We start from the raw sequence: 55272 nt of genomic DNA, 5'->3' as shown, positions 1-55272 counted from the left end.
AACGGCACCAGCAGCGTAGCCGCCGCACCGGCTGCGACGAGCAGCCCGGTAACGACCACCACGAATGCTTCGCAGGCGACGATGCGCAGGGCCTGCGCTTTCGTCGCGCCGGTCAGGCGTACGGTCGCGAACTCCTGACGCCGGCCCATGGTGACCGTGACCAGCGTGGCCAGTGCCGCCACCGTGGCGAAGGCGGAGTAGACGACCGTGCCCGAATAGTCGAGCCAGAGCACGTCGCGGGCCTCGTCGACGCCGGTCACGTGGGCGACCGTGGTGTGCATGGCGACCTTGACGGTGGCGAACGAGGTGGCCAGCGACAGCGGCACCAGCGCGCCGGAGAGCGAGCGTGAGCGGACCGCCAGGCTGGTGGCGGCGATCGCGCCGGTGCGGCCGAAGAGCCTGGCCAGCGGGGCGCCGGCGCGCAGCAGCACCGGGCCCAGCAGCCCGGCGGCGATACACATCGCGAGCATCACGATGAACGCCGACCCGCCGGCGTCCTCGGCGTTCATCGTGGCGATCTGCTGGGCGGCGACGATGCCGGCGGCGGCGAAGAGCAGCCCGGCGCCCGTACGGATGATCCCGATGTTGCGCCGCGGCACGGCGGTGTCGCTCATCGCGGCGGCCGGGCGCACCCGCGACAGCCGGATCGCGGCGAGCAGGGCGCCGAGCAGCGAGGTGGGCACGGTGACCGCGAACGCGATCGGCAGCGCCGCCGGATGCGCGTGGAAGACGACCGATGCCGGGGCCACGTCGTTGGCGACCAGGCCGGCCACCCACCAGCGGCCGACCAGACTGCCGAGCGCGGCGCCGGCCAGCGTGGCCGGCACGGACACCACCGCGGCCTGCAGGGCGATCGCCCGGCGTACCTGCCCGGGGCCGGCGCCGATCGTCTTGACCAGCGCGATGTCGCGGGCCTGGCGGCTGATCGCCGAACCCATCGTCACGCCGACGATGATCAGCGACAGGTAGACGGAGATCAGCACGAACAGCGGCGCGACGACGGTCAGGCTGCTCTCCTGCCCCGCCGGGAGCGAGGACTGCAGCCCGAGCGAGGCGGTCACGATGGTGGCGGCCAGCGCCTGCGTGCAGGCCGGCCCGACGAACGTCCACGGATGTCTGCGCAGTGCCTGCCGCACCAGCCCGAGGATCATGCGGTCACCCCCGCCAGGCGCTCGGCCACGGCAGAAGCATCGGGGGTACGGTCGTCGGCCGCTATCTCGCCGGAACGCAGCAGCACCAGCCGGTCGCTCCACGCGGCGGCGACCGGGTCGTGGGTGACCATCACGACAGTGACGCCGTCGTCGTCCACCGCCTCGCGCAGCAGTCGCAGGACCTGCGCGCCGGTGGCCGGGTCGAGGGCGCCGGTCGGCTCGTCAGCGAAGATCACCGTGGGTGCGGTGACCAGTGCGCGGGCCAGCGCCACCCGTTGCCGCTGGCCGCCGGAGAGCGCGCCGACCGGGCGCCGGGCGAGCCCGGCCAGGCCGACTGCGTCGAGCACATCGTCGACGTCGCGGGTGCGGGGCGCGCCGAGTCGGCCCGGTAGGCGTACGTTCTGGCCGACTGTCAGCTCCGACAGCAGGTTGTAGGACTGGAAGACGAAACCGACCCGGTCGCGGCGCAGCCGGGTCAGGGCGCGCTCCCGCATCCTGGTGATGTCCTGGCCGGCCAGGCGTACCGTGCCGCCGGTCGGCCGGTCCAGGCCGGCCGCGCACTGCAGCAGCGTGCTCTTGCCGGAGCCGGTCGCGCCCATCACCGCGACGAACGAGCCCGCCGGCACGGCGAGCGACACATTGTTCAGTGCCGGGGCGCCGCGCCGCGTGTACCGGCGTGACACCTGGTTGAGTTCCACCGCGATATCCATGCCGTTCACCCTGGTCGCGGCGGCGGTCCCGCACATCAGGGTGGACCGCCCGGCGATGGTGCGGTCGACCGCACCTTCGCCTGCGAAAAATGGGTGGCCGGGCGCCGTTGCGCGCTATTACCGTGCTGCGGAACCGAGTCGTCGAGTGATGGGCGTGCCGTTGTACATCCTGTGAAACATCCCAAGCACTGATTTGCAGCGCGCCGTGCCGCGCGCCTTTCTGCTGCGGATTTCTCACAGGAACCGGTGTACCTCTGTGCTCAAAATCTGGGCCGTCGTGCCCACGCGCCTTCCCCTCGTTCGCCGTCGATGCCACGCCTGCGCCGCCGACCGTTTCCGGGCGAGCGGCAAATTCCGGGTCAACGCCAACCACAAACTGCTCGACGCCTGGCTTCTCGTGCTGTGTACCGGTTGCGGGGACACGGCCAAGCTGACCCTGCTGGAGCGGACCAATGTGCGTTCCATTCCGCCATCGTTGCTGGACCGGCTGCATGACAACGACCGTGGTCTGGTCGCGGAACTGCTGCAGGACCCGGATGTGCAGCACCGCAACCACATCGCCCTGGACTGGGACGACGCCTGGCGTCTCGACACCGGCGGATCGGAACACCTCGACCAGGAGGTGATCGACATCGCGGTCCGCTTCGCGGCGCCCATCCCGGTCCGGCCGGTGCGCCTGATCGCGGACGGGTGCGGCCTCACCCGCGGCGAGGTCCTCCGGCTGATCACGGCCGGCAAGCTGGTCTCGGCGGTTCGCCTGAACGGCAAGCTCGCCGGCGACTTCACCTTCACGCTCAAACGCTGACCCGGCTGCGGGCCTGCCCGGCAGGCCCGCAGCCCACGATGATCGTCAGATGCTGGTCGAGGTAACTGCTGTCACGCAAACGCTGGTGACCATGGCCACGGCGGCGTCGCCGGCGATCGGTATGGACGCCGACATGGTGGTCCTCCGCGGCCGGCTGGCCGCACAGCCCGACGAGGTGGCGGTCCTGGACCTTGGTGAGACGTCCGTTCTGCTCGATCTCGCCGGCCCGGTCCCTCCGCCGGCCTGGAATTCCTGGGTCGAGTGCAGAGCCCCTTCCCGCGCCGTGGAGATCTACCCCTGCGAGCTCTGAACACCCTTCGTGGTCCGGGTTCGGCTGCGGTGAGTGGACGGAGGCGGGCCGGGTCTCCTCCGGGCCGGGTCCGAGAACACGACTTCGACCCCAACCGGCGGGCAGGTACGGCGGCCCGGGCGACATTTGGGGTTCCCGAACGCCGGCACACCCGTAGCGGGTGTACCTACACCCGCCACGGGTGTGGCCGTTGTCGGAAGGTCTCCCCTCGCAGAGCGCCGGCCGCCGCGCGCGGTGCTCTGCCGGCCGGGGAGGGCGGCCGGGGGCACGCCTGCAGCGCGACCCGGCCGGCCCACCCGGTGCGTCTCACGATCAAGGCGGGCGGCGGGGTGGCTCGGTAGACGGGCCGCCGGCACTGCACCGATGGCGAGACCCCGACGCCGAAAGCCCTCTGGGTGCTTCTTGTCACGGGGGTCGTGGGTCTGGTGCGGTGAGCCGCATGACGCCGATCGAGGTGGTGTTCGAGACCCATGCGCTGAGCGAGGACAACGAGCGCGGCATCGCCACCGGATGGCTGCCGGGGCGCCTCAGCGAGCAGGGGCGGGCCAACGCCGCCGCCATGGGGCGGCGGCGACGCGGCGACGGTATTACCGCGGTGTTCAGCTCCGACCTGCGGCGTGCCGCGCAGACGGCGGAGATCGCCTTCGGCCAGACCGGGATCCCGATTCTGTACGACTGGCGGCTGCGCGAATGCGACTTCGGCACCCGCAACGGCTCCCCCGCCGCCGAGATCAGCAGCGACCGGCTCGACTACTGCGATCGTCCCTATCCCGGCGGCGAGAGCCACACCGAGGCGATCTCCCGGGTGACGCGGTTCCTCGCCGATCTGCCGACCAGGTGGGCCGGGCAGCGCGTCATGGTGATCGGCCACCGCGCGACGTACCGAGCCCTCGAACAGGCGACCACCGGTCGAACCGTTCACGATCTGGTCGCGGCGGACTTCCTTTGGAAGGCCGAGGGCTGGGAGTATCGCCTGCGCTGACCATCAACGCGGCGTTCGCGGATTGGCTCGCATGTTGTACAGATAGCGGCCGTCCCGCAGGAACGCGATCAGCGGATACAGTCCTTCCTCGCGCTCGGTCCCAACGAAACGGTTGTCGCCGGCGTGGACGTACCGGGCTGTGCTCGGCCCGTCCTCGAACTCCACCGCCAGGCCTTTCGGGGTGGTGGTGAGGGCTATTCCGTCCGCATCGGCCGTCACCTCGAAGAGGGCCATCGGCCCCTCGAAGCGACCGGCAACCGTGTCACCGCTGAAAGGCACCGGCGTATCCGGCGGCAGCAGCCGTGCCGGCACGCGGATCCCGGCGGTCGCGGCGAGGATCTCAGCCAGCATCTCGTCGATGAAGGGCTGCGCGTCCCCGCCGTTGGTCAAGACGGCCAGCACCACGCCACGATCCGGCACGATCCGCCAGGCCGTGCGCTGTCCGGTCGTGCTTCCGTCGTGGCCCACCACCGGGACGCCGTCCCAATGGAAGAGCATCAGACCCAGGCCCCATGCGTACGGGTGACGCGCTCCGAGATCAGGCAGGGTGACCTGGGGCCGGCGCATCTCGGCGAAGGTTCCGGGCGGCAGCACCCGGGTGCCGTCCTCCGCCACCCCGTCCGCGAGCAGCATCCGCCCGAACCGCACCAGGTCCCGGGGCGCCCCGCTCGGCGTGGACCCGGCCGGCGCGTTCGACTGCGGCAACTGCCACCGCGGCGACACCCGCTGCGATTCCCCGACATGTCCGACCGCGGCGCGGAACATCAGCGCCTCTTCGGCGTACAGTGCCATGTGCTTCGCCCCGATCGGCTCGATCAGGCGTTCCCGCATCGCCGCCTCCCAGGTCCCGCCGCGCAGCCGCGCGACGAGGGCGCCGAGCGCGCAGTACCCGCTGTTGCAGTACGAGAACATCTCCCCCGGCGCGTGCACCTGGCCGGCGTTGCCCCGCATGTAGTCGATCAGCTTGAGCACGGCGTCGTCACCGCGGCCGGTGTCCTCGAACAGGTCCCCTTCGAACCCGCCCGTGTGCGACAGCAGCTGCCGCACGGTGACCGCCCCGGACGCCCCCGCATCCCGCACACCGAACGTCGGCAGGTAGGTGCGAACCGGCTCGTCCAACCCGACGAGCCCCTCGTCGACAAGCTGCATGACCAGCGACGCCGTCCACACCTTGGTGACCGACCCGATCTGGAACAGGCTGTCGGTCGTGGCCTCCACCCCGGTGTTCCGGTTGACCACCCCGGTGGCCGCCTCGAAGAGCTCCTCGCCGACGCCGACGGCCACCGCAGCCCCCGGCACCCGATGCCGCTCGGCCGCCTGATCGATCCACCCTTGAAGCTGCCCTCCCACCGTCATGCCGATGACCGTAACTGCCCGGCCCCGGTCATGCTGGTTGCGTGACCTTGACCTGGTTGGACGAGCCCACGGTGGACGCGCTGCGGGCCGGCCTGCGCGTGGTGGCCCCGAAACTCGCTGACGGCGCGATCGTCACCCGGGGGCTGGAGGCGAGCGACGATCCGCAGTGGTGCACAGCGAGCGCGGTGGTCGACGACCGGTTCGTGGTGAAGTTCGCCTGGGCCGAGCCGCCCGCGCAGCGGATCCGCCATCAGGTGCGGGTGCTGAACGCGCTACGTACGTCCGCACCGGGCCTGCCGCTGCCCGAGGTGGTGGCCGCGTCCGACTCACCAGCGATGCTGGTGACCCGCCGGACGCCGGCGTCACCGTTCTTCGGCGTCCGGCACCTGATCACCCCGGCCGACCCTGAGGTGGCGCGTGACCTGGCCACCGTCCTTGCCGTCCTGCACAACCCCGCCGTGCTGAAGTCGGTGTCCGAGGCGATCGGCCCGTTACCCGAACCGGCGGCGCACGCCACGACGGACACCCTGCGCGCCCGGCTCGGCCCCCTGATCAGACCCGGCCAGCGGGATCGGGTGCTGTCGTGGTGCGACTGGACCGACGACATCCTCGCGGCCCCGGCCCGGACCGTCCTGGTGCACGGCGACTTCCACGGCGACAACCACCTCTGGGACCGCGACTCCCTGCGGCTGCGCCTCGTCATAGACCTGGAAACCGCCGGCACCGGCGAACCCGAGTTCGACCTGCGATGCCTGCCCGGCGACTGCGGCATCCCCCTGTTCACCGCGACGCTAACCCAATACGAACAGCTGTCCGGCACGAAGCTGGACATCGACCGGATCATGGCCTGGCACTTGCGCACCGTCCTGGGCGACGCCCTGTGGCGGGCCGAGGCCGGAGTCCCCTTGCCGGACCACCGCACCCCGGCAGAGTGGGTCGATGACCTGGACGCCAGGTTCACCGCCCTCTCCACCTTCGACCGTCCCTAGACGGCCGCAGCCGGATGCTCTCTGGAGCGAGGTTGCGATGCCCGGCAGCCCGCAGGGCGGCCTGGGGGCCGATGGGGCTGTCGGCGTAGTCGCGATACGCCGGCGCGCTCACGACCACCGCCAGAGGACTCCGCCGGTCGGGTCGAGCAAGGGGACTCGCTGGCGGCGACGCTGCAAGCGTTTCTTCAGGCGGGGATTCCGCGGAGCCGCCGGTGAGGTTGCCTGATCCACCGGCGGTCTCTGCGGTGCTGGGCCAGCGGCTCAGGCCGGGTTGGCGAATCTGGTCAGGGCGCGCGCCCGGTATTCCGGGGATTCCAGGAAGCCGTGCTGGATCTCTTGGAACGGGGTGCCGCTGGTCATGACGGCCACCCAGTGGGCGAGGCCGTTCGCGTCCGGGACGCGGCCCAGCAGGAAGGCGTACAGCTCGGTGATGCGCTGCGTGCAGTACTCCGGGGAGAACAGGAACGAACGGATCACGTCGGCGGTGCTGGTGCCACTGTTGAGGACGTTGATCCAGTGCTGGCGGCCGGCCGGGTCGGAGACGCGGCCGAGGAGTTTGCCGTACAGGGATTCCACGAAGTGGTCGGGAACCGGGTGGTTGTTGCGGTACTCGGGGCTGTCCAGGAAGCCGACCAGGATGTCGTGCCGGGGTACGCCGCGGCCGAACTGGTCGGTCCAGTGTTTCAGGCCCGGGTCGTCGGGCTGGCGGTCGAGGATCTCCACATAGATGCGGGAGGCGGCGATCGTGCAGTACTCCGACGAGCGCAGGAAACCCTGCACGACGTCGCGGATACTCGCCCCGGACTGGCGCTGGGCGACCCAGAAGTCGAGGCCCTGCTGGTCGGGCTGGCGGGCGAGCAGGTCGGCGTATAGCGCGGTGATCCAGTCGCGTTCCTTCTCGGTGGCGCGGGTCGCCAGGTCCCGGATCGTCGGGGAGGCGTTGATGATGCTGCTGATGCGTACGCCGAAGTTGAACCCGCCCCCGGTGGTGCAGCCACCGTTGGTGTGCACGCCGACGACCTCACCGGTCGGCGACAGGATCGCCGACCCGGAGTTCCCGCCGAGCGTGTCGATGTCGTTGTACCGGATCTGGGTGTTGACCAGGCCGGTGACCGGGCCCGCCTCGATGCGTTTCCGCTGGCCGGCGGGGTGGCCGATGATGCAGACCATGTCCTGCAGCTGGGAGTCCTCGTCGGCCACTGCGGTGCTGCCGAACTGCTGCGCGGGCGCGCCGACCAGCCGGATGACGGCGAAGTCGAGCTGGCCGAGCCGGTGCTCGACGAGCTCAGCGATGGCGACCCGCTGTTCGGGCCGCGGGGTGCCGTTCGCGTCGAGCTGGTAGTTGAAGTTGACGTGCATGTTGGTGACGATCTCGCTGGACGGGATCACCGTGTTGGTGCCGTTGACCAGCGGGAGCTGCCAGCTGTTCGGGCTGCGCGGGACACTGTCGAGGCAGTGGCCGGCGGTGAGGAACAGGTTCTCAGTGATCAGGGTGCCGGAGCACCAGCGCACGCCGGACACGTTGCCGGCGTCGACGTATTTCAGGGCCAGGTCGTCGTTCCACTGCAGCTGGCCGACGGCGCCCTGGTGGGCGCTGACGAACGGGACGGTCACGCCGAGCGTGCCGTCGTACTGCTCGACCGGCTGGGAGTCGTCGGTCGCGCCGCAGATCGTTTCCAGGATCGTCGCGTAGTTGTCCTCGGTGACTGCCATTTCCGCGAGCCGGCGTGCCACCTCCTCGATCCGGGGAGGGAGTGGTGGGTACAGCTCGTGCTCGTGCTTCTGACCGCTTTCATCGCACATGGTGAGCCTCTTACCGTCAGACGAATTCGATGCCGGTGGAGGCGGCGCGCCGGTGCCACTATCGGCACGGTAGGACCGGATCCGCGGCGGCGGCAGGCATGTGATGGAACCACGACACCTCCGGCATGATCTCCTTCGTGTCCCGACTGCTGCGCCTGATCGCCGTGACGATCCTGCTTCTCCCTGCCGCGTGTCACCGGCCCGTCGCGGAGTCCGGGCCGGGCGGCTGGACCGCCGACACGAAAGGCCGCAACGGACTCGGCACGGTGCCGGCCACCGATCTGGGCTTCGTGCGCCACGCCGACGCGGTGGACTGGCCGTCCGCCTCGGACTGGGTGCCGCCGGGCGACGGACTGCGGGCCATGCTGCCGGCGGCGGACTGCGTGCTCGCGCTCGGCGACTACCTGAACGGCCATCGTGCGGTGACCGCGAACTGGACCGGGCCGCAGGCCTGCGACCGGCTGCAACTGGATCCGGCACCGGACGGCAGGCAGGGAAACGGTGACGGTCCGCCGGATCAGGTCAACGGCTGGCCGGGCGGCGGGATCAACGCCGACGCGGCGCTCGTGACACCGGAGGGCAGCATCCTGGCCGCCGCGAGCGACGGTCTGACTCGTTACCGCGACGGGCAGCGCGAGCAGCTGGCCCGGGCCGACCTGTCCACCGCCGGGTTCGAGGGCAACGGTACGCGCAGCCTGGTCCGGGGCCTGGTCCGGACCCGCAGCGGTCGCATCGTCGTCAACGCCGACCTGACCACGTCGGCCGGCCCGCCTCCGGCGGTCCTGGTCTCCGCCGACGGCAGGAAGTCGCTGCGCCGGGTCGATCTGCCGGCCGCCGACGGCCCGGCGCCCGGCAGCCGGCAACTGCTGGCGGTGATGGCCGCCGAGGGCGACACCGTGGTGGCCATCGGGTACGGGTGGGGCACGGTCGGTGTGTGGCGCTCCGTCGACGGCGGCCGCAGATGGACGGTGTCGAGCGTCGACGGTCTGCCGCCGCAGCTGGTGCTGACCCGGCTCGTGCGCGCCGGCGAGCGGTGGTTGGCGTTCGGCGCAGTGGACCGGACCGAGACTGGAGAGCAGGACATTCCGTACGTGTTGAGCAGCGCGGACGGCGTCACCTGGAAGCCGGTCCCGACCGCCGGGATGGGCGCCGGCCGGGTCGCCGACGTCACGGTCGACCGCAGCGGGACCGTGGTCGTGGTCGGGGCCGTCGACGACTCCCGGCCGTACGTGGAGGGCCGCCGCGACGACTACTGCGGTGTCGTGTGGCTCGGCGACGGGACGGGCGGGTGGCAGCGCGGCGAGCTGGGCTGCAGCGACTCCCCGCCGCAGGCGGTCACCACCCTGCACGACGGCCGGGTGCTGATCGCCGGCAACCGTGACCTGTGGCTGCGGGCCGCCGCGTGACCCGGCCGGATGGCATGATCGGCGGATGCCCTCCCCCGTGACCGTCATCCGCGACGGCGCCGTGCGCGCACGCGGCTACCGCGACGGCGACGCGGTCGTCTACGACTGGGGCTTCACCTGGCAGGGCGCCGAGCGCGAGCAGCGCAGTTTCGTGCTGCTCGACACCGGGTTCCAGATCAACCAGCCGGTCGTCTTCCCGGAGCACCAGCGCGGCTGGTGGTACTGCGACCTGGTACGAGTCGTCGACGAGGGGCACACCGTGCACGTCGACGACCATTGGATCGACGTGATCGTCGGGCCGCCCGACCATCCGTACCGGGTGCTCGACCTCGACGAGTACGCCGACGCGATCGCCGCCGGCGACCTGGACGCCGCCACCGGCGTGGACGGGCTGCGCCGTACGCAGCTGTTTCTCGATCGGCACCTGAACCGCCGGCACGACACCCGGCGCGACTGCTGGCCCGACTTCCCGCCCCGCGCCATCGCCGCGCTGGCCGGCCTCGTGGTCACCCCGCAGTGGGAGCACCTGGACCGGTGAAGCTCCGCCATTCCGTTCGCGCGATCATCCTCACGGACCAGCACGAGGTCCTGCTGTGCCGTCATGTCCTTCCCGATTTACCGGGGCGCGTCGTCTGGGCGGCGCCCGGCGGAGGGGTCGAGGACGGCGAGACGCCGCTGGCCGCCCTTCGCCGCGAGCTCGCGGAGGAGATCGGGCTCGCCGTCGACAGCCCGCCGCACGTGTGGCACCAGGAGGCGGTCTTCGGCGGCGTGCCGGGCCACGACGGCGTGGTCAATGATTACTTCCTGGTTCGTGCCGCGGAATTCGTGCCGCGCGGCTCCCTGTCCGACGACGAGCTCGCCGCCGAGAACATCACCGAACTGCGGTGGTGGTCTCTTCGTGACATCCGCGGTTATCGCGGGCCGGACCTGTTCTCGCCACGTGATCTGGCCACGCCGCTGGCCGCCTTGATCGACGGGGGTGTGCCCGGGCGCCCGGTGCCGCTGAGCCTGTGATCTGGCGGCGGCAGGTTACGGTGCCCGCCATGATGATCATCGCGCCGCCACGGGTTCTGCTCTGGTTGTTGCCGGCGCCAGGACTCGTGTGGTGCGTGGGACGGGTGTTCGGCGTCGAACGGGGCGTCCTGGTGATGGTTGTGGCCTTCACCCCGTACATCGCGGTGTGGTCTTTGGTCCCTCTATTGGTGGCGCTGGCGGCGCGGCAGTGGGTGGCCAGCGTGGTTGCCGGCGTCGCTGTGGCCGGCCTGGCAGCGTGCGTGCTGCCGCGTGCCGTGCCGGACCTCGACCGGGGGCCGACCGACGGTGTGGCGGTGCGGGTGATGACGGCGAACATGTGGTTCGGGGCGGCTGATCCGGCGGACCTCGTGCGGTTGGTGCGGGAGGAGGACGTCGCCGTGCTCGCGGTGCAGGAGTTCACCGCGGACGGCGAGGCGGCGCTGCGGGCTGCGGGGATCGCCGGGCTGCTGCCGTATCAGCAGCTCGCGGCGGAGGACGGGGCGAGCGGATCCGCGATCTATGCTCGCTACCCGCTGACCGAGGCGGGGTCACGCCGCAACGATGGTGGGTTCCGGCAGGCGTACGCGACGATCGCGCCGCCCGGCGCTGCCCCGGTGTTCGTGGAGTCGGTGCATCCGCTCGCGCCGGCGCATCCCAGCGTGCTCAACGGCTGGAGCGCCGACCTGCGCGAGCAACTGCCGGCCGACCCGGACGGCGTGCCGCGGATCCTGCTCGGCGACTTCAACGCGACGCTGGATCACGCGAAGCTGCGGGCGCTGATCGGCACCGGTTACCGGGACGCGGCCGACGCGGTGGGTGCGGGGCTGATCGCCAGCTGGGGGCCTTACGACGGGGATCTGATTCCGCCGGTGACGATCGACCATGTGCTGGTCGACGAGCGGATCGGGGTGCGTGACGTGTCGGTGCACGCGGTGCGCAACGCCGACCATCGCGCGGTCGTCGCCGCGCTGACGCTGCCCGTTACGCGTCGCCCATGACCAGGCCCTCGATGGTGTGCTTCTGGGTGATCGGCGTCAGCTTCTCGACGATCGGGCAGTCCAGGTGGTCGCGCACCTCGGCCGGCAGCGTCGCCCAGAACTTCTCGGTGACGGCCAGGTCGTGCTTGTCGCTGTTGGTGGCGTCGGCGGCGTCCACGCCGAGCACCAGCACCGGGCGGGAGAACTGCGAGTAGTTGCGCGTGCCGCGGTGGATGGTCAGCGCTGAGCGGGCGGAGATGTCGCCGCGCTTCGGGTATTTGCGGACGGCGCGCTCCTCATACCGGCCGTACTGCGTCTTGCGCGGGAACATGCCGTGCCCGAACGACGGGTCGTCGTCGAACTGGGTGCCCGGGGCGATCTCGAACGGGCCCATGTCCTCGGTGGTGTCCACGCCGGTCAGGTTGAAGGCGAGCGAGTTGAGCCGGCCCTCGGTGCGGGTGACCTCGGGCATCGGGAAGTCGCGGTGCCACGGCTGGTTGACCGCGCCGGCGAACGGGATGTCGAAGCCCAGCTCGACGATCTTGTAGTCCTCCCCCAGCACCGCGGCGCTGACCGCCGTCACCCACGGGTGGGTGACCAGGTCGACGAAGCCGCTGAGCTGCTCGGGGTGGATCTCCACGTAGTAGCGGTGCGGCCCGCGGCCGACCGCGCCGCCCGGCCGGTCCTTGGCCTCGGCGAACGCGGTCTCGATGTCGGCGCGCATGCGGTCGGCCCAGTCGACGCTGAACGCGCCGCGCAGGGCGGTGATGCCGTCGGTGTAGATGGCTTTGCGGGCATCTTCGCGGGCATCGAGGGAAGTCGTCATGCACCCCATGTTGCAACGTGGCATGCCACGTTGCAACCCCTGGCGCTAGCATGTTCGCGTGGCTGCGAATCTTCGTCAGGTCGCCGAGCGCGCCGGCGTGTCCGTGCGGACGGTCTCCAACGTCGTCTCCGGCTTCGCGCTGGTCGCGCCGCAGACCCGCGAGCGGGTGCAGCGGGTGCTCGACGAGATGGGATACCAACCCAACGCGGCCGCCCGGCACCTGCGCGGCGGCCGGTCCGGACTGGTCGCGCTGGTCATCCCGGAGATCGCCTCGCCGTACTTCGGGGAGCTCGCCGGGCACCTGGCCGACGAGGCGGAACAGCGCGGCTGGACCCTGCTGGTGCAGCAGACCGGCGGCGACGCCCGCCGCGAACGCGAACTGCTCGACGGCGTACGCGGTCAGGCCGTCGACGGCCTGGTGATGAGCCCGTGGGGCCTGTCCCCCGCCGACCTGCGCCGCCGCCCCGACGCCGCGCCGCTGGTGCTGCTCGGCGAGCAGGACGCCGACGGGCTGCTCGACCACGTCGTCATCGACAACGTCGCCGCCGCCCGCGAACTGACCCGGCACCTGATCGAAACCGGCCGCACCCGGATCGCCGCCATCGGGTTGCAGCCGCACCTGAGCAACGGGACCGCGCAGCGGCGGCTCGACGGCTACCGGCAGGCCCTCGCCGGGGCGGGGCTGCCGCACGACCCGGCCCTGGAGATCCCCGTCGCGCACCTGCACCGCTCGGACGGCGCAGCGGCCATGCGCGATCTACTCGCCGCTGCGATCGATGTCGACGCGGTGTTCTGTTTCAGCGATCAATTGGCCCTCGGGGCGCTGCACGCAGCCACCGCGCACGGCCTGCGGGTGCCGGCCGACCTGGCGGTCGCCGGTTTCGACGACGTCGAAGACGGACGGTACGCCAATCCGGCGCTGACCACCGTGTCTCCCGACAAACCGGCGATCGCCCGGGCCGCCCTGGACTGCCTCACCGCACGGCTGAGCGGCGCCTCGCCGGCGCCGGCCCGCCATCTCATCGCCCACCACCTGGAACTGCGGGCCAGCACCGCTTGACCATCCCCGTATCGGAAGGCGAGCGCGGCTGCGCAACCAGGGGGCTGGTCACGGTGCCGCCGGACGGGTGAGGTGGCGGACGGCGTCGACCACGGCGGCCCTGCGGCGGCCGCTCTCGACCAGGTCCAGGAATTCCGGTTCGCGTAGCTGCCACATGTTCGCCAGCGCCAGCACGAGCGCGAGGATCTCCGGCGCGGCGATGCGGTCGGTGACGACGCCTCTGGTCTGGGCGTCCGCGATCACGGCGACCTTGTCGGCCATCGCGGCCGCGGTCGATGCCCGCCGGGAGGCCGTATCGCCGCGCTCGAGCTGATACCACGCGACGAAACGCAGCACGTGCGGGTGGGCCGTGCCGGCGTCGTAGAGACGTCCGGCGTACTCACCGAGGTCGTCGGCGTCGATCGGGACGGCGGTGACGGTCTGCTCGACGATCAGGTCGAAGACCGCCTCGAACAGGTCGTCCTTGTTCTTGTAGAACGAGTAGACCAGGCCGGCGCTGATGCCGGCTCGCTTGGCCAGGCGGTCGACGCGGGCGCCGGCCACACCGTAGGCGGCGAACTCTTCCAGGGCCGCTTCGAGCAGTTGCCGGCGTTTCGTCTCGGGATCGCGGGTCCGCATGCCACCCAGCCTACTAATGAACGTTCATTTGACAAGCCGATCCGGCCGCCGTAGCGTCGCTATTGAATGAATGTTCATTACGAAGGAGTTCCGATGGCATCCTGGACCCCCGCAGAGATCGGCGACCAGACCGGGCGCGTCGCCCTGATCACCGGTGCGAACAGCGGAATCGGCTGGCAGACGGCGCTCGTGCTGGCCGGGCGGGGCGCCCGGGTCGTGCTGGCGGGGCGCGACCCGAGCAGGCTCGCCTCCGCCGCCGCGGCGATCCGCGCCCGGGTGCCCGGCGCCGAGCTCGACACTGTCGTGCTCGATCTGAGTGATCTTCATTCGGTCCGGACCGCGGCGAAACAGGTCGTCGACGGCGGCCCGCTGGACCTGCTGTTCAACAACGCCGGCGTCATGAACATCGCGGACCGCCGCACCACCGCCGACGGCTTCGAGATGACCTTCGGCACCAACCACCTGGGGCACTTCGCCTTCACCGCCCAGGTCATGCCCGCTCTGCGCCGTGCGCCGGCGGCCCGCGTGGTGACCGTGAGCGCGATCGCCGCCCGGTGGCCCAGCGGCGAGCTCACCGACCTGATGAGCGAACGCCGCTACCGGCCGATGGGCGCCTACGCCAAGTCCAAGCGGGCCAACATCGTGTTCACCGTCGAACTCGCCCGGCGGCTGGCCGGCACCCCGATGACCGCGGTCGCGGTGCATCCCGGTGCGGCGATGACCAACCTGCAGCAGGAGACACAGGGCGCTGTCGCCAGGCGCATGATGGGTTTGCTGGCGAAGGTGGCGATGGGCTCCCCCGAGGGCGCCGCCTGGCCCTCCCTCTACGCGGCGACCGAGCCCGGCGTCCGCAGCGGCGATTTCATCGGCCCGGCCGGGCGCCGCCAGGACTCCGGCACCCCGAAACCGGCCCGCCTCCCCCGCGGCGCCGACGACCGGGCCACCGGCGCGACCCTGTGGGCCGACAGCGAACGCCTCACCGGCGTCACCTTCACCGTCTGACACAGCCGAATTTCCTGAAGACCGGCACCACCTCCGGCAGCGTCGGCGACTGGCTGCTCCCCCCGAAGCCCTGCGCCGCGGCCACGAGATCGTGGCCGTCACCGGCTATCGGTCCCGGATCAGCGGCCAGGATTCCGACCTCACCGTCGTGGACGGCGAGGCAGCCGCGACTCCAGCCAGCGCAGCAGGCATGAGCCCTGTTCCCGTTGCATGTGGCGCAGCCCCGGCAAGTCCGGCAGCTCCGGCAGGTGGCCCTCCCGCCAAGCGCGGCCGGCCAGCCCGGCGAGCGCCACGTCGACGTCGCGTGCCGGGGCGTCCTGCCAGCAGGAACGCTGGAGGAGTTGTTCGGGGTCGTGCCCGCACGCGGCGAGGTCCGGCGCCAGCCGGATCAGGTCCATCCAGCCGGGCGCCGTCCACAGATGGGTCCAGTCGACGATCCGCAGCCGGCCGCCGGGCTGCCGGATGATGTTGTCGCGCCGCAGGTCGCCGTGGTGCAGCGCGGTGCCGCCGGTGAGGGCGCCGAGCCAGCCTCGCTCCAGTTCGGCGAGCAGCGGGATCGGAATGTTCACCGGCAGCGGCCGGCCGCGGACATGGTCGACGGCGATGCGGCGGTGGCCGGGCTCGCCGTTCAGGGCCTGCCAGGTGCCGAGCAGGGGCACAAACACTTCCGCGTACGGCGAGGTGCCGCCGATCGGGCACGGATCCAGCAGGTCCCGCAGGCGTTGCACCATCGCAAGAACGTGCGGCAGGTCCGCGCTTTCCCATCGCGTCACCGTTTCGCCCTCGACGACCTCGTAGGCCGCCACTCGCCACGGCCCGACCACCGCGCAGCCGACGAGCCGTGGGCCGAGGTCGCCGGTCACGTCGGCGAGGACCACGCCGGCCTGCACAGCGTCACCGAGGCCGGCGGGCCCGGCCTTGACGAACAGCCGGGTCCCGCCGCCGCCGGCCACGACCGAGGCGATCGACGGCGTGAACCCGGCATCGGCCGGGTGCTCGGTGCGGATCGGGCCGCCGAGCAGTTCCTCGACCGCCGCGCGGACGCCGGGCGGCGCGTCGGCCAGGCGTGGGCGGCGGATCACCCTCGCCATTCTGCGGCGGCTCCGCGCAGGACGTAGCGTGAGGCGTCCGACATTCGGGAGCGTCCATGAGTCTGGAAAAGGTGATCTTCGGGTTCTTCGTGCTGCTGGCCGCGACGCTGAACTTCGGCTTCTTCATCGGCGACATCGACGACCCGACCCTGCACAACGAGTACGAGCTGTTCGCCGCCGTCGTGGTGAACCTGATCGCCACCGTGCTGAAGTTCGGCGACCGCACCCAGATCGGCGCGGTGCACCTGGCCACCAGCCTGGTCGCCGACCTGCAGCTGATCGCGGCGACGCTGGCCTGGACGTGGGCCACCCAGATCTCCGCGGCCGGCCTGGACGGCGAGTCGATGGCCAGTGTGGTGTCGCTGTCCGGCGGCGCGCTGATGGCCAACATCGTCTCGGTGGTCCTGCTGGTCATCGAGACCGTCTCGTTCCAGCGGCGCTGAGAGAAGCGGCTCTGAGAGATGAGAGTGCGGCGGATGATCGGCCGCGACGAGGCCCGGCCCCGCGCGGCCCGGCGCTGGACGCGGATCGCCGCGGCGGTGCAGGGGCCGCCGACGGTGTTCCTCATCCTGCGGCGGATGCGGGCGCCGCTGATCGTACTGATCACGATCTTTGCGATCAGTGTGCTGGGGCTGACCCTGATCCCGGGGCGGGACGATGCCGGGCAGCCGGCGCGGATGGGGTTCTTCGACGCGTTCTACTTCATGAGCTACACGGCGACGACCATCGGGTACGGCGAGATCCCGCACGCGTTCACCGGCGCGCAGCGGCTGTGGGTGATCGCGAGCATCTACCTGACCGTGATCGGGTGGGCGTACGCCATCGGCTCTCTGCTGACGCTGTTGCAGGACCGGGCGTTCCGGCAGGCCCTGGCCCTGCAACGCTTCACCCGCACGGTGGCCCGGATCCGCGAGCCGTTCCTGCTGATCGCCGGGTACGGCCAGACCGGTCAGCTGCTGGGCCGCTCGCTGGACGCGCTGGGCCGGCGCCTGGTGGTGGTCGACACCAGCGCGGACCGGGTCGACGCGCTGGACATCGAGGCCTATCACGCCGACGTGCCCGGGCTGGCCGGCGACGCCCGCAACCCGAAGACGCTGGAGCATGCCGGGCTGGGCCACCCGTACTGCGAGGGGGTGCTGGCGCTGACCGACGACGACGAGGTGAACCTGGCGGTCAGCATGACGGCCGCCCTGGTACGCCCGGACCTGCCGGTGATCGCCCGCACGGTGTCCCCGGCCGTCGGGCACCGGATGGCAGCGTTCGGCTCCCCCACCGTGGTCAACGCGTTCGACCGGTACGGCGATCACCTGCGGCTGGCCCTGCGCGCTCCCGCCTCGTACCAGTTGATGGTGTGGCTGGAGAGCGGCCCGGGCGCGGAGCTGCCGCCGCGCGGGCAGCCGCCGCGGGCCGGCCGCTGGGTGCTGTGCGGGTACGGCCGGTTCGGCCGCGAACTCACCGAGGACCTGCGCGCGGAGGGCCTGACCGTCACCGTGATCGACAACGCGACGACCGCCGACGAGCCGTGGGTGGTGGTCGGCGACGGCTCCGAGCCGAGTGTGATGGCCCGCGCCGACCTCGGCGACGCGGTCGGGTTCGTGGCCGGCACCGACAACGACACCACCAATCTGTCGCTGGTCGCCGCCGCCCGCCGGATCAATCCGGAGCTGTTCGTCGCGTCGCGGCAGAACCGGCCGGAGACAGCGCCGCTGTTCGCCGCCATGCGGGTCGATTCGCTGCTGGTGCCGGCCGAGGTGACCGCGCACGAGATCTACGCGCAGCTGAGCACCCCGCTGCTGTGGCGGTTCCTGCGCGACATGCCGGCGCTCGGCGATCAGTGGGCGGAAGCCATGATCGAGCGGCTGCACAAGCGGTGCGGCCGCCGGCTGCAGGGGCTGTGGCGTACGACGGTGGACGAGCACGACGCGCCGGCGCTGACCCGGTGGCTGGGCGGCGGGCCGGCGACGATCGGTGACCTGCTGCGCCACCCCGACGACCGGGACCAGCGTCTGGACATCGTGCCGCTGCTGGTGATGCGCGACGGCGAGGTCGCCTTGGGGCCTGCCGACGGCGACGAGCTGCGGGCCGGCGATCAGATTCTGTTCGCCGGGCAGCCGTGGGACCGGCGGGCGCTGCTGGACACGCTGACGATCGACGCGGTCAGCCAGTACGTCCTGTACGGCCGGCGGGTGCCGTCGAGCTGGATCTGGCAGCGGCTGAGCCGCACGCCCCGCGCCGGCTGAGGTGGCCGATCGGCCGATCGTGTTCACCCGAACGGCGACGCAATACCGCATTGATGGCGGCCAAAGTGAGGGCTATGGTGGCACCATCGGTCAGCCCATTCATGACCTCCGATATGCGGGATTGCGCGGGGAGGGAATGCCGTCATGCGTACGCATTTGTTGTCCGGCCTCTTCTCGGTCGCATTTCTTTTCGGCGCCTCGCTCACCGCTGCCACCGCTCCGGCCGCGCCGCCGGCCGTGACGCACGCGCACCACGTCGGCCACGACCACGACGCCGAGCATCTGGCCGAGGATCTCGTGGGCACCCCGATGCGGGTGATCGAGCAGAACACCACCGCCAACGCGCAGCGGATCCAGCGCGAGACCGGCATCCGCCCCGGTACGACGCGGTCGAGGCGGGCCGTGGACGCGGATCCCGAATTGTCGGGCGCGTGGAGTCCGGTGACGCTGACGCCGGTCGTCCCGGTGTTCTCGGCGGTGCTGCCGAACGGCAAGGTGCTGATCTGGGACTCGGTCGGCGACAACGCGAGCGAGACGTACCCGAATCACACGTACACCCGCGCCGCGGTCTGGAATCCGGTCGACAACACCGAAAAACGCGTCGATCTGATGGGCAGCAACATCTTCTGCGCGGGCTTCGCGCACCTGCCGAACGGCAACATTCTGATAGCCGGCGGAAACGCCAACGCGCAACTCGCCGGAACGGTCCGGACCTACGTCTTCCACTGGCAGACCGAGACGTGGACGCGCGGCAACGACATGGCCGCCGCCCGCTGGTATCCGTCGGTGGCGGCGACGGCCAACGGCGAAGGGGTCATCATCGGCGGTGGCCCGGCGACCGCCGAGGTGTACCAGAACAACGGCGCGATCCGCGCGCTGACCGGATTCACCAAGTACAGCGCCCGGGTGTACCCGTTCCTGGGGTCGCGCCCGGACACCCAGGTCGGGCTGTTCGGCCCGTTCAACGCCGGGTGGACCGTCAACACGGCCGGGAACGGGGCGACCACCGGCACCAGCACCCGCGACGGGATCGCCCGCGACTACGGCAGCTTCGCCACCTACGACATCGGCAAGACGATCGTGGCCGGCGGCGGCAACGTCACCGAGGACGGGCTCGCGCAGGTGCCCACCCGCAGCGCCGTCGTGCTCGACAGCAACACCAGGCTGGTTCCGGCGGTCACCTCGACCGGGCCGATGTCGGCCGGGCGCCGCCAGCACAATCTGACCGTGCTCGCCGACGGCTCGGTGCTGGCGACCGGCGGCATGACCAGCGCGGCGGGCAACACCCTGGTCGATCTGGCCAGTGCGGTGACCACGGCGGAGCGCTGGGATCCGGCGACCGGCGAATGGACCGTGCTCGCCGGGGCGAGCCGGATCCGGCAGTACCACTCGACCGCGGTGCTGCTGCCCGACGGCCGGGTGATGACCGGTGGCGGCGGGGTCTGCAAGGTCTGCATGCAGGTCGGATACCTGGAGAAGAACGTCGAGTACTTCAGCCCGCCGTATCTGTACGGCGCCGACGGCGAACTCGCGACCCGGCCGGTCATCGCGGCGGCGCCGGCCGGGATCGGCATCAACACGACGTTCACGATCTCGTCGGAGCAGGCGGCCGACATCCGCAAGGTCGGGCTGGTCGGGCTCAGCGACGTCACGCACGGCGTGGACCAGGGGCAACGCTACGTCCCGCTGCGATTCACCGCGTCCGGGACGACGCTGACGGTCACCGGGCCGCCCACCGGCGGGGTGGCGCCGCCCGGCTACTACATGCTGTTCATCGTGGACGCCGCGGGCGTCCCCTCGGTGGCGAAGATGGTCCAGGTCGCGCGCGGACCGAACCCGTTGCTGAGCCCGGTGCGCAACAGCACCGGCCGGTGCGTCGACGTGCCGTCGTCGGCGCTGGCGATCCGGACGTACCTGCAGGCGTACACGTGCAACAACAGCAAGGCGCAGGCGCTGACCCGGCTACCGTCCGACAACTCGGTGCGGGTCCTCGGCAACTGTCTGGACGTGCCGCAGGGCAACTTCGCGGCGGGTCAGCGGATCTGGGCGTACACGTGCAACAACACGGCCTCGCAGACCTGGCAGTTCCCGGCGGACGGCACGATCCGGCCGATCGCCCGGACCACGCTGTGCCTGGCCGCGGCGTCCCCGGCCAACAACGCGGTGATCCAGCTCGCCACCTGCAACGGCAGCACGCTGCAGAAGTGGACCTGGTAGCCGCCACGTGATCGCCTCTACCGTCCCCGCAACCGCGGGAGTACGGTGACGACAGGTGTGCCGGGAAGTCTGGTCGGCGGTCATGATCCGTTTGCGACCGGAAAGGCACACCCGTCATGGACGATGTCGCGCTGCGTGCAGTCCACCTGACCAAGCGGTATGGACGGTTGACCGCCGTCGACGATCTCAATCTGGACGTCGCGGCGGGTGAGGTGTTCGGGTTCCTCGGGCCCAACGGCGCCGGGAAGTCCACCACCATCCGCATGCTGCTCGGGCTGGCCCGCCCGACCACCGGGCACGCCCACCTGTTCGGCGTCGACGCCGGCGATGCCGTACGGGCACACCGCAGCGTGGCGTACGTGCCCGCCGATGTGGCGCTGTGGCCGCGGCTGACCGGTGGCGAGCATCTGGAGCTGCTGGCGGCGACCGGTCCGGGCGTCGACCGCGGCTACCGTGACGAGCTGGTCGAACGATTCCAGCTGGACCCGTCGAAGCCGGCCCGGGCCTACTCGACCGGCAACCGGCAGAAGGTCGCGCTGGTCGCCGCGTTCGCCACCCGGGCGCCGCTGCTGGTGCTCGACGAGCCGACCAGCGGCCTGGACCCGTTGATGGAACGCGAATTCCGCACCGCCGTCCGGCACGCCCGGGAGCGCGGCCAGACCGTCTTTCTCAGCTCGCACCAGCTCGCCGAGGTCGAAGCGCTCTGCGACCGGATCGGCATCCTGCGCGCCGGGCGGCTCATCGAGGTGGCCGCCGTCGGTGAGCTGCGCGCCCTGCACCGCCGCGAGGTCACCGTCGCCTACACCGGCACAGCGCCGCGGCTGGCCGGGATCCCCGGCGTGCAGGACGTCGTGAGCGCCGATCACAGTCTGCGATTCACCCTGGTCGGGCCGCCGGCGCCGGCCCTGCGTTCGCTCGCCGACGCCGACGTCACCGGTGTGTCGATCCGCGAACCGAGCCTGGAGGAGATCTTCCTGGACTACTACGGACACCAGGCCCTGCGATGAACGCCGCTCCGGCGATCAACCGGCTCGCGGTCCGGCAGGTCTGGCCGGGATCGCTGATCGTGCTGGGCATTTCGGCCGGGATGACCGCGGTCATCGCGGCGACCCACGCCGGCGTGACGGCCGACCCGGCCGCTGCCGCGGGCCTGCGGAACATCGCCGGCAATCCGGCCATCCGCACCCTGTTCGGGAATCCGGTGGCTCTGGACCACGCCGGCGGCTTCACCGTCTGGCGCGCCGGCACTCCCGTCGCGATCCTGCTCGGCACGTGGGCGATTCTCACCGTCACCCGCATCACCCGCGGCGCGGAGGAGGCCGGTCGATGGGATCTGCTGCTCGCCGGCCGCGTCGCTCTGCGGACCCTGACCGCACGGCATCTGACCGTCGTCGCCGCGGTCGCGGTCCTGACCGGAGCTGCCGTCACCGCGGCACTGTCACTGACCGCCGACCGGCCGTTCGGCGCGCTGCTCCACGGCGCCGGGATCGGCCTGATCGGGCTGTTCAGCGCGGCCACCGCTGCGCTGGCCGCCCAGCTGTTCGCCGCCCGCGCCACGGCCTCCGGCGCGGCGGTGGGCGTGCTGGGCGGCGCCCTGCTGCTGCGGATGGCCGGCGACGGCGTCACCGGGCTCGCCTGGCTGCGCTGGCTTTCCCCGCTCGGGCTCATCGAGATCAGTTCACCGTACGGCGAGAACCGCGTACTGCCGCTGGTGGTGCTGCTGCTGGTCACCGCAGGTACGGGTGCCGCGGCACTGTGGCTCGCCGGACGACGCGACGCCGCCGGCGGTCTGCTCACCGCCGGCGCCGGCGGCCGGGCGAACCGGGGGCTGCTCGGCGGGGTGCACGCGTTCGCCGTACGCCGCATGCTGTTGCCCTTGCTGGCCTGGACCGCCGGCGTGCTCGCCTACTTCCTGCTGATCGGCCTGACCGCGGTATCGGTCACCGCATTCATGGCGCAGAACACGACCGTCAGCGAGATGGCCGGGCAGGCCGGATTCGGCAGCCTCGACCGGGTCGAGGGGTTCACCGCCGCGATCTTCGCGGTCCTGGCGCTGCCCGTCGGCGCGTTCGCCGCGATCCGGATGGGCACCTTCGTCGCTGCCGAGTCCGACCGGCGTCTCACCCTGATCGCCGCCCAACCGGTCAGCCGGGTGCGTCTGCTCGGCGCCGAAGCGGCCGCGACCGCGTCCGGCATGGCCGCGCTGGTCACCGTTGCCGCGCTGGCCGTCTGGGCGGGCGTCACTGCCGCCGGCGGCGGCCTGACCGCCGGCGCGGCGCTGCGGGGCACCTGGAACGTCCTGCCGGTGGCCATGCTCAGTCTCGGCGCGGCCGTGTTCGCGACCGGGTACGCCCCGCGCGCCGTGGCGGCGATCGGCGTGCTGCCCACCACCGGGGCGTTCCTGCTGCAGATCGTCGCTGACAGCGCCGGCGCACCGGGCTGGGTCCTCGACCTCTCCCCGTTCGCGCACCTCGCGCCCGTCCCGCTGGCCCCGGTCGGCGTGACCGCGGCGGTGGTCATGCTCGTGATCGGCGCGGTTCTCGCCGCGGCCGGCGTGCAGGGTTACCGAATCCGCGATCTGAGTGGGTGACAGCACGCCGCCCGATGCGGCGACGACGATTCACCCGGGTTCGGCTGCGGCGCACCACCGTTCCGCAGACGCGTGACGGTGGTACGACAATGCCACCGAAACGGCTGAACCGTCACGGAACTGTCATACGGTCGCGGACCGCTCGCCACGTGGGTCGAGCAGGCTGGTCGCCGTCCTGTGCCTGATTCGGCGACACCGGAGGCCACGCTCATGCACTCGCTCCCTGAGAATCCCGACGACTGGTCCGAGCCGGCGGACTGTTCTCTGGGGATGTCGACCGACGAGTTGATCGCGGAGGTGGTCGCGGCGTCGGTGCTCAGCAACCCGCACATCCGCGGCGGTCACCTCACGATCCAGGTGCAGAACCGGGTGGTGATCCTGTCGGGGGACGTCCCGTCCACCGAGGCGCGCAAGATGATCCGGCAGCTCGCCTGGTCCACGCCGGGCGTGCACGACGTGTGCAGCGACCTCGGCGTCGTACCGCCCGGGGAGGTCACCGGCGGTGAGTGACGGTCGCGGCGGCGAGCGCGGGTAGGCGTACCTCGAATCGGCAGCCGCCGGTGATGTTGCGGGCGTGCACCTGGCCGCCGTGCGCTTCCACCAGGCCGCGCACGATGGCCAGGCCGAGCCCGCCGCCGCCGGCGGCCTCCGGGGTACGCGCCCGGCTGCCGCGGAACGCCACGTCGAACACCCGCGGCAGGTCGTCGTCCGGGATGCCGCCGCAGCTGTCGGACACCGCGAACCAGACCGTGCCTGCGTCCCGGCCGGCGTCGATGCGGATGCTGCCGTCGGCCGGGGTGTAGCGCAGCGAGTTGGTGAGCAGGTTGTTCAGGATCCGGTTGAGTTCGGCGGCGCCGGCGGTGACGGTGGGCCAGTTCTTCTCGGTGGCCAGCACCCGGATGCCGCGGCTGCCGGCCAGCGGGACGACCGCGGCGACGGCGTCGGAGACGATGTCGGCCAGCGGCAGCTCGGTCGGGGTGAGCCGCAGGGTGCCGGCGTGGATGCGCGACAGTTCGAACAGGTCGTCGACCAGGCCACTCATCCGGTCGGTCTCGGCGCGGATCCGCCGGTGGTAGTCGGCGACGGTCTGCGGGTCGGCGACGACGCCGTCCTGCAGCGCCTCGGTCATCGCCCGCATCCCGGCCAGCGGGGTGCGCAGATCGTGCGACACCCAGGCGACCAGGTCACGGCGGCCGGCCTCCATGCGCCGTTCCTGGTCTCGGGCCTGCGCGGCCCACATCGCGGCGGCGGCGAGCCGGCGGCCGAAGACCGTGCCGAGCGCCAGGCTGACCACCGCGGACGCGCCGACGGTGACGAGCACGACCTGCAGGTCGTGGTTGGACAGGAACATGGCCTTGCAGACGGTGACCACCCCGGCGACGACCGCGGCCACGGTGATGGCCAGCAGGGCGCAGACGTGCACGGTGATCGAACGTCCGCGCAGCAGGCGCAGCGCGGCGGCGCCGAGCAGGCCGACCGCGGTGCCGGCGGCCAGCGAGTACAGGCCGATCAGGACGATGTCACGCATGGCCGGCCGGTTCGTAGCGGTAGCCGACGCCCCAGACGGTGACGAGCCGGGTGGGCGCGGCCGGGTCCGGCTCGATCTTCTCGCGCAGGCGGCGCACGTGGACGGTGACGGTGGACTGGTCGCCGAAGTTCCAGCCCCACACCCGGTCGAGCAGCTCGGCGCGCGACCACACCCGGGCCGGGTTGCGCATCAGGAACTCCAGCAGGTCGAACTCGCGTACCGTCAGGGCGAGTGGCCGGCCGTCCAGTTCGGCGGTGCGGCGGCCGGTGTCGGCGCTCAGCGCGCCGTCGCGCAGCAGGGCGGGCCGCGGCGTCGCGGCCGGCGCCGTACGGCGCAGCACCGACCGCACCCGCAGGACCAGCTCGCGCGGACTGAACGGTTTGGTCACGTAGTCGTCGGCGCCGACCTCCAGGCCGAGCACCCGGTCGCTCTCCTCGCCGAGCGCGGTGAGCATGACGACCGGCAGGCCGGGTTGCTCGCGCTGCAGGCGCCGGCACACCTCGAGACCGTCGAGGCCGCCGAGCATCAGGTCGAGCACGACGAGGTCGGGGCGTTCGGCGTCGACGGCGGCGAGCGCGGCGAGACCGTCGGCGGCCAGCCGCACCCGGCAGCCGTCCTGCTCGAGGTAGCGGCGCACGACGTCACTGACGGTCGGGTCGTCGTCGACGACGAGTACCTGGTGGGTCACGTTCGGAGGTTACTCACTCGGGCGCCTGCGGCGCCCGCCCGGCGATCTTTCGATTTTCTTACGGCACGCCAGGACGGTCCCGGTGCACACGGCCAGGGTCAGGAGCAGACCGGCGGCGTACGGGCGAGGCAGCACGCTGGGGTTGCCCGGCGATCTTCCGAAGCCCAGCACGAGTGGCAGCGCTACCACGACGACGGCCAGGTCGACGGCGGCCGCCGTGCGGACCGTGGCCTGCCAGCCGGACGGGATCACGCGGCGGATCAGGGCGCCGGCGGCCAGCAGGAGCGGCAGGAACACGGCGTCGTGCAGCAGCAGGACGGCGAGCAGGAACGCCAGCACGCCGAGGTGGTCGACGTCGCTGTCGGTGACGGCGCCGATCAGCGCGTACGCCATGGTCAGCGCACCGGCGGCGATGAGCGCACGTCTCACCGGACGCTCCGCAGCGTGATCCGGTCGACCCATTTGGTCTGCAGGACGCCGGGCCGGTTCGGCGCGATCAGCCGGGCCGGGTAGCCGTGGTCGAGTGCCAGGTCCTCGCCGCCGAGCCGCAGCGCGATCAGGGTGGCGCCGTCGGCCAGGTGCGGGCCGGCCACCACCGACGTGCGGTACCGGCCGGCCGGCTGCAGGGACTCCACCTGGGCCTCGCATCCGGCGAGGTCGGCGCCGACGAGAGCGGCGAGGTCGCGCAGCCGTACCCCGGACCAGGTGCCGACCGCGCTCCAGCCCTCCACGCAGGCGATCGGCAGGACCGCGGTGTGCTGCGGCAGAGCCGCCAGGTCGGCGCGGCTCAGCTCGACGCTGCGGCCGAAGCCGGTGACGGTGAGGCGGTAGGCGGGGTCCATCGCGGACTCCTGGACCCCGGCTGCAGCTGCGGTGCGGTTGACCGGCAGTCCCTGCGGTCCGGTGCCGGGACGCCGTGGCGCGAGCACGGAGACGGCGGCCAGCGGGCGGACGGTCTGGCCGACGGTGGCGATCGTGATGACCCCGGCTGCCGCGCCGGCCGCCAGCAGGACCTGGCGGCGCCCGACCGTCTCCCCGGGTACAGGCGGCCCGGCGCGCCGCACGGCGGGAAGCTGCACGCCGATGTGCACCAGGAGCGCGCCGATGGCGAGCCAGGCGACCCAGTAGTGCGCGGCGGTGAAGAAGAACGGCATCGGCGCGTACCAGTAGGCCGTGTTCAGAATGCCGCTGACCACCTGGAACAGTGCCGCCGCGACCAGCGCGGCGACCGACAGCCGCTCGGCGGCGTGCGCCGCGCCGCGCAGCAGCGGCCAGGTGAACAGCCGCGGGTAGACCGACCAGAGTTTCGCGCCGAGTAGCGGCACGACCGCCAGGCCGGTCGCCACGTGCAGGCCCTGGGTGAAGCGGTAAAGGCCGGCCGGGCGCGACGGCCACCGGAACCAGCCGGGCGGCTGCTGAATCAGGTGGCTGAGCACACCGGTGACGAAGCAGATCCCGAACGCGACGGCGAGCGCGATGCCGAGCAGGCTGGTCAGCCGGGCCGAGCGCAGCGGGGACGAGAAGGCGCCGGGGCGCAGCGGCCCGCGCCGGGGTGGCTCGGTGAGCCAGGTCAGGGTCCGGCTCACGCGGGAGCCAGGGTCGTGAACCATCGGCCGGCCTCCGTCCAGCTCGTACGGATGTGCAGGCCCGCGGCGTGGGCCAGGGGCGCCAGATCGTCGGCGGCGACCTGCGCCCAGCGAAGTGGCGCGCCTGAGCTGCCGGCACCGTCGTGCAGGGTGGCCGGGCCGGACCAGCTGCCGGTGCCGGGCGGTTCCACTTCGGTGTGCAGCCGGCCGTGCGCGGCGAGCAGGTCACGGCAGCGCCGCAGCAGCGCGGCCGGGTCGCCGCCGATGCCGAGGTTGCCGTCGGCGAGCAGCAGGTGCTCCCAGCGGCCGTGCCCGGGCACCGGCGCGAACACGTCGCGGCGCAGGGCCGGGGCGCCGCGCGCGCGGGTCAGGCGTACGGCCGCCGCGCTCACGTCGATGCCGAGCACCGGCCGGCCACGGCGCAGCAGGGCGCCGGTGAGCCGGCCCGGACCGCAGCCGACGTCGAGGGTCGCGCCGGTGCAGCGTTCGAGCAGTCCGCGATCGCCGGGACGGGCGGCCCGGCACCACGCGGCGGCGTCCACCCGGTGTTCACGGCCGTCCGGCGCCCGCATCACCAGCTGCGCTTCCCCGCCGGTGACGGCCCGCAGCAGGGCACTGTCGTAGAGGTCGAGTGCGGCCTGCTCGCCGGGCGGGCAGGCGGTGAGCGCCTGGTTCACAGCGTCTCACCCCCGGCCATCGACGGCGGCTTCCCCGCGTTGGTGCTGGTCATCGGCAGGGTGGCAGCGGCGGGCGGCTTCCCGGTGCGGCCGCCGGTCATCGGCCGGGCGACGACGGCCGGTGGCTTTCCGGTGTTGCCGGCCGGCAGCCACCGGGCCACGGCGGCCGGGAACCGGGCGCCCGGCGGGCAGGCCGCCGCGACGGTGACAGCGTCCGCGGCGGTGTCGACGTCGCGCAGGCGCGGCAGCAGGGCCGGGCGCAGACCGCGGCCGTGCAACGCTGCCAGGGTGTGCTCGCCGGTCGTCGCGGTGGACATCGGCACCTGCGGCAGCACCGCGGCGTGGGTGGCGTCGTGCAGGCCCAGCGCCCACCAGCCGCCGTCGTCGGCCGGACCCAGCACTGCCGGGGTGCGGCACAGTTGTGCGGCCGCGTCCCGCAGCATCCGGCCGGTCAGCTGGGGCGTGTCCATGCCGATCAGCAGCGACGGCACCCCGGGCAGGGCGGTGTCGGCGAACGCGGCCGCCAGCCGCTCCCCCAGGCCGGTGCCGCGCTGGGGCACGCACGCCCAGCCGAGCGGGACCGGGTGGTCGCCGTCGAGCACGAGCGTGCGCCGCACAGCCGGAACCCCGATCGCGGTGCGCAGCGTGTCGGCGAGCGCGGCGGCCGCGATCGCCGCTGCGGTCTGCGGGGTGCAGGGCGGGCAGAGCCGGGTCTTCACCCGTCCGGGCACCGGCGCCTTCGCCATCACCAGCAGCTGGATCATCGGGCCAGCACCGCCCGCATGTCGTGGATGGCGACGAGGGTGCCGCGCAGCGTGCCGGTCACCTTCGACCGCGTTCCGGCGGCCCGCGGCCGGTACGCGACGTCGACCTCCCGCACCCGCCAGCCGGTCCGGGCCGCGCCCAGCAGCAGCTCCAGCGGGTAGCCGCAGCGCCGATCGCGCAGATCGAGGGCGAGCAGGGCGTCGCGGCGGGCGGCACGCATCGGGGCGATGTCGTGCACGGGCAGGCCGGTGGCCCGGCGTACCCGATGGGCCAGGACCGCGTTGCCGGCCCGGGCATGCGCCGGCCAGGCCCGGGCGCTGGTCGGCCGGCGGCGCCCGCACACCAGGTCGGCGTCGCCGGCCCGGACCGGGCCGGCCAGCCGGGGCAGCTCCGCCGGGTCGAAGGACCCGTCGGCGTCGAGCACGCACACCACGCCGTCGACCGGATCGGCGGCGAGGATCCCGGCGTGCACCGCGGCGCCGTAGCCGCGCTCGGCGACCTCGATCACCCGGGCGCCGTGCCGGCGGGCCACCTCGCGGGAGCCGTCGGTGGAACCGTTGTCGGCCAGGATCGGCCGGTAGCCGTCCGGCATCCGGGCCAGCAGCCACGGCAGGGCGGCGGCCTCGTTCAGGCAGGGCAACACCACATCGGTCATGGACTGGAAGTTAGCCCTGGTCAGGGCCGCCAATTCTTACCGAACGCGAACGCCCGTGACAGTCCTTACGAACCGCTGACGGATCGGCTCCGCAGGCTGCGGACCCCGGCCGGCGGGCCTACGGTCGCCGGCATGACGCACATTCTCGTGACCGGCGGAGCCGGGTTCATCGGTACGGCCGTGACCGCCGCCCTGCTCGCCGCCGACCATGACGTGTCCGTCCTGGACTGCGCTCATCCGGCGGCGCACCGCGAGCCGCCACGGACACCGGACGGTGTCGTGATGCACCGCGCCGACCTGCGGGAGCGGGCAGCGGTCCGCGAGGCGCTGCGCGGCGTCGACGTGGTGATCCACCAGGCGGCACTGGTCGGTCTCGGCGCCGGGCCCGACGATCTTCCGGAGTACGTCGGCTGCAACGACCTGGGCACCGCGGTGCTGCTCGCGGCGATGGCCGAGGCCGGGATCCGGCGGCTGGTGCTGGCCAGCTCGATGGTGGTGTACGGCGAGGGCGCCTGGTCGTGTCCGCGGCACGGCCCGGTCCGGCCGGCGCCGCGCGACACCGCCGATCTGGCGGCGGGCCGGTTCGATCCGCGGTGCCCGGACTGCGGGACGACACTGAGCGCCGGGCGGGTGAGCGAGGACGCCCCGGTGGATCCGCGCAGCGTCTATGCGGCGACCAAGGTCGCCCAGGAACACCTGTGCGCGGCCTGGGCACGTGAATGCGGCGCCGCGGTGGCCGCGCTGCGCTACCACAACGTGTACGGGCCGGGCATGCCCCGCGACACCCCGTACTGCGGGGTGGCGGCGATGTTCCGGTCCGCGCTGGAGCAGGGCCGGGCGCCGCAGGTGTTCGAGGACGGGCGGCAGTTGCGCGACTTCGTGCATGTCGAGGACGTGGCGGCGGCGAATGTGGCGGCGCTCGGTGCCGGGGACGGCTTCCGGGCGTACAACGTCGCCTCGGGCCGGCCGATGAGCGTGGGCGCGATGGCCGGCGCCCTGGCCGGCGCCTTCGGCGGGCCGGCCCCGCAGGTGACCGGCCGGTTCCGGCTGGGCGACGTGCGGCACGTGGTGGCCTCGCCGCAGCGGGCCGCCGCCGAACTGGGCTTCCGCGCGGCGATCGCGCCCACCGCCGGGGTACGGGAGTTCGCGTGCGCGCCCCTGCGCAGCTGACCCGTCGCCCCTGGTTGTCGTCGCAGGCCGACCGGTGGACGCTCGGCGTGGTTCTCGCGCTGGTCGCGGCCGCCGCGCTGGCCGGCGCGGTCCTCGGCTGGATGGGCCGGCCGGTTCGCGCATCGGCCGCCCCGCTGTTCGGGCACGTGCTGCCGCACGCCGGTCCCGGCACGCCGGCCGCGGTGGCCGTCGCCGTCACCGTGATCTGCTGGGGTCCGCGGCTGGCCGGGCAGTTGCCGTGGCGCCGGCTGCTGGCGGCTGCCTGGGCGACGTCGGTGGCCTGGACCTTCGCGCTGGCGCTGGTGGACGGCTGGCAGCGCGGGGTGGCCGGCCGGCTGACCACCCGGTTCGAGTACCTCGCCGAGGTGCCCGGCGTGACCGACGTGCCGGCCATGGTGCGTGGATTCGCCGGGCGCATCGTGGAGGGCGGCGCCGACCCGTGGACCACCCACGTCGCCGGGCATCCGCCCGGCGCCCTGCTCGTGTTCGTCGGCCTGGACCGGCTCGGGCTCGGCGGCGGCGCCTGGGCCGCGACGCTGTGCGTGCTGGCCGGCTGCGCCGCGGTCGTGGCGGTCGCGGTCACCGTGCGGGCGGTCGGCGACGAACGCGACGCCCGGGCCGCCCTGCCGTTCCTGGTGCTGTTTCCCGGCGCGGTGTGGATCGGTGTCTCCGCCGACGGCCTGTTCGCCGGTGCGGCCGCGGGCGCGGTGGCCCTGCTGGCGGTTGGGCTCGCCCGCGCGTCGCGGTGGGCGGTTGCCGCCGGTGGGGCCGCTCTGGCCGCGTGCGCGTACCTCTCCTATGGTCTGATCCTGCTCGCCGTGCCGGCGCTGGCGCTGATGTGGCTGTTCCGCGACCGGCTGCGGCTGCTGTGCTGGGCCGTGCCCGCCGCCGCCGCGGTGGTGGCCACGATGACCCTGCTCGGTTTCGCCTGGTGGGACGGCTACCACCTCGTCCGGCAGCGCTATTACCAAGGGTTGGCCAGCGAACGCCCGTACGCGTATTGGATCTGGGCGAACCTTGCCGCCCTGGCGGTGTGCGCCGGCCCGGCCGCGGCGGTGGTGCTGCGCCGCGCTGTCGCCTGCGCCCGACACTGCCGGGTGGCCTTGCTGGTGCTCGCGTGGGCCGCCGCCGCACTGGCAGCGGACCTGTCCGGCCTGAGCAAGGCCGAGGTGGAGCGGATCTGGCTGCCGTTCGCGATCTGGTTGCCGGCTGCGGCGGTCCTGCTGCCGCACCGCGACCGCCGCGCGTGGCTGGGAGTGCAGGCGGGCACCGCGCTGCTGGTGAACCATCTGGTGCTCACCGCGTGGTGACCGCTGATCAGCGCGTTTGGTCGAGTGTCCAGCGCAGCTGGAACGCCAGAGCCACGGCCATCAGCGCGGCCGGCACCGCGGTGAAGCCGAGCAGCAGCGCGGTGTGCGCGGAGTCCGGCTGGGTCACCGTCTGCCCTTCGGTGGTGGCGATGAAGCCGCCGACAGCGAGCACCGCGGAGTACACGTACGGGCCGATCGCGGTTCCGGTCGCCTCGGTGGCGGTCCAGACGCCGGTGTAGGCGCCGGCCCGGGCGATGCCGCGCGCTTCGGCGGCGGCGACCGCGTCCGGGACCATCGAGAACGCGAACAGCTGCAACCCGGCGAACGCGATGCCCAGCGCGACGACCACGGCGACGGCCGGGACGGTGCCGTAGCCGAGCAGCGGCGCGAGGGAACCGGTCACGAAGATTGCCTGGGAGATCAGCAGGCCGCGCTGTTTGCCGATGCGCCGTGACACCTTCGCCCAGACCGGGCCGGCGACGACGGCCGGGCCGAGGAAGGCGCCCATGAACACCGCGGTCAGGCCGGAGTTGCCGAAGACGTACTCGGTGTAGAACGGCAGCGCGGCCAGGAAAAGATGGGTGGTGGTGCCGGTGAACAGGTAGGACAGCACCAGGGCCCGGAAGTCGCGGTCGCGCCAGGCGATCGCGATGTCGCCGAGGGTGGAGTGGGCGTGCTCGTCCGGCGTCCGGAATCCGGCATGGTCGGTGAGGCGGCGCACCCCGGTCAGCGCGACCAGGCCGGAGACGACCATGATCCCGGACAGCAGCAGCGCCATCCGGGCGTAGTCGCCGCGCCCGCCCGCGGCCACCAAGGCGGGGGCTGCGACGCCGGCGCCGAGCAGGCCGAGGGTCAGGAACAGCATCCGGAACATGAAGACGCGGGTGCGCTCGTGGTAGCCGACCCGCAGGTCCGACGGGGTGGTCAGGTACGGCACCTGGAAGCAGGCGAACAGCAGGTTCCCGGCGATGAACCAGCCGCCGACCCACAGCGCGGCCGCCGGACCGGACAGTCCGGCCGGAACGGTGAACATGCCGACCATCGCCACGGCGAGCAGCAGGCCGAAACGCAGCAGGCCGCGCCGGTGCCCGGCCCGGCGGGCGTCGCGGTCGGAGCGGCTGCCCAGCAGCGGATGCACGACCACGTCGATGATCTTCGGCAGCAGCAGGGTGAGGCCGGCCAGGAACGGGGAGACGCCGAGCGTGTGGGTGAGGAAGTAGAGCAGCAGCAGGCCGGGCACGGTCACCCAGACGCCCATGCCGATCGAGCCGGTGGCGTACGCGATCAGGTCGCTCGTCCGCGTCCGGTTCTCCTGCCGCACCGTGGTCATGAGCTCTCCGTGTGCCGGGCGACGACGCCGGCCGCCAGGTCGGCGCCCCCGAACGCGCCGGAGCGGGCCCGGCCGGCCAGGGTGCGCGCGACGATCCGGTCGGTCAGCGCGGGCAGGTGGCGGGCCAGGAAGAATTCCACGGCGCCGCGCCGGGTGGTGGGCAGGTCGCGGCGCGGGCGCCGGCTGAGCGCAGCTTTCAGCACGGTACGCACGACGCCGTCGAGCGGCTCGTACTGGCTCATGCCCTCCAGCGAGAGCCCGGCGGCGGCCGTCGAGTCGTGGATCGGGCTGCGGACCGCCGACGGGTACACGCAGGTCACGCCGACGTGGGTGCCGATCTCCAGGCGCAGCGCGTCGGCGTACGCGACCAGGGCCCGCTTGGACGCGCCGTAGGCGGCGGCCAGGGGCAGCTGCATGACGGCCATCCGCGACGACAGCATGACGACCCGGCCGCGGGAGGCGACCAGGGCGTCCACACAGGCCGCGGTCACCCGCCAGGTGCCGAGCAGGTTGATGTCGAGCTGGCGGCGTACCTCCACGCCCGGCGCCCGTTCGGCCGGGGCCGGCCCGCCGATCCCGGCGTTGTTGATCAGCAGGTCGAGCCCGCCCAACAGGGCGATCGCCTCGGCCACCGCGGCCGGCACCGCCGTGTCGTCGGTGATGTCGCAGGCCAGCACCTCGACCGGGTCGTCGACGCGGGGCGCCAGGTCCAGGCCGACGACCCGCGCGCCGAGCGCGTCCAGGCGGGCGCAGATCGCCCGGCCGAACGTTCCGGACGCACCGGTGACCAGGACACGCATGCCCTTCGGATCACGGCTGCTCATGCGGGCACTCCTCGGGCCAGGCGGGCACGGCCGGCCGCGATCTCGCGGGGCACCGCCGCAACGTACTGATCGAAATCGACGCGCATGTGCGGGCGCGCGGTGGCTCCCCAGCGTTCGACCGCCGCGCGCAGCGCGCGGTCCACAGCGCGTTGCTGCTCAGCAGCAGGCGGCAGGGCATAGGCGCCCGACAGGTACGCCGCGGCCAGCTTGGCCTGCGCCTCCACCACCGGGAACGCCGCGCCGGTGGACTGCATCAGGCCCACGAACGCCAGGCTCGGCTCGTCCAGATGGAAGACCCGCTGGTAGAGCGGCAGGCGTTCCGGATCCGGCCCCAGCCACTGCGGTGAGAGAAACGGGATCTGTACGCGGTACCCGGTCGCCCACACGATCACATCCACCGGATCGGCGGCGCCGTCGGTGAACTCGACCCGGTTCCCGTCCAGGCGCGCGATGCCGGGTCGCGGCGCCACCTCGCCGTGGGTGAGCCGGTGCAGGATGGTGTCGCTGATCGTCGGATGGTTCTGGAACAGCCCGCCGGCCGGGGCGGGCAGCCCGTAGCCCTGCGGGGTGCCGACCGCCAGCCGCAGCATGGTCTCGGCGACGCGCTGGCGCAGCCGCCACGGCAGGACGGCCAGGGCGCCGCCGGTGGCGTCCGACGGCCGGCCGAACAGGTACTTCGGGACGATGTGCACGCCGTGCCGGGCGGACAGCAGCACCGGGCCGCGGGCCGTGTAAGACGCGTCCACAGCAATGTCCATGGCCGAGTTGCCCATCCCGACGACCAGCACCCGCCTACCCGTGAAGACGTCCGGCGTGCGGTAGTCGTGGGCGTGCATCTGGACGCCGTCGAACGTGCCCGGATAGCCGGGCTCGGGCAGGCGCGGCGCCCAGTTGTGGCCGTTGGCGACGATCACCGCGTCGTAGCGCTCGGTGTCCCCGGCCTCGGTTGTCACCGCCCACAACCCGTCGCGTTCGACGCTGGTGACGGTGCTGCCGAACCGGATGCGCTCGGTGATCCCGAACTTGTCGGCGTAGTCCGCCAGGTACTCGCCGATGTGATCGGCCGACGGGTAGGTGGGCCAGTGCGCCGGCATCGGGAAATCCGCGAACTCGGTGCGGCCCTTGCTGGTGTTGAGGTGCAACGATGCGTACGCGTTGCCGGCCCACAGCCCACCGGGCCGCTCCCCACGCTCGTAGGCGACCGGCTCACAGCCGGCGTCGAGCAGGGCCTTGACCGCGGCCAGGCCGGCGGCGCCCGCGCCGATCACGGCGACACGCATGACATCTCCTACCGATGTTGTAGCTCTCGCCAAACCGTAGGCCCTGGGCCGCCGCCCTGGACATGGTGCGAACCACGCCGTTCCCACCCCACGTTGTGGGCCACCACAACATCGGGGCAGCATGACGGTCATGAACGCACCCGACGGCTGGACGGCCGTGGTCGACCTGATCGAACGCGTGATGGGCGACGAGGACCTGCTGCCGTCGGTGATCAACGGGGTGCGCGCAACGGTGCCGCAGGTCGCGGTGCTGGCGCCGTCCGACATCGCCGGGCACACCCGTGCGCTGCTCACCGCGGCGACCCGGGCCCTCGCTGCCCGGCGCGGCCCCACCGAGGCCGAGCTCTCGTTCGTCGAGGAACTCGGCGTCACCCGGGCCCGGCAGGGCGTGCCGATCGAGGCCGTGCTGGGCGCCATCCACGTCGCCGAACGCGCGATCTGGGCCCGCGCCCGCGAGGTCGGCCGCAGTGAGGGGGTCGGGCCGGACCGGCTGCTGGACGCCCGGGAGCTGTACGACGACTGGGCGGAGGCGGTCCGGGCCCGGCTGATCACGGCGCACCGGGCCGCGAAGGCGGGTGTGGAACCGCTGCCGGGCAGCCGGGACGCGGCGATCCTGCGGCGGCTGCTGCACGGCGGATCGGCAGCGGTGCTCGCGGTCGCCGAGGCGGGACTGCCGGCCGCCGAAGGACTGTGGGTGCTCGTCGCCCGGCCGCAGCACGCCGCCGGGGTGGAACGGGCGCTGCGGGAGCACCCGCCGGTGCTGTGCGCGGTCGTCAACGATCTGCTCGTGGCGGTCACGTCGCGGGCGCCGTCCACGCGGGTGGTCGCGGCCGGGGCGGTGGCCGGACTGGCCGGTCCGGCGGAACCCGGCAAGCTGGCGCCGGTCCAGCGGCACGCCGTCGCCGCGCTGGCCGCCGCCGAGCCGGCCGGGCGCACCGGCGTCGTGCACATCGCCGACGTGGCGTGGGTGGCGGCGCTGACCGACCGCGGCGACCTGGCCACCGCCCTGCTCGAACGCCATCAGCGGGCCCGCAGCGTGCTGGGCGTCAACGCCGAACCGGTGGCGCACGCCGTGCTGGCCTATCTGGAGAGCGACCGGGACGTCACCGTCGCCGGGGACCGGCTGTTCGTGCACCCCAACACGGTGCGCAACCGGGTGCGGCGGTTCGCCGAGGTCACCGGGGTCGACCCGGCCGGCACGTTCGGCGCGACCACCGCGTGGTGGCTGTGCCGCACCTGGCTGCGGGAGGCGACCTGACCCTGCCCAGCCTTGTACCGGCGCACCATGGTTGGCGCCGGCGGGGCGCGTCAGCGTGGAGGAAACATCGCTGACCTGGGAGTGGTTGTGCAGAAAGTGACGATGCCGTCGGTGGACCTGAGCGGGCGGCTCGCGGTCGTGACAGGCGCGAGCAGTGGGCTGGGTCTGGGCTTGGCGACACGGCTCGCGGCTTCGGGGGCTGAGGTGCTGCTCGCCGTACGCGACAGGGAGAAGGGTGAGGCGGCGCTGAGCCGGCTGCGCGATGCGGTGCCCGGCGCCGCTGCCTCGCTGCGTGCTCTTGACCTGGCCTCGCTGGCCTCGGTCGACGCCCTGGTGAAGGACCTCGATGCCGAGGGCCGGCCGGTCAACCTCCTGATCAACAATGCGGGGGTGATGGCTCCGGCGACCCGGCACACCACCGCCGACGGCCTGGAGCTGCAGTGGGGCACCAACTATGTGGGGCACGCCGCGCTGACGCTCGGGCTGCTGCCGCTGCTGCGGGCCGGGCAGGCCCGGGTGACCACGATGACCAGCAGTTCCGCCCGGCAGGCCCGGATCGACTGGGACGATCTGCAGAGCGAGAAGAAGTACTCGGCGGTGCGCTCCTACGGGCAGTCGAAGCTGGCGAACCTGCTGTTCGCGATCGAGTTGGACCGGCGCAGCCGCGCTGCGGGCTGGGGCATCGTCAGCAACGCGGCGCACCCCGGGACCACGATGACCGGCCTGTACGCGGCCGGGCCGAACCTGGGGCGCGACAAGCCCGCGCCGCACGAGGCGATCTTCACCCGGCTGCACCGCTGGGGTGTGCTGGTGCACAGCGTCGAGGACGGACTGCAGCCCGCCCTGTACGCCGCCACCAGCCCGGATGCGCACGGCGGCCGGCTGTACGGGCCGGACGGCGTCGGCCAGTTCACCGGCGGGCCGGCCGAACTGAAGCTCTACCGTCCCGCCCGCGACGCCGGCACGGCGGCGCGGCTGTGGGACCTCACCGTCGCTCGTTAGGAGAACACGTGGATCGCGCGAGGCTGGCCGACTACCTGCGCAGCCGGCGGGAGGCGTTGCAGCCGGAGGACGTCGGCCTGCCTCGCGGGCCGCGGCGGCGCACCCGCGGGCTGCGGCGTGAGGAGGTCGCGGTGCTCAGCGACATGTCGATCGACTACTACACGCGGCTCGAGCAGCCGCGCGGGCCGCACCCGTCGGAGCAGATGCTCGGCGCGCTGGCCCGCGGGCTGCGCCTGTCGATGGAGGAACGGGACCATCTGTTCCGGTTGGGCGGATACGCGGCGCCGCGCCGGGCCGCGGACAACGGGCACGTCAATCCCGGCATGATGCGCATCTTCGACGGGCTGCAGGACGCGCCTGCCGTGGTCTATTCACACCTCGGGGAGGCGCTGCTGCAGACCCGGTTGGCGGTGGCGCTGCTGGGCGACGACAGTGGGCATGCCGGGCTGGCGCGCAGCAAGCACTACCGGTGGTTCACCGATCCGGCGAGCCGGCTGCTGGTGCCCGCGGCTGACCAGGCGGAGCAGAGCCGGATGATCGTGGCTGATCTGCACGACTCGTACACCCGCTCCGGCCCGTCGTCGCGGGCGGCGCAGATCGTCGACGCGCTGCTGTCCGCCAGTGCCGAGTTCGCTGAGTTGTGGCGGGGGCATCCGGTGGCGCCGACGTACTGCGGGCCGGTGCGGCTGCAGCATCCTTCGGTGGGGCTGCTCGAGCTGAACTGCCAGCGCCTGATCGATCCGGACCTGTCGCAGCAACTGGTGGTCTACACCGCGTCGCCGGGCAGCGAGAGCCACGAGAAGCTGCAGCTGCTGGCCGCCATTGGGGATCTTCGATGGGATATGGACACCCCGTAAATTGATCGTATACGATCTGGGCGTTCCTGCAGGGACCGATGTGCCGACTCCACCGTGGCGGCGGAATTCGGCACATCGCCTTCATTCCATCGCATTCTCACTGGGGGAGAAATGCAATTACGCCTGCATGTCTTTTTAACGGCGCTCGTCAGCATGCTGTTCGTTTTCGTCGCCCCGACACCTGCCCGAGCCGACGTCGTTCCGGTCGTCGGCAACGGTTACACCATCTGGCAGCGCGGTGAGGCGGCGGAGTTCTGCCTGACCGCACCCGCAGGCGGCAACGGCGCCGACGTGTTGGCCTCTCCGCACGACTACGGCTGCACTCTGGCCTGGGACACACAGTGGATCTTCGAGAGCTACGGCACGATGGCCGGCTACCGCACCTACCGGATGAAAGTCCGGCACACCGGGCGTTGCCTCGACGTCCAGGACAAAGCGCCCGGTGGCGGCATGCGTCTGCAATTGTGGGACTGCCACTCCGGGACTCAACAGCGTTTCTGGCTCATGAACGGCCTGTACGCCGGCACTTTCTACATCGTTCCGGCATATGGTTCCCGCAGTCCTCTGACCCGGTGCCTCGGCTCCGACGACAACTGGGTGGTTCGGTACGACGACTGCTGGGATTTCGTCGTGCCTGACCAGCTCTGGAAAATGCGGCCGGCCGCTTAGAGAATGACGCGGCTCCCGGCCATGGCGGCCGGGAGCCGCGGTCACGTGGTGAGGCTCCTGGTCAGCGCGGCCTGGACGATGCGCAGGGCTTCCTCGGCGCCGATCCCGCTGCGGGCGACCACGGCGGCGTACTCCGCGGCGGCCCGGTGCGCCTTCTCCCGCCCCTCCTCGCCGGCGGCGGTCACATAGGAACCGGCCGCGCCGCGGGTCTCGATCAGGCCCGCCTCTTCCAGCTCACGGTAGGCGCGCCCGACGGTGTTGATGGCCAGGCCGAGGTCGGCGGCGAGGCGGCGGATGGCCGGCAGCCGGGTGCCGACGGCCAGGGTGTGGTCCTGGATCTGGCCGGCCAGCTGGGCCCGGAGCTGCTCGAACGGCGGAACCGGCGAGGCCGAGTCGATGACGATCATCGGGTCAGGCCGCGTTCGTGACCTGCCGGGCCACCGCGCCGGGGCGTGGCGTCCGCCAGGTGATCAGGGCGAGGGCGACGGCGCTGAGGGCGATGAAGACCATCCAGGCGGCGTTCCACCAGCCGGGCGCGGCGGCGAACACCGACGTGACCGGAAGTGACCAGACCACGGACGGCACGGTCATGTCGCGGGCGTCCTCGACCCGGATGACCACGTCGGCGGCCAGGGACACCTGGTCGTCGGCGACGGCCGGATACGTCAGCGCGTGACGCAGCTGGATGATCATGCTGACTGCGGTCCCGGCCAGCCCGATGAGCAGCACGATCCCCGCATACCTGGCGGTCGGTTCGGGGACGGTGAGCGCGTTGACCGCCATCGCCGTCGCGCCGGCGAAGATGGCGACCACGAAGGCGGCCAGTGGCACACCGAGAAGCGTGCGCCAGCCGAGCGGCACGGCGTGAGCCACCCGTCGCGTCAGCGTGGCTGCGGCCCGCCGGTCGGTCCGGCGCACCCACCAGTCCAGCAGCGCCTGGCCCAGCACCAGCGCCACCACCATCACGGTCAGCACCGCCAGCGACCACGGCTGATTGCTGACGTAGGTCAGAGCGACCACGCAGATGAACACGGCCAGCAGGATGGCAGCGATCAGGCGCGCCCCTTGCCGGACCGCCACCCGGGTCACCAGCAACGAGGTGGGCCGGTCGTCGGGCAGCCCGTGCACGGCCAGCCAGAGGCGGCCGCGTTCCCGGTCCGCCGCCGGCATCGCTGCGTCCGTCATGACGCCTCCCTTGTCTCAAGTCTTGTCTCAACAGAGTGCGTCAAGACTTGAGACAAGTCAACCGGGGCGGCTACAACAGGGCCGGCACCGCGGAGGCGAAGACGTTGTCGGGGTCGTAGGCGCGTTTGGCGGCGAGCAGGCGGTCCAGGTTCGGCCCGTACGACGCCCGGGCCCGTTCGTCCTCCTCCGGCCCGAGCAGGTTCGGGTAGCCGCCCGGCAGCGCGACCGGATCCAGGGCGGCCACCACCGAGTCCGCCCAGGCCCGGGGCCGGTCCGGGGTCTCCCCCGGCGGCCAGACCGCGATCACCTCGGCCACCTGGTGCGGGGTGCGCAGGGCGAAGGCCGTGGCGTCCGGATCGACCCGTGCGGCCGCGCCGTGGAACCGGTTGATGATCAGCGCCGAGTACGGCGACGGCAGCGTGTCGGCGCCCGCGATCAGGGCCTGCGCGGCGGCCGGCGACATCTCCGGGAACCAGCGGCTGCGCAGCAGGTAGTGGTTCTCCGCGGAGACGTTGCCGTCGAACATGGCGAGCGCGCCCAGGTACGGCATCGGGACCACCTGGTCCACGATCGGATGCCCGAGCGAGCGCAGCCGGTCCACCGCCTTCTTCCCGGCGGACCGGTCGGTCCCGGACCAGAACGGGCACAGGAACGGCAGCGCCCGCCCGTCCGGCCCCGGCAGGAATCCGCACATCACGGTCAGCTCGTCGGGCGCCTCCGCCACCACCTCGGCGTAGCCGGCGAGCACCGCCGCGGCCTCGGCGACCGGGAACATCAGCATCCCGGCGAGGATGACGGGCAGTTCGTGCAGCCGGTAGCGCAGGCGGGTCACGACGCCGAAGTTGCCGCCGCCGCCGCGCAGCGCCCACCACAGTTCCTTGTCGTCGTCCGGCCCGGCCGTCACGTGGGTGCCGTCGGCGAGCACCACGTCGGCGTCGAGCAGGTTGTCGAGCGCCAGCCCGTGCCGGCCGATCAGGGCGCCGTATCCGCCGACGGTGGTCAGCCCGGCCATGCCGACCGAGCTGACGACGCCGGTGGCGGTGACCAGGTCGTGCGGCGCGGTGACGGTGAGCAGGTCGGCGGCGGTGGCGCCGCCCTGCACGCTGACGGTGCGGCCGGCGGTGTCGAGGCGTACCCCGCGCATCCGGGTCAGGTCGACGACCAGGCCGCCGTCGCGGAGCGCCCGGCCGGCCCAGTCGTGCCCGCCCGCGCGTACCGAAAGGGGCAGTCCAAGCTCGCGGGCGGCATGCACGGCCCGGCTGACCTCGGCGGCGTCCGCGCAGCGGGCGATCCCGGCCGGCTGCGTGCTCACGGCCGCGTTCCAGACCTTGCGGGCGTCGGCGAAGCCGTCGTCGTCCGTCGTGACCAGACGTTCGCCGAGGCGCTGACGCAGAACACTCGTGACACTCATGGCCGGTGACGGTATCGGCTGGGCACGCCCGGTGCGGTCGGATCGAGGACGCTGGCTGGAAGTACCACCCGTGCAGCGGGAGCCTGGGATGCACCTGTATTGGGAGCCGAGATGACCTCAGACCCGCCCGAGGTGTTCGCCGCGCTGGAGCGTATCGACGGCCGGCTCGCCGGACTGCACCAGCTCTTCGAGAACAAGATCTCCGACGACCAGCAGCACCGCGAGTGGTCCGAGCACCTGATGACGGAGCTGACGAACTACCGCGACGACTGGCTGCGCCGCCACATGCTCAGCCGGGTCCTGCGCGACCTGATCCAGCTGCACGACACGGTCGAGCAGACGCTGCAGGCGTGCGCGCTGGGCGCCGCGTCCGCCGAGATCCTGCAGGCGCGGCTGCGCAGCCTGCGCGAGCAGCTGGTGCAGGCGCTGCAGCGGCAGGACGTCTCGCCGATCAGCAGCGGCGTCGGCACGCCGTTCGACGAGGCGGTGCAGGAGGCGATCGAGGTACGGCCGACAGCGGACGCCGCGCTGGACGGCGCTGTGGTGGAGGTGGTCCGGCTCGGCTTCCGCGACGGGCGCCGGGTGCTGCGGCCGGAATCGGTGGTGGTGGGCCGGTACGGCCCGAGCGATGGAGTACGCGATGAGTAAGCCGATCGGTATTGACCTGGGGACCACGATGTCGGCGATGGCGGTCGTCGACGACCACGGCCGCCCGTCGATGATCCACAACAACAAGGGGCACACGCTGACTCCGTCGGCTGTCATGATCCGCGGCGCGGAGCGGATCGTCGGGGAGCTGGCCCGCAATTCGGCGGTGGCCCGGCCGCAGCAGGTCGTCCAGTTCATCAAGCGGGAGATGAGCCGGCCGGACTTCGTGTATTCCGGCGAGGACGGTCAGAAGTACACGCCGGAGGAGCTGTCGGCGCTGATCCTGCGCAAGCTGAAGCAGGACGCCGCGGCGGAACTCGGCGAGGAGGTGCGCCAGGCGGTGATCACCGTCCCGGCCTACTTCGCCGACCTCGAGCGGCACCGCACCCGGACGGCCGGCGAGATCGCCGGCCTCGAGGTGATCGACATCATCAACGAGCCGACGGCCGCGGCGATCGCGTACGGCCTGGGCGGCGCGGCCGCCGACGGGACGATCCTGGTGTACGACCTGGGCGGCGGGACGTTCGACATCACCATCATGCGGCTGACCGGCGGCAACCTGGAGGTGAAGACCTCCAACGGCAACCACGCGCTCGGCGGCGCCGACTTCGACGAGGCGCTGGCCGGGTACTTCGCCGAGCAGTTCGAGGCCGAGCACGGCATCCGGCCGCTTGAGGATCCCCGGTTCCACCAGGACTTCTGGGACCGCGCCGAGAAGGCGAAGATCGACCTGTCGGACGCCGACGAGACCTTCGTCAACCTCACCGCCGGCGGCAAGTTCCTCGACCTGGAATTGCAGCGCTCGACGTTCGAGCAGCTGATCGGCCACTACATCGACCAGACCCAGCAGCTGACCGAGACCGCGCTGGCCGACGCCGGGATGAGCGCGGCCGACGTGGACAAGGTGCTGCTGGTCGGCGGCTCCACCCGGATCCCGGCGGTGCAGCGGATGGTGCGCGAGCTGCTGGGCCGCGAACCGGAGACCGGCATCAACCCCGACGAGGTGGTGGCGCTCGGGGCGGCGATCTACGCGGCGAACGAGCGGGGCGTCACCGTGCGCGACACGTCCGGCAAGGTGCGGCCACCGGCCAAGTTCCGCAATGTGACGGCGCATTCGCTGGGGATCGTCGTGCGCGAGGACGACGGCACGTCGCGCAACAGCAAGGTGATCCCGAAGGACTCGCCGATCCCGGCGCGCGGCGGGGACGTGTTCAGCACGTTCGAGGACAACCAGACCTCGGTGCACATCGAGATCCTGCAGGGCGAGGACGACGATCCGGAGGAGTGCATCAAGGTGGGCGACGCGGGGGTGCTCAGCGGCATCGCTCCGCAGCCGCGTGGCGTACCGAAGATCGCGGTGAGCCTGGAGTACGACAAGTCCGGGATGGTGCACGTGCGGGCCCGCGACGAGGGCACCGGCCGGGAGCTGCGGGCGACGATCGAGTACAGCGCGCTGATGTCCGAAGGGGCGAAGAACGACGCGATCCGCCGGGTCGAGCAGGCCAAGGTGCGCTGACACGATGCCCGACTACTTCATCGACTACTACGAGCTCGGCGAGCTGGACGCGGACCAGTCCCGGGAGACCAACTACCAGCGTCTCAAGGCCGCCCACGAGAAGGCCCGGGCGAAACGCGGTCACCGGGGCGCTGTCGAAGCCGGTCTGCTCACCGAGGCGATGAAGATCTTCAACGACCCGGAGAAGTACGCGCAGTACCGCGCCGTCTGGGAACAACGGCGGCACGGCACCCCGCCAGTCGCGGAGCCCGCTGCCGAGGACAAACCGCTCTGGTCGGTGCTGGGCACCCTGGCCGCCAAGGGTCTGCAGACCTATCTGGAGAACAAGAAGCAGGCCCAGGCCGAGGCGCCACGGCTGGCCCCGGCGTCGTCGCTGAGCGGGCTCTGGCGCGACTCGACCGGCACCCTGGTGCAGATCGAGCAGAACGACACCTTCCTGCGGGTCAGCGGCACCGACGGCTTCGGGCAGCCGGTCTTCACCGGTGAGGGGCAGCTGCGCGGGCGCCGGATCGACTACGCCGGACGGAACGCCGCGGGTCAGGTCGCCAACGGGGTGCTGGAGGTGGCACGCAACGGCAAGGTGATCACCGGCCGGCTCGTCTGGTCACAGTTCAACTATCCGGTCGGCATGACCATGGTTCGCCTGGTGCGTACGTGATGGAGCTGCAGTCCGTCCGAACGTTCCTCGACGAGATCATCACCATGCCGGACGCCGGGCAGGCTCGGGCGTTCGCCGTGTCCAACCGGACGATCCTGCTCAGCCCGTCGGCGTACCGGACGCTGGAAGACATGATCCGGGAGGCGGCGGCGGATGCCCGCCGCCGTCGCGCGCTGCTCTCGCTGCGGACCCTGCGAGTCGAACTGTTCGGCCGCACGGTCGCCGGGCGCGACCTGGACACCCCGCCGTTGCCGGAGATCGAGGTGGCGCCCGATCCGGGCCGGGACCGGTTCGGCTACTGGCTGGACCGGATCACCGTCGACGAACCCGCGCAGGTGTCGGCGACTCCGGCGCTGGCCGTGATGGACCTGCAACGGCGTCACCTGGCCCTGCTGCCGCGCACGATGATCGGCCGCGCCGACGCCGCGCTGCTGGACGAGCTGGGCGAGGTGCTCGCCGGCTACGAACGGATCCTGGCGGACGGCCCGCCCGGCGACGGGCTGGTGTCCGAGGCGGATCTGCTGCGGCGCTGCGCCGAGGTGCACGACTCGATGGCCCGCACCACGGAGGTGCTGGGCCGCCGGGAGGAGGCGGCCCGGCACCACGAACAGTCCGCGCTGCTGCACCGCCGGGCCGGGGACGAGCACGAGGCTGCCGAGGCCGGACGCCGCCGGGCCCGCCTGGCGTCCGAGGACGCCGGTGACGTCGATGCCGAGGTGGTACGCCTGCAGGCCGCCATCGACGCCGCCACCGGCCCCTCGGTCGAGGCCGTTCAGCGCGTCCTGGAGCTCGCCGAGCTGCACCAGCGCACCGGCAACGACTTCGACGCGATCCCGCTGCTGCAGCGCGCCGAACGCGAACTGGCCGAGCTCGGCTATCCGGATCCGGCCGGCCCGAGCCCGCAGGAGCTGGCCCAGGCCCTGACCGGTTTCGCCCGCTCCCCCGAATCCGGCGCCCGGCTGCTCGAAGTGATCCTGGTGCGCAACCTCTACTCGCGGATCTACGCCTGCTGGATCCAGGTGCATCAGGGTCGCGGCGAGACCGGGCAGGCCGAGCGTTACCAGCAGCTGGCCGCGGGACTCGACGATCCGGACGCCAACACCGACTTCTCCCGGCTGATGATGGCCGCCCTGCCGGACCTGTTCGGACCGCCGGACGGAACCGGGCCGCGATGAGCTACGGCGAGCTCAACGCCCTGACCCGCGACCTCGCCGCGCTGCACACCCGCAACCTGCAGCGCAGCCAGGGCCGCCGCGACGACCTGCTCACCGACGCCGCCCTGCTCGAGGCCCGCGCCCGCCGGCTCGGCGTTCCCGCGCTGGTCGCGGTCGCCATGCTGCGGCGGGCCGCGATCCTGACCGCCGCAGAGCGCTGGCGGGAGGCGCTGGCCGTGGCCGGCGACGCCCGCCCCATCGTGCCGGCGGACCGGCCGGACCTGATGATCCGGGCCCTGTCGCTGACCGCCGAGGCGTCCGCCGGACTGCGCGACTGGCCGGCGCTGGAATCGGTGTGCGCCCGCGGCATCGCGCTGGTCGAGGACCGCCGGTACAAGGTCAGCGCCCCCTACATGCAGAGCTCCTACCTGCGTTTCTCCGAGCCGCTGTACCGCCTCGGCGTGCGCGCGGCGCTCGAACGCGGCGACGTGGAGGCGGTGCTGCAGCGCGCGGAGCTGGTCAAAGCCCGCGGAGTGCTGCGCGGCCGCGCCACCGACGCGCTCTCCGACGAGGACGCGCAGCAACGCTTCCAGGCGCTCGGCCGGCGGCTCGCGCAGACGGCCGACAGCGACGAGGTCGCCCAGCTGCGGACGGAACGGCGATGGCTGTGGGATCTGATCGCTATCGGACGGCTGCGCAACGCCGCCGGCGACCTGCCGGATTTCAGCGTCGACGCGGTCCAGCGCCGGCTGTCCGCCGACGAGACGGTGCTCTACTACTTCTGGCTGGACCAGCGACAGCTTCTCGTGGTGACGCTGGACCGCCGGGACGTCGCCGTGCAACGGCTCACCCTCTCCGGCGACGAAGCAGACGCATTGAGCCTCGACGCCCACCGGATCACCACGATGTCCTCGGACAGATCTGTCATCGGAGGTGTGGTCGCCACCTGGCCGAAGTTGCTACCGGAGTTATCCGGCGGCACGCGCCGCCTGCTCGTGTCGCCGCACCAGCACCTGCATGCGATACCGTTCCATGCCCTGCGCTGCGACGGCGGCCACCTCATCGACCGGCTGGCCGTGATGTTCATCCCCAACCTGACCAGCCTGCTGCTCACCTACCGGCAGCGCCCGGTACGGCGCGTTCTCACCATCGGCATCGGCCACTACGACCAGCCGGGGCAGTCGGCTCAGCCACCATCGCTGGCCAATGCCGAAGCCGAGGCACGAGCCACCGCGCAGATCTACAGCGAGCAGGGCGCGCACAGCATCGGCCTGTACTCCACCGCCGCCACCGGGGACCGGCTGCGACGCTGGGCTGCCACCGGGTACCTGTCCCGGTTCGACTGCATTCACATCGCCAGCCACGCGGAGAACGTCCTCGGCGACACCCCGATGGAATCCCGGCTGCATCTGTACGACGAGGTGCTCGACGGCCTCGAGATCAGCACCTGGCGGCTACAACCCGAAACCGTGGTGCTCAGTGCCTGCTCCGCAGGGCAACGCTCGATCGGCGGGCGCGGCCTCGACGGTGTGCCCGGCGACGAGGTGTTCGGCTTGCAGGCTGCCCTCTTCACCGCGGGCGCGCACCGGATCATCAGCCCGTTGTGGCCGGTCCACGACGCCGTCGGTCCCGCGCTCACCGGCATCCTGCACCGCCACCTCGTCACCGGTTGCCCGCCCGAGGTGGCTCACCAGCGGGCGGTCGCGGAGTTCCGGGCCGCCGCTCGCCCCGTTCACAAATCGCCGCAGTTCTGGGCGCCGTTCTGTGTGACGGCGCTGGGACGGGTGGCTACCCAGGGAGAACAGCAATGGACGAGTCGACAATTGTGCTGAGTCTTGAAGTCGAGCCGGGCCCGGACGTCGAAGAAGTCGCCCGCCAGGTGCAGGAGGAGATCGCCGGCCTGGGCGGGGTGGCCGAGGCCGACGCCGCCCCCGACAACATGCGGATAGCGGGCGCGGAGGTGATCGCGATCATCGCCGTCGCGGTCGTCGTGGTTCGCGGCGTCCGGGAAGCGGCCCAGGAGATCAACGCCCTGATGCCGGAGATCGCCCGGATAATCCGCAACTTCAAAGGAATCCGGACGGGCTACGTGGAGATCGACGGCAAACGCGTGCCGCTGGCCGAGGTCGGCGAGCAGGAAATCGATCGCCTCGCCAACGGGTGATCCCCTACCGTGCGCTCCCATGGTGCAGACCGAGGAGCGATTCGTGCCGTCCGGAGCGTTGCGACTGTGGACCGAACGGGTGGGCGACCCCGATCATCCGCCGCTGTTGCTGATCATGGGGGCGGCCGCGCAGGCGATCAGCTGCCCGGACGCGCTGGTCACCCGGCTCGTCGAACGCGGCGTCCAGGTGATCCGCTTCGACCACCGCGACACCGGCCGCTCCAGCGTCGTGGATTTCGACGCGCAGCCGTACACGATCGCTGATCTGGCCGGAGACTGCCTGGCCGTGCTGGACGGCTACGGGCTGGCGTCCGCGCACGTCGCCGGCGCGTCGATGGGTGGCGTGCTCGCGCAGCGGCTGGCCGTGCACGCGCCGGACCGGGTGCAGTCGCTGACCGTCATCACCAGCACGCCGATGGGCGTGCACCCGGAGCTGCCGCCGCCGGCGCCGGAGTTCGAGGCGCATCTGGCCGCCGGGCTGCCGCCGGGCGTGGAGTCCGACGTGGCCCTGTTCCGGGTCTTCAACGGGCCGGTCCGCCCGTTCGACGAGCCGGCTGCCCGGGCGATGCTGGAGCTGGCGCTGTCGCGGGCCACCGATCCGGCAGCGGCCGCCAATCACCACCGGGCCTGCGCGACGATCACTCCCGACCTGCTCGCCCCGCTGTCGTCGATCACCGCCCCGACCACGATCGTGCACGGCCAGGTGGACCCGGTCTTCCCGGTCGGGCACGGCGAGGCCCTGGCCGCTGCGATTCCGGGGTCGCGCCTGCACGTCGTACCCGGCATGGGTCACATTCTCTTCTCCCCCGGCCTGAGCGAGGAGGTCGCCGACCTGATCCGGCTGTGACGGCACCACCGCTCGGCCCTGTCATCCCGGCCGTTCGTCGATGGACGAGACATAGACGAACGGTATTTGCTTCTGTCGGGATCGACATTGGGGGATGTGAATGCATAAACGGGGAGGGTGGTCCGCCACCCTGGTTCTGAGCCTCTTCATCGGCGTGGCGGTGGCGGTGCACGAGCCGACGCCGGACGCGCCGGCGGCGGATCCGCACGCCGGGCACATCATGCCGAAGGCCGTGCCGGTGGCGGTGACGACACCGATGCCGCTGCCGCGTACCGGGTGGGTGGTGACCGCGGACAACGGCCAGGCCTCGGCCGCCGCCGTGCTCGACGGTGACGCCGCAACCGCCTGGAACAGCGGGGCCACCGCCCTGCCGCACCGGCTCGCGCTGGACACCGGCAACCGGGTGGCGGTCAGCGGCCTGAGCTACCTGCCGGCCGGCGCCGCCGACGGCCGGATCGGCCAGTACCGCATCGAGATCAGCGACAACGGGACGACGTGGAGCGCCCCGGTGGCCACCGGCACCTTCGCCGACGACGCCACCCTCAAGACCGTCTCGTTCACCACCGTGATCACCCGGCACGTGCGGCTGGTCGCGGTTACCGAGGCCGGCGGGCGCAGCACCCGGTCCACGGCGGCCGAGATCAACCTGCTCGGCGGCACCGACCCGGCGCTACCGCGCACCGGCTGGACCGCCGCGGCGGACAGCCAGGAGACGGCCGCGCAGAACAACGCCGCCGCGAACGCCCTGGACGGCAACACCGCGTCGATCTGGCACAGCGCGTGGAGCGCCGCGCCGGTGCCGGCGCTGCCGCACACCTTCACCATCGACATGAAGGTCACCAACCTGGTGTCCGGGCTGAGCTACCTGCCCCGGCAGGACGGCAACCGCAACGGGCTGATCGGCCAGTACCGCATCGAGACCAGCACCGACGGCACGGTCTGGGCGCCACCCGCAGCCACCGGTGCCTTCATCGACAGCGCGCCGGCGCAGACCGTCACGTTCGCCCCGGCGCTGGCCAGATTCGTCCGGATCACCGCCCTCAGCGAAGCCGGCAACCGGGGCCCGTGGAGCAGCGCCGCCGAGTTCAATCTGCTCGGCCGCCCCGATCCGACCCTGGCCCGCACCGGCTGGACGGTCGCCACCGACAGTGAGGAGACCGCCCGGGAGAACGGGCGCGCCGCCAACGTGCTGGACGGCAACGCCGCCACGATCTGGCACAGCGCCTGGAGCGTCACCCCGGTGCCGCCACTGCCCCACTCGCTCACCGTGGACCTGAAGTCGTCCGTACTGATCGGGGGTCTGGCCTATCTGCCGCGACCCGCGGCCGGGGCCAACGGCCGCATCGGCCGCTACCGGATCGCCACCTCGCCGGACGGAACCACCTGGACCGACCGGGTCGCCGACGGCGCCTTCGCCGACAGCCCGGCCCGCCAGACCGTGATCTTCCCGCCGGCGCAGGCCCGCTACGTGCGGCTGACCGCGCTCACCGAGGCCGGCACCCGCGGCCCGTGGAGCAGCGCCGCCGAGATCGACCTGCTCGGCCCGAGCGGCTCGGTGGTGCCCAAACGCGGGGTGTGGAGCGCGCCGGTCGGCTTCCCGCTGGTGCCGGTCGCCGCCGCCCAGCTGCCCAACGGCAAGATCCTCACCTGGTCGGCGTTCCGGCCGGACGCATTCAGCGGCGGCACCGGGCAGACGCTGACCGCCACCTACGACCCGGCGACCGGGGTGGTCACCCAGCGCACGGTCACCGAGACCGGGCACGACATGTTCTGCCCCGGCATCTCCACCCTGCCGGACGGCCGGATCCTGGTGACCGGCGGCAACAACAGCGAGAAGACCAGCATCTACGACCCGGCCACCGACGCCTGGACCGCCGGGCCGAACATGAAGACACCGCGCGGCTACCAGTCGAGCACCACGCTCGGTGACGGCCGGGTGTTCACCATCGGCGGCTCGTGGAGCGGCGGCTGGGGCGGCTACAACGGCAGCCCGCACAAGGCCGGCGAGGTCTGGTCGCCCACCACCGGCTGGACCGCGCTGCCCGGCGCCGACGCCGCGCCGATGCTCACCGCCGACGCCAACCCGAACGGCGACTACCGCAAGGACAACCACACCTGGCTGTTCGCCTGGACCGGCGGGCGGGTGCTGCAGGCCGGGCCCAGCAAGGCGATGAACTGGTACACCACCAGCGGCACCGGCGGGGTCAGCCCGGCCGGAGTGCGCAGCGACGACGTCGACGCGATGAACGGCAACGCCGTCATGTTCGACACCGGCAAGATCCTCACGGTGGGCGGGGCGCCGAGCTATGAGAACAACAATGCAACCGCCAATGCGTACGTCCTGAGCGTTTCCGGCACCACGGTGACCACCCGGAAGGTGGCGCCGATGGCGAACACCCGCGCCTTCCACAACAGCGTGGTGCTGGCCGACGGGAAGGTGGCCGTCTTCGGCGGGCAGAACTACCCGGTCCCGTTCTCCGACAACACCGCGGTGCTCAGCGCCGAACTGTTCGACCCGGCGACCGGGTCGTTCAGCACGATGTCGTCGGCGGCGATTCCGCGCACCTATCACAGCGTCGCCATCCTGATGCCGGACGCCCGCGTCTTCACCGGCGGCGGCGGTCTGTGCGGCGCCGGGTGCGCGACCAACCACTTCGACGCGGAGATCTTCACTCCGCCGTACCTGCTCACCGAGGACGGCAAACCCGCGCCGCGCCCGTCGATCACGGCCGCCCCGGCCACCGCCGCGAACGGCGCGAGCATCACGGTCAGCACGGACAAGGCGGTCAGCTCGTTCGCGATCGTGCGGATGGGTACGGCCACGCACAGCGTCAACACCGACCAGCGCCGCCTGTCGTTGACGCCGACCGCGGTGGCTGACGGCTACCGGCTGACGATTCCGGCGGATCCGGGTGTCGCGCTGCCGGGCTACTGGATGCTGTTCGCCCTGGACGCGAAGGGGGTGCCGAGCGTGGCGAAGACGATCCGCATCGGCACGGTGTAGGTGCGAGGTGGCGGACCGACCACGGCCCGGGCCAGGCCGACGGCCACCCGGGACCGGTCGGTCCGCCACACCTGCTGCCGGTCGCGCGGCAGGCTCACCCTCGGTCCGCGCCGCTGCTCGACCAGCGCATACCCACCGGATTCGGCCACTGACGCGGCATCGCGCACGGCCGGCCCGGGTATGGGAGCAGGATGTCTCTTCGGTACGTGGTGCAGCGTCACCGGGCCCGCCGCCTGCACTACGACTTCCGGCTGGAGATCGACGGGGCGCTGGCCAGCTGGGCGGTGCCGAAGGGCCCGACGCTGGATCCGGCCGTGCGCCGGGCCGCCTTCCACGTCGAGGACCACGCGCTGAGCTACGCCGACTTCGAAGGCGTCATCCCGGCCGGCCAGTACGGCGGCGGCGACGTGATCGTCTGGGACTTCGGCACGTGGCAGCCCGGCGACACCGACGACCCGGCCGGCGCCGTCGAGGCCGGCGAGCTGCACCTGGACGTCTACGGCGAGAAGCTGCGGGGCCGGTTCGCGCTGATCCGCACCCGCGGCGGCAACGACGCCTGGCTGCTGGTGCACAAGCGCGACGAGCACGCGGTGGCCGGCTGGGACCCCGAGGACCACCCGTACTCGGTGCTCACCGGCCGCACCAACGACCAGGTGCGAGCCGGCGCCGATTGATCCTGCGGGTCAGGATGCGTCGGCGCCGAGCGCTGCCGTGATCTGCTCGATGGCGACCGCCTCAGCGGGGCTGACGGCCTGGCCTTCCTCCCGGTGCGCGGCCGCGACTGGACGCCGTAACCACGATCATGCCGGCGCTCGGCGGACCCTCAAGGACCGCCGTCATGACTCCTCCTTCGGTCAGCTGCCCCGGGAGATCGGAGACCTGTCGCCATTGTCTTGCAGGTATCACCCGCCCGGCCTCATTCATCAAGGATGATCCGCGCCCAGCCGCCCCGATCATGCGTTGCGGATGAGGTTGCGACGAGCCGAAACGTCTACGGTCGGGGCACCATGACCGTATTGCGAAGTGCCCGGCCGCCCGGCGCGGTGGCGCTCGACTTCGAGGCCGTCCATGAGCTGCTGGCCTCGTCCTTCGAGGTGTCGGTCGGCCCACCCGCCGCGGTTCGGCGCACCGTGCTCGACACGTTCGACCGCCGCCTGGCCCGTGCCGGTCAGCGGCTGGAGCAGATCGCCGAGCCCGGCGCCGCCCGGCTCGAGTTGGCGCGGAGCGGGCAGACTCTGACGCACGTGCTCCCCGGAACGGGGCCACGATGGCCGGCGATGGCGGCTGCGCTGCCGGACGGTGCACTGAAGGACCAGGTCGCGAACCTGGCAGGCATCCGCGCTCTGCTGGTCGTCGGGGAGAGCCGAAGACTGGTGCGCCGTGCCGAGTTGCGCAATGCGGACCACAAGATCGTCGTGCGTGTCGACGTGGACGAGCCTGCTGACGGTGGCACGCCGCCGACGACGGTCGTCGTCCGGCCGCTCCGCGGGTATCAGAAGGAGGCCGACCGGGCGCGGCGACTCCTCGCGCCCCTGCTCGAGCACGCCCCGGTCGAACAGGCGGCGCCTGCGGCCGAGCGCCGGCCGGCCGCCGATCCGAAAGCCCCGGCGCGGACGCTGCTCGCTGCCGAGCTGACCCGGTTCCTGGAGACTCTGCGCGAGAACCTTCCGGGCACGATCGCCGATATCGACACCGAGTTCCTGCATGACGTACGCGTCGCGATCCGGCGGACCCGCTCCCTGCTCAAGGCCGGCCGCCCGGCACTTCCGGCGCATTTCCCGCAGGTGTGGGAGCCGCAGTTCAAGTGGCTCGGCGACGTCACCACCCCGGTCCGCGACCTGGACGTGTACCAGCTCGGCCTGCCGGAGATGGCCGGCTGGCTGGTCGCCGCCTCGCCTGCCGACCTCAAGCCGTTCGGCAGGCATCTGGCACGCCGCCGGGCCGCCGAGCGACGTACGCTGCTGCGCGCGCTGCGCAGCGCCAGGCTGCGCCGGCTGCTGGACGACTGGCCGGGTGAACTGGCCGAGCTGGCCGCCTCCGCACACTCCTCCGACGGCACCGCGTGGTCGGCCGGCAGCCTGGCCCGCTCCACCGTCACGCGGGCGCACCGCCGGGTGGTCCGCGGTGGCACCGCGATCTCCGACGCCTCGCCGCCGGAGGAGCTGCACGTCCTGCGGAAACGGTGCAAGGAGTTGCGCTATGCGCTGGAGATCTTCGCGCCGGTGCTCGGCGACGTCCAGGCGCACAAGGCGATCAAGGATTTGAAGAGCCTTCAGGATGTGCTCGGCCGGTTCCAGGACTCCGAGGTGCAGTCGACGACGCTGCGCGGATTCGCCCACGAGATGCTCGCCGACGGTGTCCCCGTGGAAGCCCTTCTCGCCATGGGCGAACTCACCGGCCATCTCCATGCCGAACAGCAGCGCGCCCGCACCGAGTTCGGCAGCGCCTTCGCCTCCTACCTCGGGCCGGCCGGCCGCCGCCGGATGACACGCCTGCTGAGCGACGGAAAGGCGGCCGGGTGAAGATCTACGCGACCTACAACATCAAGGGCGGTGTCGGGAAGACGTCCACCGCGGTCAACCTGGCCTACCTTGCGGGTGCCGCCGGCCGCCGCACCCTGCTCTGGGACCTCGACCCGCAGGGCGCGGCGACCTACGTGTTCCGGGTCAGGCCGCGGGTGAGGGGCGGCAGCCGTGCTCTGGTCACCGGCCGGCAGCCCGTCGACGACGCGGTGAAGGCGACCGACTTCGACAACCTGGATCTGCTGCCGGCGGACTTCTCGTACCGCAACATGGACCTCGATCTCGACGACGCGAAGCGGCGGAAACGCCGCCTGCACGACCTGCTGGCCGGGCTGGCCGCGGACTACGACGTCGCCTTCCTGGACTGCCCGCCCGGCGTGTCGCTGGTGTCGGAGAACATCGTTCGCGCGGCGGACGTCCTGCTGGTGCCACTCATTCCCACGACGCTGTCGCTGCGCACGTACGCCCAGCTGACCCGCTTCGTCGCGGATGCGCCACGGCCGCGGCCGGAGATCATTGCGATCTTCTCGATGGTCGACCGGCGCAAGCGTCTGCACCGCGAAGTCATCGAGGCCGCGCACGACGGCACCGGCCGGTTCGCGGAAACCGTCATCCCATCGATGACGCTCGTCGAGCAGATGGCCGAGCAGCGCGCGCCGGTACCGGTCTTCGCGCCCACGGCCAGGATCACCCGCTGCTACCAGCAACTGTGGTCGGAGGTCGGCGAGGACTCGGCGCCCGCCTAGCCGGCCGGGCGGTGGTCGAACAGCTGCTCCCGGATGGCCTCGCGGGACTTCAGCGCGGTCTCGATCCGGTCCAGCTGCTCCGGCGTGGCGGGCAGGTCGAACACCTCGCTGATGAACCGCGCGAGGTCGGGCCGGTAGTCGTGGCCCCAGGCGCGGTAGCGGCCCGGCACCTGCGCGTTCTTCATGTCGATCAGCAACTGGAAGAACGTGGTGATCGGCCGCCAGCGGATGTCCGGCGGGATGCCGCGGGGGCTCGCCCCGTCGACGGTCTCCAGTGGCGGCCGGTCCGCGCCGAGCCACCGGGGCGGCGTCGTCAGCAGGTCCAGCCCGAACTTGGTGACGCCGTCGTTGTCGTGGCTGAGCATGACGTAGCGCAGCCGGGCCCGGCGCTGCGGGTCGATCGCCTCCAGTTGGGCGTAGTCGTTGACCACGGCAACGGTGTCGCGGTCGACGTCGAGCCGGTCCTCGCCGGTGACCTGGTGCATCCATCCGCTGCCGTACGGCGTACCGATCCACAGTGCGCGATCGATGCCCAGCGTCTCCAGACCGAGCGTGCCCCAGTGCAGGAACACGTCCTGGCTGGTGTGCGCGCCCAGGCTCTCGCCGAACAGGACCACCCGCGGGCGTGGTTCCGGGCGGCGCCGCACCTCCTGGAGGATCCTCAGCCACAG

Annotated in this window: 55 protein-coding genes (2 of these 55 only partly in view); 33 read left to right on the top strand and 22 right to left on the bottom strand. The window is 72.2% G+C overall.

Features of this window, described 5'->3' with window-relative positions; all coding sequences use genetic code 11:
- Both OHA21_RS13150 and OHA21_RS13145 read right to left on the bottom strand, forming a co-directional pair.
- A protein-coding gene (locus OHA21_RS13150; RefSeq protein ID WP_328473688.1) for an FtsX-like permease family protein crosses the window boundary here: on the bottom strand, positions 1–1151 show its 5' portion. 160 nt of this gene lie to the left of the window's left edge; 1151 of the gene's 1311 nt are visible here — the first part of the coding sequence; the start codon lies at positions 1149–1151; the stop codon falls past the left edge of the window.
- Complete coding sequence (locus tag OHA21_RS13145; RefSeq protein ID WP_328473686.1) at positions 1148–1861, bottom strand: ABC transporter ATP-binding protein; 714 nt, start codon at positions 1859–1861, stop codon at positions 1148–1150. Before OHA21_RS13145 ends, OHA21_RS13150 begins: the two co-directional genes overlap by 4 nt.
- A gap of 193 nt (positions 1862–2054) precedes the next feature.
- Between OHA21_RS13145 and OHA21_RS13140 the strand changes: the two genes are divergently transcribed.
- From OHA21_RS13140 to OHA21_RS13130, 3 genes are all read left to right on the top strand, one after another.
- Positions 2055–2666, top strand: coding sequence for a DUF1062 domain-containing protein (locus OHA21_RS13140; RefSeq protein ID WP_328473684.1), 612 nt, complete (start codon positions 2055–2057; stop codon positions 2664–2666).
- A 49-nt stretch (positions 2667–2715) separates the two neighbouring features.
- The gene (locus OHA21_RS13135; RefSeq protein WP_328473682.1) at positions 2716–2976 is read left to right on the top strand and encodes a hypothetical protein; all 261 of its coding nucleotides are present in this window, start codon (positions 2716–2718) and stop codon (positions 2974–2976) included.
- Between the two features lie 439 nt (positions 2977–3415).
- Positions 3416–3958: a histidine phosphatase family protein gene (locus tag OHA21_RS13130; protein ID WP_328473680.1), complete on the top strand. Its 543-nt coding sequence runs from the start codon at positions 3416–3418 to the stop codon at positions 3956–3958.
- 3 nt (positions 3959–3961) lie between these two features.
- Here OHA21_RS13130 and OHA21_RS13125 read toward each other — a convergent pair whose 3' ends face one another.
- Positions 3962–5314 carry a serine hydrolase domain-containing protein gene (locus OHA21_RS13125; RefSeq protein ID WP_328473678.1) on the bottom strand — a complete coding sequence of 451 codons (1353 nt, stop codon included), beginning with the start codon at positions 5312–5314 and terminating at the stop codon, positions 3962–3964.
- A 41-nt stretch (positions 5315–5355) separates the two neighbouring features.
- Here OHA21_RS13125 and OHA21_RS13120 point away from each other — a divergent pair, with 41 nt between their 5' ends.
- Positions 5356–6303: a phosphotransferase family protein gene (locus OHA21_RS13120; protein ID WP_328473676.1), complete on the top strand. Its 948-nt coding sequence runs from the start codon at positions 5356–5358 to the stop codon at positions 6301–6303.
- 261 nt (positions 6304–6564) lie between these two features.
- Here the strand turns inward: OHA21_RS13120 and OHA21_RS13115 are convergent, their stop codons facing one another.
- Positions 6565–8106: a DUF4214 domain-containing protein gene (locus tag OHA21_RS13115; protein ID WP_328473674.1), complete on the bottom strand. Its 1542-nt coding sequence runs from the start codon at positions 8104–8106 to the stop codon at positions 6565–6567.
- Between the two features lie 137 nt (positions 8107–8243).
- Between OHA21_RS13115 and OHA21_RS13110 the strand changes: the two genes are divergently transcribed.
- Genes OHA21_RS13110 through OHA21_RS13095 form a run of 4 tightly spaced genes read left to right on the top strand, consistent with a single transcriptional unit; the run spans position 8244 to position 11524 of the window.
- Positions 8244–9512: a sialidase family protein gene (locus OHA21_RS13110; RefSeq protein ID WP_328473672.1), complete on the top strand. Its 1269-nt coding sequence runs from the start codon at positions 8244–8246 to the stop codon at positions 9510–9512.
- Between the two features lie 25 nt (positions 9513–9537).
- Positions 9538–10050 (top strand): DUF402 domain-containing protein, encoded by a 513-nt coding sequence (locus OHA21_RS13105; protein WP_328473670.1) that lies wholly within the window; start codon positions 9538–9540, stop codon positions 10048–10050.
- On the top strand, positions 10047–10526 hold the full coding sequence (locus tag OHA21_RS13100; protein WP_328473668.1) for an NUDIX hydrolase: 480 nt from the start codon (positions 10047–10049) through the stop codon (positions 10524–10526). Before OHA21_RS13105 ends, OHA21_RS13100 begins: the two co-directional genes overlap by 4 nt.
- Before the next feature lie 29 nt (positions 10527–10555).
- On the top strand, positions 10556–11524 hold the full coding sequence (locus tag OHA21_RS13095) for an endonuclease/exonuclease/phosphatase family protein (RefSeq protein WP_328473666.1): 969 nt from the start codon (positions 10556–10558) through the stop codon (positions 11522–11524).
- Here the strand turns inward: OHA21_RS13095 and OHA21_RS13090 are convergent.
- The gene (locus OHA21_RS13090) at positions 11508–12329 is read right to left on the bottom strand and encodes a phytanoyl-CoA dioxygenase family protein (RefSeq protein ID WP_328473664.1); all 822 of its coding nucleotides are present in this window, start codon (positions 12327–12329) and stop codon (positions 11508–11510) included. The two genes, OHA21_RS13095 and OHA21_RS13090, sit on opposite strands and share 17 nt — an antisense overlap.
- Positions 12330–12387: 58 nt before the next feature.
- Between OHA21_RS13090 and OHA21_RS13085 the strand changes: the two genes are divergently transcribed.
- The gene (locus OHA21_RS13085; protein WP_328473662.1) at positions 12388–13389 is read left to right on the top strand and encodes a LacI family DNA-binding transcriptional regulator; all 1002 of its coding nucleotides are present in this window, start codon (positions 12388–12390) and stop codon (positions 13387–13389) included.
- 48 nt (positions 13390–13437) lie between these two features.
- On the opposite strand, the gene OHA21_RS13080 is transcribed toward OHA21_RS13085, so the two are convergent.
- Positions 13438–14007, bottom strand: coding sequence for a TetR family transcriptional regulator (locus OHA21_RS13080; protein ID WP_328473660.1), 570 nt, complete (start codon positions 14005–14007; stop codon positions 13438–13440).
- A 93-nt stretch (positions 14008–14100) separates the two neighbouring features.
- Between OHA21_RS13080 and OHA21_RS13075 the strand changes: the two genes are divergently transcribed.
- On the top strand, positions 14101–15009 hold the full coding sequence (locus OHA21_RS13075) for an oxidoreductase (RefSeq protein WP_328473658.1): 909 nt from the start codon (positions 14101–14103) through the stop codon (positions 15007–15009).
- Positions 15010–15149: 140 nt separating this feature from the next.
- On the opposite strand, the gene OHA21_RS13070 is transcribed toward OHA21_RS13075, so the two are convergent.
- Positions 15150–16091, bottom strand: coding sequence for an aminoglycoside phosphotransferase (locus tag OHA21_RS13070; protein WP_328473656.1), 942 nt, complete (start codon positions 16089–16091; stop codon positions 15150–15152).
- A gap of 65 nt (positions 16092–16156) precedes the next feature.
- On the opposite strand from OHA21_RS13070, the gene OHA21_RS13065 reads away from it, so the two are divergent.
- From OHA21_RS13065 to OHA21_RS13040, 6 genes are all read left to right on the top strand, one after another.
- Positions 16157–16543: a DUF6394 family protein gene (locus tag OHA21_RS13065; protein WP_328473654.1), complete on the top strand. Its 387-nt coding sequence runs from the start codon at positions 16157–16159 to the stop codon at positions 16541–16543.
- A 33-nt stretch (positions 16544–16576) separates the two neighbouring features.
- On the top strand, positions 16577–18340 hold the full coding sequence (locus tag OHA21_RS13060; protein ID WP_328473652.1) for an NAD-binding protein: 1764 nt from the start codon (positions 16577–16579) through the stop codon (positions 18338–18340).
- Between the two features lie 144 nt (positions 18341–18484).
- Positions 18485–20557 carry a galactose oxidase-like domain-containing protein gene (locus OHA21_RS13055; protein WP_328473650.1) on the top strand — a complete coding sequence of 691 codons (2073 nt, stop codon included), beginning with the start codon at positions 18485–18487 and terminating at the stop codon, positions 20555–20557.
- 116 nt (positions 20558–20673) lie between these two features.
- Positions 20674–21564: an ABC transporter ATP-binding protein gene (locus tag OHA21_RS13050; protein ID WP_328473648.1), complete on the top strand. Its 891-nt coding sequence runs from the start codon at positions 20674–20676 to the stop codon at positions 21562–21564.
- On the top strand, positions 21561–23147 hold the full coding sequence (locus OHA21_RS13045; RefSeq protein ID WP_328473646.1) for a hypothetical protein: 1587 nt from the start codon (positions 21561–21563) through the stop codon (positions 23145–23147). The genes OHA21_RS13050 and OHA21_RS13045 overlap by 4 nt, the downstream gene beginning before the upstream one ends.
- 270 nt (positions 23148–23417) lie before the next feature.
- Entirely contained in the window at positions 23418–23657 is a 240-nt protein-coding gene (locus OHA21_RS13040; protein WP_328473644.1) for a BON domain-containing protein, read from the top strand.
- Here OHA21_RS13040 and OHA21_RS13035 read toward each other — a convergent pair.
- The 7 genes from OHA21_RS13035 to OHA21_RS13005 are packed head-to-tail and all read right to left on the bottom strand — an operon-like array spanning position 23641 to position 29046.
- Positions 23641–24675, bottom strand: coding sequence for a sensor histidine kinase (locus OHA21_RS13035; protein ID WP_328473642.1), 1035 nt, complete (start codon positions 24673–24675; stop codon positions 23641–23643). The genes OHA21_RS13040 and OHA21_RS13035 overlap by 17 nt on opposite strands.
- Entirely contained in the window at positions 24668–25363 is a 696-nt protein-coding gene (locus OHA21_RS13030; RefSeq protein WP_328473640.1) for a response regulator transcription factor, read from the bottom strand. Before OHA21_RS13030 ends, OHA21_RS13035 begins: the two co-directional genes overlap by 8 nt.
- Before the next feature lie 9 nt (positions 25364–25372).
- Positions 25373–25792, bottom strand: a complete 420-nt coding sequence (locus OHA21_RS13025; RefSeq protein WP_328473638.1) for a hypothetical protein — start codon at positions 25790–25792, stop codon at positions 25373–25375.
- Positions 25789–26949: a molybdopterin-dependent oxidoreductase gene (locus OHA21_RS13020; RefSeq protein WP_328473636.1), complete on the bottom strand. Its 1161-nt coding sequence runs from the start codon at positions 26947–26949 to the stop codon at positions 25789–25791. The genes OHA21_RS13025 and OHA21_RS13020 overlap by 4 nt, the downstream gene beginning before the upstream one ends.
- Positions 26946–27626, bottom strand: a complete 681-nt coding sequence (locus OHA21_RS13015) for a class I SAM-dependent methyltransferase (RefSeq protein ID WP_328473634.1) — start codon at positions 27624–27626, stop codon at positions 26946–26948. The genes OHA21_RS13020 and OHA21_RS13015 overlap by 4 nt, the downstream gene beginning before the upstream one ends.
- Positions 27623–28390 carry a TIGR04282 family arsenosugar biosynthesis glycosyltransferase gene (locus tag OHA21_RS13010; protein WP_328473632.1) on the bottom strand — a complete coding sequence of 256 codons (768 nt, stop codon included), beginning with the start codon at positions 28388–28390 and terminating at the stop codon, positions 27623–27625. Before OHA21_RS13010 ends, OHA21_RS13015 begins: the two co-directional genes overlap by 4 nt.
- Positions 28387–29046 carry a glycosyltransferase family 2 protein gene (locus tag OHA21_RS13005; protein ID WP_328473630.1) on the bottom strand — a complete coding sequence of 220 codons (660 nt, stop codon included), beginning with the start codon at positions 29044–29046 and terminating at the stop codon, positions 28387–28389. The genes OHA21_RS13010 and OHA21_RS13005 overlap by 4 nt, the downstream gene beginning before the upstream one ends.
- Positions 29047–29178: 132 nt before the next feature.
- On the opposite strand from OHA21_RS13005, the gene OHA21_RS13000 reads away from it, so the two are divergent.
- Both OHA21_RS13000 and OHA21_RS12995 read left to right on the top strand, forming a co-directional pair.
- Entirely contained in the window at positions 29179–30216 is a 1038-nt protein-coding gene (locus OHA21_RS13000) for an NAD-dependent epimerase/dehydratase family protein (protein ID WP_328473628.1), read from the top strand.
- Positions 30195–31526: a hypothetical protein gene (locus tag OHA21_RS12995; protein WP_328473626.1), complete on the top strand. Its 1332-nt coding sequence runs from the start codon at positions 30195–30197 to the stop codon at positions 31524–31526. The genes OHA21_RS13000 and OHA21_RS12995 overlap by 22 nt, the downstream gene beginning before the upstream one ends.
- Before the next feature lie 7 nt (positions 31527–31533).
- Here the strand turns inward: OHA21_RS12995 and OHA21_RS12990 are convergent, their stop codons facing one another.
- The 3 genes from OHA21_RS12990 to OHA21_RS12980 are packed head-to-tail and all read right to left on the bottom strand — an operon-like array spanning position 31534 to position 34960.
- Entirely contained in the window at positions 31534–32856 is a 1323-nt protein-coding gene (locus OHA21_RS12990; protein WP_328473624.1) for an MFS transporter, read from the bottom strand.
- The gene (locus OHA21_RS12985) at positions 32853–33680 is read right to left on the bottom strand and encodes an SDR family NAD(P)-dependent oxidoreductase (protein ID WP_328473622.1); all 828 of its coding nucleotides are present in this window, start codon (positions 33678–33680) and stop codon (positions 32853–32855) included. The genes OHA21_RS12990 and OHA21_RS12985 overlap by 4 nt, the downstream gene beginning before the upstream one ends.
- Entirely contained in the window at positions 33677–34960 is a 1284-nt protein-coding gene (locus OHA21_RS12980) for a flavin-containing monooxygenase (protein WP_328473620.1), read from the bottom strand. The genes OHA21_RS12985 and OHA21_RS12980 overlap by 4 nt, the downstream gene beginning before the upstream one ends.
- A gap of 130 nt (positions 34961–35090) precedes the next feature.
- Here OHA21_RS12980 and OHA21_RS12975 point away from each other — a divergent pair, with 130 nt between their 5' ends.
- From OHA21_RS12975 to OHA21_RS12960, 4 genes are all read left to right on the top strand, one after another.
- Positions 35091–36218 (top strand): PucR family transcriptional regulator, encoded by a 1128-nt coding sequence (locus tag OHA21_RS12975; RefSeq protein WP_328473618.1) that lies wholly within the window; start codon positions 35091–35093, stop codon positions 36216–36218.
- A gap of 87 nt (positions 36219–36305) precedes the next feature.
- A complete protein-coding gene (locus OHA21_RS12970) occupies positions 36306–37220 on the top strand; it encodes an SDR family oxidoreductase (protein WP_328473616.1) in 915 nt (304 codons plus the stop codon).
- An 8-nt stretch (positions 37221–37228) separates the two neighbouring features.
- On the top strand, positions 37229–38077 hold the full coding sequence (locus OHA21_RS12965; protein WP_328473614.1) for a helix-turn-helix transcriptional regulator: 849 nt from the start codon (positions 37229–37231) through the stop codon (positions 38075–38077).
- 54 nt (positions 38078–38131) lie between these two features.
- The gene (locus tag OHA21_RS12960) at positions 38132–38746 is read left to right on the top strand and encodes an RICIN domain-containing protein (RefSeq protein WP_328473612.1); all 615 of its coding nucleotides are present in this window, start codon (positions 38132–38134) and stop codon (positions 38744–38746) included.
- A gap of 41 nt (positions 38747–38787) precedes the next feature.
- Here OHA21_RS12960 and OHA21_RS12955 read toward each other — a convergent pair whose 3' ends face one another.
- The 3 genes from OHA21_RS12955 to OHA21_RS12945 form a co-directional block, all read right to left on the bottom strand.
- A complete protein-coding gene (locus tag OHA21_RS12955; RefSeq protein WP_328473610.1) occupies positions 38788–39153 on the bottom strand; it encodes a GntR family transcriptional regulator in 366 nt (121 codons plus the stop codon).
- A 4-nt stretch (positions 39154–39157) separates the two neighbouring features.
- Complete coding sequence (locus OHA21_RS12950) at positions 39158–39931, bottom strand: hypothetical protein (RefSeq protein WP_328473608.1); 774 nt, start codon at positions 39929–39931, stop codon at positions 39158–39160.
- Positions 39932–40001: 70 nt separating this feature from the next.
- Positions 40002–41342, bottom strand: a complete 1341-nt coding sequence (locus OHA21_RS12945) for an FAD-binding oxidoreductase (RefSeq protein ID WP_328473606.1) — start codon at positions 41340–41342, stop codon at positions 40002–40004.
- Between the two features lie 111 nt (positions 41343–41453).
- Between OHA21_RS12945 and OHA21_RS12940 the strand changes: the two genes are divergently transcribed.
- The 8 genes from OHA21_RS12940 (at position 41454) to OHA21_RS12905 (ending at position 51333) form a co-directional block, all read left to right on the top strand.
- Positions 41454–41990 (top strand): nucleotide exchange factor GrpE, encoded by a 537-nt coding sequence (locus OHA21_RS12940; protein ID WP_328473605.1) that lies wholly within the window; start codon positions 41454–41456, stop codon positions 41988–41990.
- The gene (locus tag OHA21_RS12935) at positions 41983–43506 is read left to right on the top strand and encodes an Hsp70 family protein (protein ID WP_328473603.1); all 1524 of its coding nucleotides are present in this window, start codon (positions 41983–41985) and stop codon (positions 43504–43506) included. The genes OHA21_RS12940 and OHA21_RS12935 overlap by 8 nt, the downstream gene beginning before the upstream one ends.
- 4 nt (positions 43507–43510) lie before the next feature.
- Positions 43511–44164, top strand: coding sequence for a hypothetical protein (locus OHA21_RS12930; protein ID WP_328473601.1), 654 nt, complete (start codon positions 43511–43513; stop codon positions 44162–44164).
- On the top strand, positions 44164–45339 hold the full coding sequence (locus OHA21_RS12925; RefSeq protein ID WP_328473599.1) for a hypothetical protein: 1176 nt from the start codon (positions 44164–44166) through the stop codon (positions 45337–45339). The genes OHA21_RS12930 and OHA21_RS12925 overlap by 1 nt, the downstream gene beginning before the upstream one ends.
- The gene (locus tag OHA21_RS12920; RefSeq protein WP_328473597.1) at positions 45336–47150 is read left to right on the top strand and encodes a CHAT domain-containing protein; all 1815 of its coding nucleotides are present in this window, start codon (positions 45336–45338) and stop codon (positions 47148–47150) included. The genes OHA21_RS12925 and OHA21_RS12920 overlap by 4 nt, the downstream gene beginning before the upstream one ends.
- A complete protein-coding gene (locus OHA21_RS12915; RefSeq protein ID WP_328473595.1) occupies positions 47126–47482 on the top strand; it encodes a hypothetical protein in 357 nt (118 codons plus the stop codon). Before OHA21_RS12920 ends, OHA21_RS12915 begins: the two co-directional genes overlap by 25 nt.
- Before the next feature lie 19 nt (positions 47483–47501).
- Positions 47502–48329, top strand: coding sequence for an alpha/beta fold hydrolase (locus OHA21_RS12910; RefSeq protein WP_328473594.1), 828 nt, complete (start codon positions 47502–47504; stop codon positions 48327–48329).
- 100 nt (positions 48330–48429) lie between these two features.
- Entirely contained in the window at positions 48430–51333 is a 2904-nt protein-coding gene (locus tag OHA21_RS12905; RefSeq protein WP_328473592.1) for a discoidin domain-containing protein, read from the top strand.
- Here OHA21_RS12905 and OHA21_RS12900 read toward each other — a convergent pair.
- Positions 51258–51500: a hypothetical protein gene (locus tag OHA21_RS12900; RefSeq protein WP_328473590.1), complete on the bottom strand. Its 243-nt coding sequence runs from the start codon at positions 51498–51500 to the stop codon at positions 51258–51260. The genes OHA21_RS12905 and OHA21_RS12900 overlap by 76 nt on opposite strands.
- A gap of 24 nt (positions 51501–51524) precedes the next feature.
- Here OHA21_RS12900 and OHA21_RS12895 point away from each other — a divergent pair, with 24 nt between their 5' ends.
- The 3 genes from OHA21_RS12895 (at position 51525) to OHA21_RS12885 (ending at position 54601) form a co-directional block, all read left to right on the top strand.
- On the top strand, positions 51525–52007 hold the full coding sequence (locus tag OHA21_RS12895) for a DNA polymerase ligase N-terminal domain-containing protein (RefSeq protein WP_328473588.1): 483 nt from the start codon (positions 51525–51527) through the stop codon (positions 52005–52007).
- 333 nt (positions 52008–52340) lie between these two features.
- On the top strand, positions 52341–53855 hold the full coding sequence (locus OHA21_RS12890) for a CHAD domain-containing protein (RefSeq protein WP_328473586.1): 1515 nt from the start codon (positions 52341–52343) through the stop codon (positions 53853–53855).
- A complete protein-coding gene (locus OHA21_RS12885) occupies positions 53852–54601 on the top strand; it encodes a ParA family protein (RefSeq protein ID WP_328473584.1) in 750 nt (249 codons plus the stop codon). Before OHA21_RS12890 ends, OHA21_RS12885 begins: the two co-directional genes overlap by 4 nt.
- Here OHA21_RS12885 and OHA21_RS12880 read toward each other — a convergent pair.
- Positions 54598–55272, bottom strand: partial view of an alpha/beta-hydrolase family protein gene (locus OHA21_RS12880; protein ID WP_328473582.1) — the end only. Its footprint extends 1248 nt past the window's final position; 675 of the gene's 1923 nt are visible here — the last part of the coding sequence; its start codon lies off the right edge, out of view; the stop codon is at positions 54598–54600. The two genes, OHA21_RS12885 and OHA21_RS12880, sit on opposite strands and share 4 nt — an antisense overlap.

Source organism: Actinoplanes sp. NBC_00393, assembly GCF_036053395.1.
GTDB lineage: Bacteria > Actinomycetota > Actinomycetes > Mycobacteriales > Micromonosporaceae > Actinoplanes.
The sequence above is the reverse complement of the archived record's forward strand: the minus strand, read 5'-3'. Positions and strand labels throughout refer to the sequence as shown.

Coding starts and splice junctions, on each gene's coding strand:
- OHA21_RS13125 (WP_328473678.1), bottom strand. CDS start 5,314: ATGACGGTGGGAGGGCAGCTTCAAGGGTGGATCGATCAGGCGGCCGAG.
- OHA21_RS13135 (WP_328473682.1), top strand. CDS start 2,716: ATGCTGGTCGAGGTAACTGCTGTCACGCAAACGCTGGTGACCATGGCC.
- OHA21_RS13095 (WP_328473666.1), top strand. CDS start 10,556: ATGATGATCATCGCGCCGCCACGGGTTCTGCTCTGGTTGTTGCCGGCG.
- OHA21_RS13075 (WP_328473658.1), top strand. CDS start 14,101: ATGGCATCCTGGACCCCCGCAGAGATCGGCGACCAGACCGGGCGCGTC.
- OHA21_RS12990 (WP_328473624.1), bottom strand. CDS start 32,856: ATGACCACGGTGCGGCAGGAGAACCGGACGCGGACGAGCGACCTGATC.
- OHA21_RS13065 (WP_328473654.1), top strand. CDS start 16,157: ATGAGTCTGGAAAAGGTGATCTTCGGGTTCTTCGTGCTGCTGGCCGCG.
- OHA21_RS12945 (WP_328473606.1), bottom strand. CDS start 41,342: ATGAGTGTCACGAGTGTTCTGCGTCAGCGCCTCGGCGAACGTCTGGTC.
- OHA21_RS13115 (WP_328473674.1), bottom strand. CDS start 8,106: ATGTGCGATGAAAGCGGTCAGAAGCACGAGCACGAGCTGTACCCACCA.
- OHA21_RS12950 (WP_328473608.1), bottom strand. CDS start 39,931: ATGACGGACGCAGCGATGCCGGCGGCGGACCGGGAACGCGGCCGCCTC.
- OHA21_RS13000 (WP_328473628.1), top strand. CDS start 29,179: ATGACGCACATTCTCGTGACCGGCGGAGCCGGGTTCATCGGTACGGCC.
- OHA21_RS13060 (WP_328473652.1), top strand. CDS start 16,577: ATGATCGGCCGCGACGAGGCCCGGCCCCGCGCGGCCCGGCGCTGGACG.
- OHA21_RS12985 (WP_328473622.1), bottom strand. CDS start 33,680: ATGAGCAGCCGTGATCCGAAGGGCATGCGTGTCCTGGTCACCGGTGCG.
- OHA21_RS12905 (WP_328473592.1), top strand. CDS start 48,430: ATGCATAAACGGGGAGGGTGGTCCGCCACCCTGGTTCTGAGCCTCTTC.
- OHA21_RS13130 (WP_328473680.1), top strand. CDS start 3,416: ATGACGCCGATCGAGGTGGTGTTCGAGACCCATGCGCTGAGCGAGGAC.
- OHA21_RS12895 (WP_328473588.1), top strand. CDS start 51,525: ATGTCTCTTCGGTACGTGGTGCAGCGTCACCGGGCCCGCCGCCTGCAC.
- OHA21_RS13145 (WP_328473686.1), bottom strand. CDS start 1,861: ATGGATATCGCGGTGGAACTCAACCAGGTGTCACGCCGGTACACGCGG.
- OHA21_RS12910 (WP_328473594.1), top strand. CDS start 47,502: ATGGTGCAGACCGAGGAGCGATTCGTGCCGTCCGGAGCGTTGCGACTG.
- OHA21_RS12915 (WP_328473595.1), top strand. CDS start 47,126: ATGGACGAGTCGACAATTGTGCTGAGTCTTGAAGTCGAGCCGGGCCCG.
- OHA21_RS12980 (WP_328473620.1), bottom strand. CDS start 34,960: ATGCGTGTCGCCGTGATCGGCGCGGGCGCCGCCGGCCTGGCCGCGGTC.
- OHA21_RS13090 (WP_328473664.1), bottom strand. CDS start 12,329: ATGACGACTTCCCTCGATGCCCGCGAAGATGCCCGCAAAGCCATCTAC.
- OHA21_RS13005 (WP_328473630.1), bottom strand. CDS start 29,046: ATGACCGATGTGGTGTTGCCCTGCCTGAACGAGGCCGCCGCCCTGCCG.
- OHA21_RS12940 (WP_328473605.1), top strand. CDS start 41,454: ATGACCTCAGACCCGCCCGAGGTGTTCGCCGCGCTGGAGCGTATCGAC.
- OHA21_RS13010 (WP_328473632.1), bottom strand. CDS start 28,390: ATGATCCAGCTGCTGGTGATGGCGAAGGCGCCGGTGCCCGGACGGGTG.
- OHA21_RS12935 (WP_328473603.1), top strand. CDS start 41,983: ATGAGTAAGCCGATCGGTATTGACCTGGGGACCACGATGTCGGCGATG.
- OHA21_RS13080 (WP_328473660.1), bottom strand. CDS start 14,007: ATGCGGACCCGCGATCCCGAGACGAAACGCCGGCAACTGCTCGAAGCG.
- OHA21_RS13040 (WP_328473644.1), top strand. CDS start 23,418: ATGTCGACCGACGAGTTGATCGCGGAGGTGGTCGCGGCGTCGGTGCTC.
- OHA21_RS13045 (WP_328473646.1), top strand. CDS start 21,561: ATGAACGCCGCTCCGGCGATCAACCGGCTCGCGGTCCGGCAGGTCTGG.
- OHA21_RS13035 (WP_328473642.1), bottom strand. CDS start 24,675: ATGCGTGACATCGTCCTGATCGGCCTGTACTCGCTGGCCGCCGGCACC.
- OHA21_RS13055 (WP_328473650.1), top strand. CDS start 18,485: ATGCGTACGCATTTGTTGTCCGGCCTCTTCTCGGTCGCATTTCTTTTC.
- OHA21_RS13050 (WP_328473648.1), top strand. CDS start 20,674: ATGGACGATGTCGCGCTGCGTGCAGTCCACCTGACCAAGCGGTATGGA.
- OHA21_RS12920 (WP_328473597.1), top strand. CDS start 45,336: ATGAGCTACGGCGAGCTCAACGCCCTGACCCGCGACCTCGCCGCGCTG.
- OHA21_RS13105 (WP_328473670.1), top strand. CDS start 9,538: ATGCCCTCCCCCGTGACCGTCATCCGCGACGGCGCCGTGCGCGCACGC.
- OHA21_RS12925 (WP_328473599.1), top strand. CDS start 44,164: ATGGAGCTGCAGTCCGTCCGAACGTTCCTCGACGAGATCATCACCATG.
- OHA21_RS12930 (WP_328473601.1), top strand. CDS start 43,511: ATGCCCGACTACTTCATCGACTACTACGAGCTCGGCGAGCTGGACGCG.
- OHA21_RS12955 (WP_328473610.1), bottom strand. CDS start 39,153: ATGATCGTCATCGACTCGGCCTCGCCGGTTCCGCCGTTCGAGCAGCTC.
- OHA21_RS12890 (WP_328473586.1), top strand. CDS start 52,341: ATGACCGTATTGCGAAGTGCCCGGCCGCCCGGCGCGGTGGCGCTCGAC.
- OHA21_RS12975 (WP_328473618.1), top strand. CDS start 35,091: ATGAACGCACCCGACGGCTGGACGGCCGTGGTCGACCTGATCGAACGC.